The following is a 54,925-nucleotide window of genomic DNA, read 5'->3' on the forward strand; positions in this document are numbered from 1 at the left end:
GATATGTACATGCCGATGGCCGAGTTTGGCACGCTGTTCTGGATGTGGGCGATCATGATGGCGGCCATGATGCTGCCGACACTTGTGCCAACCCTGCGCAGCTATGACGACCTGATCCGCGGTGCCAATGGCACCCGTGCCGGTTGGCTGGGTGTACTTGCAGGGTATTCGTTGGTTTGGGTCGGGTTTGCGGCTGTGATCGCGGGAACGCAGCGGGCCCTGCTGTTTGGTGGCGTGATTGATATGCTGGGCATTGCCAGGTCCGGCTGGGTTGCGGGCGGGTTGATGATCGTAGTTGGCGCGTTTCAGTTCTCGCGCGCCAAAGAGGTCTGCCATGGTGTGTGCCACGCCCCTATGGCCTATTTCCTGGGCCATTGGAGAACTGGATTTGCGGGCGGCGTCCGCATGGGGCTGGACCTTGGTGCCTTCTGCGTCGGATGCTGCTGGGGTTTCATGGCGCTTGGTTTTGTGGGCGGTGTCATGAGCCTTTTGTGGATGGGTCTTGCGACCCTATTCATGGTTTTGGAGAAACTTCCCCAGATCGGTCATGCTGTAACCCGACCGGTGGGATTTGTATTGATTGCGGGCGGTCTTGTCCTGCTCGTTTACCCTATTAACTACGGAGGATAAGCCAATGGCAAAGAACAGAAAACCGGATGCCGACCGGTTGCCCGTCAGCCAGCGTATCGACAGCCGGATGCCCAATCCCAAACGTCGCGAGATGAGCCCGACGGACTGGGCCATCAAGGGGGAGTTGATCCTGAACTGCTCGTGCGATGTGTTCTGTCCCTGCGTCGTTTCACTGGGCGCGCACCCTCCGACCGAAGGGCATTGTCATGCCTGGATGGGTATTGTCGTTGATGAGGGCCATTACGAGGGCGAGGACCTGTCGGGTCTGAATATCGGCCTGCTGGTCGATATTCCCGGCCGGATGGGCGAAGGCCAGTGGAAAGTGGCGGCTTACGTAGATGAGCGCGCCAGCGGCAAAGCCTATAACGGGCTGCTGCAAATCTTCAGCGGGCAGGCGGGCGGTACCACCGGTCTGTTCACCATGCTCGTCAGCGAAATCATCGGGGCCGAACGGGCGCCGGTTCAGATCGAGCGTGACGGCACCAAGCGCCGCATCATGATCGGCCGCAAGATTCAGGGTGAGATCGAGATGCTGGCGGGCAAAGACCCCGAACATCCCGTGATGGTTTCAAACTCAAAATACTGGATGGGTCCTGACATCATCGTGGCCCGCGGCACCAAGTCGAAAGTGCGCGACTACGGGCGCGTTTGGGATTTTGGCGGCAAGTCCGCTGAAATCTGTCCGATTGATTGGCACGGGCCCAAGTGATGATCTCAGGCGCACTTGCGCAAGAGATGGCGCGGTAAAATCACTGGCAAAACTCGCAGTTGGCCGAGTTTCTGCAATAGTTGTCGCATCAGAAACTGTCTGTTGCTTGGGCCAATCAAAAGGTGCTTAGTCGTAAAAGAGGTCGACATCACAATGTCTTACGAAAACTGTGTCATCCATTTCTTCAACCATCAGACCCACCACCGGGATCAATTGCACAAAATGCTGACCGAAGTTGGTTCGCAAACGCCCGTCAGCGACATCGTCTTTATGCCCAAGGAGGTTTGAATGCCGCAGATTTCCGCCTCTCGCCGCTTGCGGCGCACACCGTTTTCAGAAGGGGTCGAGGCCGCAGGGGTCAAGGGATACACGGTTTATAACCGTATGCTGTTGCCCACGGTCTTCGACAGCGTCGAAGCCGATTACCGGCACCTGAAATCCCACGTGCAGGTCTGGGATGTCGCATGCGAGCGGCAGATCGAGCTACGCGGACCGGACGCCGCGCGTCTGATGCAGATGCTGACCCCGCGCGATTTACGGGGGATGTTGCCGGGGCAATGTTTCTATGTCCCCATCGTGGACGAAACCGGAGGCATGCTGAATGACCCGGTTGCGGTAAAACTGTCCGAAGACCGCTGGTGGATTTCAATCGCTGACAGCGACCTGTTGTTGTGGGTCAAGGGAATCGCCGTTGGATATCGTCTGGATGTGCTGGTGGACGAACCGGATGTGTCACCTCTTGCTGTTCAGGGTCCCAAAGCCGACGACCTGATGGCGCGTGTCTTTGGCGACCGGGTGCGCGACATCCGGTTCTTCAAATTCGATATGTTCCAGTTTGAAGGTCGCGATCTGGCTGTGGCGCGATCCGGTTATTCCAAACAGGGCGGGTTCGAGATTTATGTGGAAGGCAGCGATATCGGCATGCCCCTGTGGAACGCCCTGTTTGCAGCAGGGGAAGATTTGCAGGTGCGCGCCGGATGCCCGAACGTGATCGAACGGATTGAAGGTGGTCTGCTGTCTTATGGCAATGACATGACCGACGACAACACCCCGCATGAGTGCGGTTTGGGCAAGTTCTGCAACACACATACTGCGATTGGCTGTATCGGTCGGGACGCGTTGCTGCGTGTGGCCAAGGAAGGGCCTGTTCAGCAAATCCGCCCCGTCGCCATTGCCGGCGATCCTGTACCGGGCTGCGACCGCCCATGGGGCCTTTACGCGGACGGCAAGCGTGTGGGGCAGGTGACCTCGGCCGCGTGGTCACCCGATTTCAACACCAACGTCGCCATTGGCATGGTACGCCTGAGCCATTGGGATGCGGGAACGGAGCTGGACGTAGAAACACCAGATGGAATGCGCCGCGCGACCGTGCAGCCGCATTTCTGGATTTAAAGGGGGGTTTTGGGGGCGCTGCCCCCGTCGCTGCGCGACTCCCCCGGGATATTTGGGGCCAGGTGAAACAACGGGCCGGTTACAGAAACACGAAAGGAATTGAGAGATGTTCAATGCACTTGTGATGGACAAGGACGAAGAAAGCGGTTTGGCGAGCGCGTCGGTCAGGCAACTCACGCTGGATGATCTGCCGCATGGCGACGTCACGGTCGCGGTTGAATATTCCACAGTGAACTACAAGGACGGTCTGTGTCTGTCCCCCAAGGGGGGCGGTTTGGTGCGGGCGTATCCGCATGTCCCCGGAATTGATTATGCCGGTACTGTCGAGGCATCGACCGATGCGCGTTACAAGCCGGGTGACAAGGTTGTTCTGACCGGGTGGCGGGTAGGCGAGGCGCATTGGGGTGGTTATTCGCAGAAAGCCAGTGCCAAGGCGGACTGGCTGGTTCCTCTGCCGGATGGGCTTGATACCCGGCAGGCGATGGCTGTTGGTACCGCCGGGTTTACCGCGATGCTGGCCGTGATGGCGTTGGAGGATCACGGGCTGACCCCCGATCGCGGCCCGGTTCTGGTAACCGGGGCGGCCGGTGGTGTCGGGTCGGTGGCCACTGCCATTCTGGGTCATCTCGGCTATCAGGTGGCTGCCGTGACCGGGCGACCCGAAACCGGAGATTATCTGAAATCGCTGGGTGCAACGACAATAGTGCCCCGCGATGAGCTGAATGAGACTACCAAGCGCCCGTTGGAAAGTGAAACCTGGGCGGGTTGCGTGGATGCCGTGGGCGGTGCGATGCTGGCGCGTGTGCTTGGGCAAATGAAATACGGCTGCTCGGTCGCGGCCGTGGGTCTGGCGGGCGGTGCGGCGTTGCCTGCAACGGTGATTCCTTTCCTGCTGCGCGGTGTGAACCTTCTTGGCATCGACAGTGTCATGCAACCCTATGAAAACCGGGTTCGTGCCTGGCAAAGGATCGCAACCGACCTGCCCATGGACAAGCTCGAGTCGATGGTTCAACCGGCGGCCTTGTCTGATCTTCCGCAACTGGGTGCCGATATCCTGAAAGGGCAGGTCAAAGGGCGCGTTGTTGTCGATTTGAATGCCTGAGCGCAGATGACAGCCTAAACCCGATACGATGCCGTGTCGGGTTTTGCGAAGGTGCGTTTGGTACAAATTGATCGCAACACCTCTGGCCATTGGTACAAAACCGCCTCATGATTGCTATACATCCCAAATGTGATGGCGTAAGACCCATCCAAAGAGTACCTGAATACGGGGAGTGAGCAGCATGTCTGACGACTTCGAACTGGACACCGATGACCTGAAACGCCGCATGGATGGCGCAATGGCCAATCTGAGAACCGAATTTGCCTCGCTGAGAACCGGGCGCGCATCGGCTTCGATGCTTGAGCCTATTATGGTAGACGCTTACGGCTCGACGACACCGATCAACCAGGTGGGCACCGTCAACGTCCCAGAGCCGCGCATGGTCACTATAAATGTGTGGGATAAGTCATTGGTAGGAAAGGTTGAAAAGGCCATTCGCGAAAGCGGATTGGGCATCAACCCGCAGCTGAACGGCACAATCATAATGCTGCCGATTCCCGAGTTGAACGAAGAGCGTCGCCGTGAACTGGGCAAGGTCGCTGGCCAATATGCGGAAAGCGCCCGGATCGCGATCCGCAATGTGCGCCGGGACGGCATGGATCAGATCAAGAAGGCAAAAGCGGACGGTATGTCTGAAGACGACCAGAAGCTGTGGGAAAGCGAAGTGCAGGATCTGACGGATGCGATGATCAAGGCTGTAGATGCGGCGCTTGAAACCAAGCAAACTGAAATCATGCAGGTCTGATCTGGTCTGATGCCGAAAGATCCCCAAACCGATCCGGTCTGCGGCCCGCGCCATGTCGCTATCATCATGGATGGCAATGGCCGCTGGGCGCAGGCGCGTGGTCGCCCCAGGCTGTTTGGGCACCATGCCGGTGCGCGGCGTGTTCGCGAGGTTGTCGAGGCCTGTCCACATCTGGGGATCAAGTACCTGACTGTGTTTGCATTCTCGACCGAGAACTGGAAGCGAACGCAGGTTGAGGTGGCCGGGTTGATGAGCCTGTTTCGGCGCTACATCATCAAGGAGACACGGACCCTGGCAGATAATGGCATCCGGGTTCGGTTCATAGGTGATCGGGTAAGGTTGGATTCAAAACTGATCGAATTGATGGATTCACTGGAAGAAGAAACCAAGGACAACGACCTTGTTCATCTGACGGTCGCCCTGAATTATGGCGGTCGGGACGAGGTAGCGCGCGCCACCAAACGTCTCGCGCGGGATGTGGCCGACGGGCAGCTTAAACCCGAGGATGTGGATGAAGAAACGTTGCCTAAGTATCTGGATACACGCGTTCTTCCGGATCCCGACCTTGTCATTCGAACCAGTGGCGAAGCACGGATTTCAAATTTTCTGCTGTGGCAGTCCGCCTATTCCGAGTATGAATTTATAGATACGTTGTGGCCGGATTTCACCGCGGCAGAACTCGAAAGGCTATGTCGCAACTATGGGGCCAGAGAGCGCCGGTACGGGGCGGTTCTGGCATGAGTGATGGCCGGTGGTCTGATCTGACGAGTCGGGTCCTTTCTGCCGCCGTTCTGGTTGCGATAGGGGCCATCGAAGTCTGGCTTGGCGGTCTCTGGTTCGAGGTCTTCATTGCAGCTGCTTGTGGCCTGATGACCTGGGAACTGGTCCGGATGATTGACCCTGAAAGCCAGGGTGTGGCCGTGCAGTTGGGCGTTCTGACTGCGTTTGCCGTTATCCTCAGCTACCACCTGCCGGCGCTATACACGCTCCCTGTCGTGCTTGCGCCAGCTTTGGTGGGTATGGGACAGATCGGTCGTTCGAAAACCTTATACGGCTTGTTCGCGGTCTGGATTGTTGCGGCTGGTCTGGGATTCATTTCCATTCGCGAAAACTCGGGATTTGGCTGGATGGTCTGGCTGATAGCGGTGGTGGTGGCCACGGATGTGGCGGGCTATTTTGTGGGCAAAATGGTCGGAGGGCCCAAGTTCTGGCCAAAGGTCAGCCCCAAGAAAACATGGTCTGGAACGGCAGGCGGATGGGCTGCCGCGGCCTGTGTCGGTATCGCCTTCGCAAGCCACGCGGGTTTCGGATTTGCCTTTGTTGTTGTTTCCGTTTTCGCATCAATGGCCAGCCAGGCGGGTGACATAATCGAAAGCGCGATCAAACGTAAGTTCGGGGTCAAGGACAGTTCGAACCTGATCCCCGGCCATGGCGGCTTTCTGGATAGGTTCGACGGCATGATGGGGGCTGCGGTGTTTGTTCTGATCGCAGGGCTTCTGTACACGCCGGGTGAGATGTAATGCGACGGATTTCCGTTCTTGGCGCCACGGGTTCGATCGGGCAAAACACGCTTGATCTGATTTCGCGTAATCCCGAAGGCTATGATGTGGTGGCGCTTACCGGCGGCGCGAATATTCAACAGCTTGCCGATGACGCTCGTCGGTTGCGCGCCGATCTGGCTGTCACGGCACACGAAGACAGGTTGGAGGACCTGCGCGTCGCCTTGGCGGGCAGTGGGGTCGAAGTGGCGGCCGGGCCGCGCGCAATTGCCGAGGCTGCCGCGCGTCCGGCGGATTGGGTCATGTCAGCAATCGTCGGGGCAGCAGGCCTTGCGCCTGGGATCGAAGCCCTGAAACAAGGGACGACACTGGCCTTGGCCAACAAGGAAACACTGGTCTGCGCCGGATCACTGGTTCTGGAAACTGCAAAAAACTATGACGCGCGTTTGCTTCCGGTCGACAGTGAGCATTCTGCCGTGTTTCAGGCGCTGGTCGGCGAAGATATCAAAACGGTCGAACGCGTGATTATCACCGCAAGTGGCGGAGCGTTCCGCGACTGGCCGCTGAAGGATCTGGCAACCGCCACCGTCGAACAAGCGTCCAGCCATCCGAATTGGGATATGGGACAGCGGATCACAATCGACAGTGCCTCGATGTTCAACAAGGCGTTGGAAGTAATAGAAACAAAAGAATATTTCGGAGTATCTCCGGATCAAATCGAAGTTTTGGTTCATCCTGAATCCATTGTCCATGCAATGGTCGGGTTTCGAGATGGCGCAATGATGGCACATATGGGCGCCCCCGATATGCGCCATGCCATAGGGTATGCGTTGCACTGGCCGGAAAGGCAGAAGCTGCCGGTTCAGCGGCTGGACCTGGCAAAGCTGGCTCAGCTACGCTTTAACGAACCGGATCTCACACGCTATCCAGCCCTAAAACTTGCTTGGGACGTCATGGAGTGCGGTGGGCTGGCCGGCGCGGTATTCAATGCCGCCAAGGAACGCGCGCTGGATCACTTCATTGCGCGCCGGATCGGCTTTCTTGATATGGCGGACACCGTTTCTGCCGTATTGGACAGGTTTGACGCAACGGGTGGCCTTATTGATGCCCCGATGACACTTGATAACGTACAGCAAACCGACCATCTGGCACGTCAGTGGGTCGATAACACTGTGATGGAACGAGCAGGATAGAATTTTGGACGTACTTTCCCTGATCCCGCAATTCGGCAATCTGCTGTGGACGATTGTTGCCTTTGTTATTGCGCTGTCGGTCATTGTGGCCGTGCATGAATATGGCCACTACATTGTGGGCAGGTGGTCGGGTATCCATGCCGAAGTCTTCTCGCTCGGGTTCGGGCCGGTGCTCTGGAGCCGCAAGGATAAGCGCGGAACCAAGTGGCAGATCGCAGCATTGCCTTTTGGTGGATATGTAAAGTTTCTGGGCGATGCCAATGCGGCCTCGGGCAAGGATGAAGAGGCGATGGAAGACATCGCGACCCAAAGTCCTGAGGAGTTGCGCCGCACCATGCACGGCGCCCCGCTATGGGCACGGGCAGCAACTGTCGCGGCTGGCCCGGTCTTTAATTTCGCCATGTCCATTCTGGTTTTTGGCCTGATCTTCTGGTCACAGGGCGTTTCGCGTGAACCCCTGACCGTTGGCGCGTTGCAGCCTTTGCCAGGCACCGTGCAGGAATTGCGCGAGGGAGATGTGATTACGGCTATCGCCGGTCGTCCGACACCGGACTATGACGAAGAAGTCGCATGGAAGGAATTCATCGACCAACTGCCTGTTCAACCGGTTCTGGATTATTCCGTGATCCGCGATGGCCACCCCCTTGAGGTTCAGGCCCCCTGGATGCTTCCGCCGCTGATCCGTCAGGTTGCCCCGCGCAGCGCGGCTATGGATATCCAACTGAAGCAAGGGGATGTCATCACATCGGTCAATGGTGAACCGATCTTTGCCTTCGAACAGCTAAAGGATCATGTCGAAGGATCGGACGGCCGCGTCTTGCTGCTTGAAGTCTGGCGGGATGGGTCCGAGTTGGAATTTGCCCTAGCGCCCCGGCGCACGGATGAACCGCAGCCTGATGGTGGTTTTGTCACCCATTGGCGCATCGGAATCGTCGGTGGCATGATGCTGGAGCCTGCTACGGTACCGGCTGGTCTTTTCGATTCCCTAAAGGGCGGTGTCATCCAGACAGGCCGCATCATCGAAGGGTCCTTGTCCGGCATGTGGCACATGGTGACGGGCGCAATCAGCACCTGCAACATCTCGGGGCCAATCGGAATTGCCGAAACCTCGGGGGCGATGGCCAGCCAGGGGGCGCAGAACTTTATCTTCTTCATTGCTGTCCTTTCGACGGCCGTAGGCTTGTTGAACCTGTTTCCCATTCCGGCGCTGGATGGCGGGCATCTGATTTTCTACGCCTACGAGGCCATTGCCGGGAAACCACCCAGCGACCGGGCGTTGCGCATACTCATGGGCATTGGAATTGCGATCATTCTGACGCTGATGCTGTTTTCGGTCAGCAACGACCTGTTCTGCTGAATGTGGCGGCTGGAGCAAATTCCAGCCGCATTCCCGCCATATTTCAGCGCTACAGTATTCCCGTCAAAAGGGAACAGTCATGTCCAAAACGCTGAAAAAATCGTATCAAAGCTTTAGCTTCCTGTTCATGTTGAATTGGGACGTTATGCTGAGCTTTGCCGTTACAGCGTTGGCAATGGCTGGGGCCGCCTATCTGGCGGGAATGTGATTCTCGGGAAAATCGTAGGTCTGTTGTCCCGTGGCTGTCTGCCTGACTGCTTCGATATCGCCTTTTGACAAGCTCATTCAATCCCGTTACTCAGCATTAAAGTCTCAAAATTCTGGGTAGAGCATAAAATGACTGACAGGCGAGACGCAGGCACATCCTGCGGGGGGCATAAGCCGATAAACAATATTTTGTGGCAGGCGCTAACGGTTTTTTTCCTTTTTGTTGCGGTAAGCTTACTGGCGTTTCCACATGCGGCATCGGCGCAAAGCTACACGATCAACTCGTTTGATGTTGAGGGGAATCGCCGGATCGAAACCGGGACAATCATCGCTCGTACCGGAATCGAACCGGGCCAGACCGTAACGGCCGGACAGCTTAACGATGCCTATCAGCGTTTGCTTGACAGTGGTGTATTTGAAACAGTCGAACTGACACCGCGCGGCACGACTCTGGTCATTCAGGTTCAGGAATACCCAACGATCAACCAGATCAGCATTGAAGGGAATGCTCGCGTCAAAGACGACGTTCTTCTGGACGTGATCTCGTCGCAACCACGCCGGGTTTTTACGCCTCAGGCTGCCGAAGCGGATGCTGACACGATCGCCGAAGTGTATTCGGCCCAGGGTCGTGTCGCGGCAACTGTCATTCCTCGCATCATCCGTCGCAGCGACAACCGGGTCGATCTGGTCTTTGAAGTGGCAGAAGGCACGACCATTGAGGTCGAGCGCGTCAGCTTTGTCGGCAACCGCGCCTTTTCGGACCGGAGGCTGCGCCGGGTACTGGAAACCAAACAGGCAACGTTTCTGCGGACATTCTTCCGCAACGACACGTTTATCGGCGACCGCATCGAATTCGACAAACAAGTCATTCGCGATTTCTACCTGTCGCGGGGCTATATCGATTTCCGTGTGAACAGCGCCAACGTCGAATTTACCCGCGAACGGGATGCGTTCTTTCTGGTGATGAACGTCACCGAAGGCCAAAAGTTCTCGTTTGGAAAGATAACGACGGTTAGCGAAATCGCCGGTGTCGATGCGGCGCCGTATCAGGATGCGCTGAAAATCAAACCTGGCGTGACCTATACGCCGACGCTGGTGGAAAACTCGATCGCGCGGCAAGAGCGCCTTGGGTTGAAGCAGGGCGTTGATTTCCTGCGTGTTGAACCGCGTGTGACGCGCAATGACCGAGATCTTACCCTGGACGTCGAATTTGTTCTGACGAAGGGTCCGCGTATTTTTGTTGAGCGGATCGATATCGAGGGCAACACCACCACGCTGGACCGTGTGATCCGTCGTCAATTCGACACCGTCGAAGGTGACCCGTTCAACCCGCGTGAAATCCGTCAGGCCGCGGAACGCATCAATGCGCTTGGGTTCTTTGCGGTTGCGGAAGTTGAGCCTCGGGAAGGGTCGTCACCCAGCCAGGTCATTCTTGATGTGGATGTCGAAGAACAGCCTACAGGCTCTCTGAGCCTTGGCGGCAGCTACTCGGTCACAGACGGCTTCGGGATTGCAATCGGCCTGAACGAGGCGAACTTCCTGGGACGCGGTCAGAATCTTGGTGTGTCCATCTCGACAGCACAGGATTCAGAACAATACACGATTAACTTTACCGAGCCCTATTTGCTGGGCCGAAAGCTGCGTTTCGACCTTGGACTGGGTCTGTCGGCAACCAATTCCGGCTTTGCGAGTTACGACACGAGCTCGTTGTTTTTCACACCTCAACTGACCTATGCAATCGGCGAACTATCTGCTCTTCGGTTGCGCTATGACTGGGACCGCAGCGAGATGACCCAGCAGAGCGATCAGGTCAACGGTGCGGTGATTGCGTCTGAGATTGCGCAGGGGAAACGGACATCCAGCTCGCTGGGACTGTCATACATCTATGACAGCCGGATCGGTGGTCTGGACCCGAATTCAGGCGTTCTGTTCGAGGTTGGCGTCGACGCGGCGGGTCTTGGTGGCGATAACAAATACTTCAAAACCACCGCTCGCGGGATCGCCCAAACACGGGTCTGGAACGAAGAAGTCGTTCTGCGTGCAACACTGGAACTGGGTGCGTTTAATTGGACTGGCGATGGTTTCAGCCGCGCTGTTGACCGCTTTGTTTTGGGGCCTCGTACCTTCCGCGGGTTTGAACCGGCCGGTATTGGCCCGCGTGATTTGTCCAATGGCCAGGATGATGCCATCGGTGGCAACTATTACTGGGTCGCGCGTTTTGAAACCGATTTCCCCTTGGGTCTGCCCGAGGAGCTGGGCCTGCGGGGCGGTCTGTTCTATGATGTTGGAAACCTATACAACATCAACGATGTGAACACCGCAGGGGCAAATATCGTTGGTGCAGACGGGTCCATTCGTCACGTAATCGGCATCTCGGTCCTATGGGAAACACCGTTTGGACCTTTGCAGTTCAACTTCTCGAAGGCTCTGAAAAAGGAAACGTTCGACAAGGAACAGAACTTTGACCTGACCATTCAGGCTCGGTTCTGATCTGCGATGACGAACAGGTTCTTTACCTTGATACAGGGCCCGCTTTGGGCCCTGTGTGCATTTCTGATGCTGTTTCAGGCTCCTTCGGCTGAAGCACAGCAACTGGGTGTTCCGCAAGCCAGCGTGGTCACATTGTCCGGCGAGCAGCTGTTCAAGAACTCGGCATTCGGGCAGCGCGTGCTGCGCGAGATCGAAAAAGAAAGCGCGATGCTTGCGGAAGAAAATGAGCGGATCGTCGCGGAACTCAGCCGCGAGGAAAAAGACCTGACTGAAAAGCGTGCAACCATGCCAGCCGAAGAGTTTCGACCTCTGGCCGAAGCGTTCGATGTCAAGGTGCAGTCCCACCGTGACGGGCAAAGAGCAAAGCTTGACGCGTTGGCGCGTCGCAGCGAAGAGGCGCAACAGACGTTCTTTGAAATAGTTCGACCGATCCTTGTTGATTTGCTGCGCGAATTTGGGGCCAGCGTGATCATCGAACGTTCCAATGTCGTTGTAAGCACGTCAGATATCACAGAAGCTGCGATAACCCGTGTAAACACGGCAATTGGCGATGGCAGCGGGCTGCAAAAAGACAAGAGCGAATAGGTTCGCTTGCCCTTACGAGGCTGTATTGCTAACCACGCTGAAAAAGAAACATTCAGAACGGGATACCTGCATCATGACAACGGAACCCAAAAGCGCCGATATTCAGTTGATCCAAAGGATCCTGCCGCATCGTTATCCGTTTTTGCTGGTCGATAAGGTGGTTGACATCTCTGGCTATCAATCGGCCCGCGGTATCAAGAACGTCACCATGAACGAGCCGCATTTCCAGGGGCATTTTCCGGGAACTCCGATCATGCCAGGTGTTACCATCGTTGAGGCGATGGCGCAGACCGCAGGCGTGATGCTGGGCGTGGGTATGGATGTCATCGACACCGAGTTGCTGATCTATTTCATGAGCATCGACAAGTGTAAATTCCGCCGGAAAGTTGTTCCTGGCGACGTGCTAGAAATGCATGTCGAAACGGTTCGCGGCAAGAAGGGTGGGAAGCTTTTCAAATTCAACGGCCGCGCAACTGTTGATGGTGAAGTAGCCGCCGAGGCAGAATTCTCGGCCTATGTCGATTGGGATATGGAAAAAACAACATGAGCGGTATCCATCCCAGCGCGATTATCGAAGATGGGGCGCAGATCGGGCAGGATTGCATCATCGGTCCTTTCAGCTATGTGGGCGCCAATGTAAAACTGGCTGATCGGGTCGAGTTGAAGTCTCATGTCGTTGTGACCGGTGATACATCGATTGGCGAAGACACCGTGATCTTTAATTTTTCGGTGATCGGTGAGATTCCTCAGGACCTGAAATTCGGCGGTGAAAATACGCGCCTTGAAATCGGTCAGCGCAACCGCATTCGCGAGCATGTAACGATCAACACCGGAACCGAAGGCGGCGGTGGCGTAACCCGGATCGGGGATGATTGCCTGCTGATGGCAGGTGTTCATGTGGCCCATGACGTGCAGATCGGCAACCGGGTAATCATGGTGAACCACGCGGGCGCAGCCGGTCACTGTATCGTCGAGGATGAAGTAATCATCGGTGGCATTTCGGGCCTGCACCAGTGGGTGCGCGTTGGACGTGGGGCGATCATCGGTGCGCTCACCATGGTGCCCAAAGACGTCATTCCCTACGGACTGGTACAAGCATCCAGGGGTGAGCTTGAAGGTCTGAACCTCGTGGGTCTCAAGCGTAAAGGTGTTTCGCGCGAAGACATCTCGGCATTGCGTGCCGCGTTCAAGGAGTTGTCTGAAGGCGAAGGAACGTTCATGGATCGCGCCAACCGTCTTGGTCAGGGTAACGACAGCGACTATGTGCAGCGGATCGTTGATTTTGTCACCGGACACAGCGATCGGTCGTTCCTGACACCGAGGAAATAGGAACATGCTTGCGTTGATTGCGGGAACCGGGGCGCTGCCGACCGAATTGGTTGCCCAATTGGCGGAACGTCCGCTGATCTGCGCGATGGAAGGTTTCCTGCCGGATGATCTGGTCGCAGATATCGTGTTTCCGCTTGAACAGCTTGGCAGTTTTATCGCCGGGCTTCAGGCGAAGGGCGTGACCGAGATCTGCATGGCCGGCGCAGTTCGGCGCCCGAAGGTTGATCCTAAACGTATTGACGCGGCAACGATGCCATTGGTTCCGGTGATCCAGCAGGCCATGCTGTCGGGTGATGACGGAGCATTGCGGGCTGTCATTGGCCTGTTGGAAGGCGCAGGATTGCGGGTGTCTGCCGCGCATGAAATCGCCCCTGGCCTGTTGCCGCCTTTGGGCTGTCTGACTGATGTGCACCCATCCGAGAGTGATATGGCAGATGCAGACCGCGCTGCCGGAATTCTGCGGGCCATGGGAACTGCGGATATAGGTCAGGCCTGTGCCGTTTTAAAAGAGCAGGTGTTGGCAATCGAAGGCATCTTTGGAACCGCCTGGATGCTTCAGTCCCTGACACAACGCCCGGATGCGGGGGGCGGCATACTGTTCAAAGGTCCAAAACCCGATCAGGACCGTCGTGCCGACCTGCCCGTCATAGGACCGGATACCATCACGGATGCGGTCGCGGCAGGCTTGTCTGGCATCGTTCTGGAAAAGGGCGGTGTGCTGGTTTTGGAAAAAGAACAGGTCATCGCCGAATGTAACCGTCTTGGGCTGTTCCTGTATATTCGCGAGCGAGCGGTCTGATGCGTGTTTTTCTGGTCGCCGGTGAACCTTCGGGCGACCGGCTGGGCGCCGCGTTGATGGAGGGGCTGAAGACCCTGATCCCCGATATTGAATTCGACGGGGTGGGCGGACCTTTGATGGCGGTTCAGGGGCTGACCAGCCGGTTTCCGATGTCGGAACTTTCGGTGATGGGTTTGATCGAGGTTCTGCCGAAGTTTTTCCACCTCAAGCGTCGAATCTCGGAGACCGCGCAAGCAGTGTTGGACACGCGGCCGGACGTTCTGATAACCATCGACAGCCCCGATTTCAGCCTGCGTGTCGCCAAAATCGTCAAAGCCGCCAGTGATATCCGCACCGTGCATTACGTCGCGCCCAGTGTCTGGGCCTGGCGTCCGGGGCGAGCGGATAAAATGGCAAAGGTCATCGACCATGTGCTGGCACTGCTTCCGTTCGAGCCGCCATACATGGAGCGGGCAGGGATGGAGTGTGACTTTGTTGGCCATCCAGTTGCCAGCGAACCGACGGCAACACAGGCTGAGATTGCAGCAATCCGGAGCAGGTACGACCTAGGGGATGCACCAGTCCTGCTGGCTCTGCCCGGATCGCGCCGGGGTGAGATCGAGCGTCTGGCAGACACGTTTGGTGAGGCATTGCGGCTGTTTTTGACGGATCATCCCAGTTATCGCGTCGTGGTTCCAACCGTAGGTGCAACAACTGATCTGGTCAACGATATGACGCAAAACTGGCCGGGCGCACCAATAGTGCTCGACCCGCGCCAAATCGGGGCCGGGCAAGCCACCATCGAAAAACGCGCGGCCTTTGGCACAGCACGTATTGCGCTGGCCGCTTCGGGTACGGTTTCTTTGGAACTGGCCGCGCAGAATACACCCATGGTGATCGCCTACAAGCTCAATTGGCTGACCCAGAAAATGGCTGAACGCATGGTTAAGCTGGACACTGTTACATTGGTCAACCTGGTATCTGAAACACGCGCCGTGCCTGAATGCCTGCTGAACGATTGCCAGCCAGAAAAGATCGCCAAGGCCCTGCATGATGTGACCAATGCCCCCGACGCTCAGCAACTTGCGATGAACCTGACAATGGAAAGGTTGGGGCGCGGAGGAGAAGCTCCGGGATTGCGGGCGGCACGAGCTGTGCTGGACAGAATGCAGATTGAGCATGCTTGATCACACGCTGTTCGCCGCTTCAGCCGGGATTGCCATGATTTCCACCAATCTGGACAATCTGGCCGTCTTGCTGGGTTTGATACTGGTGATCGAGCAGCGCCGCGCCATCATTGGCTTTGCCGTCGCGCAAACAATTGTTCTGACATTGGCCATGACCGTCGCTTTGGGCGTTGACCAGAGCGGCGCGCCGTTTTGGATCGGGTTTCTGGGTCTTGTGCCACTGGCCTTTGGTCTGCGCGGTATCTGGAGGCAGCTTTTCGGGGCCAATTCTGAAGGAACCGAGGCAAAAGGGGCCGTGACCTCGGTGGTTACCCTGTTCCTGAGCCTGTCGATTGACAGTTTCGCGGTCATGACACCGTTATTGGCGGATTCTACCCCCTCATACCGCGTTGCCGCCTTGATTGGCGCAGCACTGGCCGCTTCCGTGCTGGTCCTTACCGCCGCCTGGGGCGCCCCTCGGGCCAAAAGCCTGGGGCCACGCGTCGCCCGAATGGATAGGGTCGCCCCATATATCATGGTCTGCGTTGGGCTCTATATCCTCTTCAATTCGCCTACGGACGCCCTGTAAGAAATTTGTTCCGGCGTTCCGTCTCGGGTTTGTGATCCGCGACCGTCTGTTGCAGCGGTGCGGACTTAAAGTATCCTCTCTAAAAAAGGAGCTTTCATCATGACCCGCATTCCCCCTTTGTCAGACGCCGAGATGGCAGACGAGACACGCGCGTCTCATGCGGCTTTGGGCGCTTATGGTCCGTTCGACAATTGGGCCCGGGTCGCCGCACATTGTCCACCGGTTCTGGAACATGTCGCAGGGATGCTAACAGCGTTACGGGAACAGCAGACCTTGCCGCGTCGTGCGCTGGAACTGGCCATGGTGACGGTTTCCAAACTGAACGCCTGTGACTACTGCGTCTCGCATCATACTCCGCTGTTGACAGTTGCTGGTCTCAGCCCCGAAGGCGCGGCGCGTTTGCCAGATGTTGACAACCACCCCGAGCTGGACGCGTGCGACAAGGCCGTCGTGCGATACGCCGAGGCGGTAACGACACGATCAGGCCGCATGCGCGACGCCGAGGTTTCCAACTTGCGGGATTGGTTCAGCGATGCCCAGATTGTCGAGTTAACCTGGCGCATCGCTTTGTGCGGTGCATTCAACCGGTTCAACGATGCGCTTCAGATCCAGATCGAACCGGAGGTTGAACCGGTTTCAGCCTAGTACCCGCGCCAGATCCAACCGCCGCCAAAGATTCGGCTGCCTTCTGAGGCATAGAAGACGCAGGCCTGACCGGGCGAGATGCCTTCTTCGGGTGTCAGCAATTCAACCTCGGCAGTGGTGTCGGACAGCGGTCGAATAATGGCTTCACGCGGGGGGCGGGTCGAACGGACCTTGACTGACAGGTGCCATTCTTCGCGAGAAGTGAAGGGTTCATCGCCCAGCCAGTTGATCTCACGCACGGGGACGACACGCGTTGCCAGCATCTCTTTGGGGCCGACAACGACCTGTTTCTTGTCCACGTCCAGCTTGACCACATAAAGCGGTTCGCTCAGACCGCCGATGCCCAAGCCGCGCCTTTGGCCGATCGTGTAATGGATCACACCGTTATGCTGTGCCAGAACGCGGCCATCGGCATGAACAATCTCGCCCGGCTCCGCAGCACCGGGGCGCAGCTTTTCTATAACGCTGGCATAATTGCCATCGGGCACAAAGCAGATGTCCTGACTGTCAGGCTTGTCCGCCACAGACAACCCATATTGAGCCGCCATTTCGCGGGTCGCGTCTTTTGAGGGCAGGTGGCCAAGCGGGAAGCGCAGGAAATCAAGCTGTTCCGGCGTTGTCGAGAACAGGAAATAGGATTGATCCCGGTTGGCATCTTCGGCGCTGTGCAGTTCCGGGCCGTTTGGCCCCATCTTGCGCTGGATATAGTGCCCGGTGGCCATACAGTCAGCCTCAAGATCCTTGGCGGTTTCCAGCAGGTCCTTGAATTTTACCCGCTCGTTGCAGCGAATGCAGGGTACGGGTGTTGCGCCTGCCAGATAGCTTTCTGCAAACTCATCGATCACCGCGTCCTTGAAGATGTTTTCGTAGTCCAGAACATAGTGGGGAAACCCACGCTCTTCTGCCACGCGGCGCGCATCGTGGATATCGATCCCGGCACAGCACGCCCCTTTCTTGGCCAGAGCCGCTCCATGATCATAGAGTTGCAGTGTCACACCGACCACGTCATAGCCCTGATCGGCCAGATAGGCTGCGACAACAGAGCTATCGACGCCCCCCGACATGGCCACAACCACCCGCGTTTCCGAGGGCGGTTTGGCAAAGCCAAGCGAGTTCAGCGGGGGCTCGGTGTCGAGGGCCATTGGCGGTTCCTGTCGGGTTAAGAAAGACCGGCAGAATATAGGAAAATTCTACACAATCTCAAGAGGCGGTTTCATACGACCTTAAGTAGGCTGGTGCCAGCTTTGATGCAGCAAAGAGGGTAAAGCGATGTATTTGCACAAAGTGGAAGGGCCAAGGTCTGTTTCTCTGCCGGATGGGTCCATACTGACACGCGCCGATCTGCCGCCGTCAAGCACACGGCGGTGGGTGGCCTCGCGCAAGATTCTGGTCGTGCGTGGGGTACTTTACGGGCTGATCAGCCTGTCTGAGGCAAAACAGAAATACGGGATCAGCGACGAAGAATTCAACGGCTGGGTTTCCCTGGTCGCGGAACACGGTGTCGAGGCTTTGAAAGCCACGGCCTTAAAAAAGTATCGACAACCTATAGGTGAGCGGGAATAAATGATTCAACGGTAACGTCAGATTAACCATTCTTGGTCAGGTTTAGTTTTAATTGGAATTATTGACCCGAATTGGAGCAGTGAAAATGCGTATACTTCTTGTCGAGGATGATCCGACCACGTCCAAAAGCATCGAACTGATGCTGACGCATGCGAACCTTAACGTCTATGCAACGGATCTTGGCGAAGAAGGTATCGATCTGGCAAAGCTCTACGATTACGACCTGATCTTGCTGGACCTGAACCTGCCAGACATGAACGGGCATGAAGTGTTGCGCCAGTTGCGGATTGCCAGGGTGGAAACACCGATCCTGATCCTATCGGGTGCAGATGATACGGACAGCAAGATCAAAGGCTTCGGGTTTGGCGCGGATGACTACCTGACCAAGCCCTTCCACCGTGAAGAACTGGTGGCTCGTATCCATGCCATCATCCGCCGGTCGAAAGGGCATTCGCAGTCCATCATCCACACAGGTCGCGTGGCCGTTAACCTGGACGCCAAAACCGTCGAGGTGGACGGAAAAACCGTGCACCTGACAGGAAAAGAGTACCAGATGCTGGAATTGCTCAGCTTGCGCAAGGGTACGACTCTGACCAAGGAAATGTTTCTGAACCACCTATATGGCGGCATGGACGAACCCGAGCTGAAGATCATCGACGTCTTCATCTGCAAACTGCGCAAAAAGCTCAGCAACGCAACTGGTGGTGAGAATTATATCGAAACCGTTTGGGGCCGGGGTTACGTGTTGCGCGACCCGCAAAGCAACACATTGGACGAGACGCGAATGGCGGTCGGCCTCTGAATTGAACCGTTTGTGTCGCTGGTAGTCCAGGGCGGCACTTTGCACTCACGGCTCAGCACATCTGGACCTGGCCATGGCCTCGCCCTATCACTGAGGTCCAAGAACGCGTGACAGGGCGAGGCCATGAGCAATTCCATTCCCATATCAGACCTGACGGATGATGAGGCGCGTGCCGAACTGGCGCGGTTGGCGGACATCCTGTCGCGAGCCAACACTCTGTATCACGCAGAAGATGCGCCCGAGTTGTCGGATGCGGATTATGATGCCCTCAAACGCAGAAACGCCGAGATCGAGGCGCGTTTCCCCCACCTGAAACGTGCTGACAGCCCGACAGAGCAAGTCGGGGCCAAACCGGCGGACGGGTTTTTAAAAGTTACTCATGCCGTCCGAATGATGTCACTGGGAAATGCGTTCGACGATGGGGACATTGCCGATTTCGACACCTCGATTCGCAAATATCTGGGCCTTGATGCAGGCGCGCCATTGGCTTTCACAGCTGAACCCAAGATTGACGGCCTGTCTTTGTCCTTGCGATATGAGAACGGACAGCTGGTTCAGGCCGCAACGCGGGGCGACGGTGAAGTTGGCGAGAACGTGACGGCCAACGCCTGCACAGTCTCTGATATTCCACAGCTGATCGAGAACGCGCCCCAAATTCTTGAGGTCCGGGGCGAGATTTACATGTCTCATTCCGATTTTGAAGCGTTGAATGAGCGGCAGGCTGAACGGGGGGGCAAACCCTTTGCCAACCCGCGCAATGCAGCGGCAGGGTCACTGCGCCAGCTGGATTCGGAAATTACCCGTTCCCGCCCATTGCGCTTCTTCGCCTATGCCTGGGGTGAACTGTCAGAGCCTTTGGCAGATACTCAGATTGGAGCAATTGAGCGTCTTGCGACCCTTGGGTTCCCCACGAATCCCTTGACGCGCCTATGTGCCACGACTGAGGACATGATCGCTCATTACCGGGATATCGAAGCGCAGCGTGCGACTTTGGGGTATGACATCGATGGGGTCGTCTACAAGGTAAACGATCTGTCTTTGCAGGCACGTCTGGGTTTCCGCTCAACGACGCCAAGATGGGCAATTGCGCATAAGTTCCCAGCCGAACTGGCCTGGACCAGATTGGAGGCGATCGACATTCAGGTTGGTCGAACAGGGGCGCTTAGCCCCGTGGCACGGTTGCATCCTGTAACGGTTGGCGGAGTGGTCGTCTCCAATGCCACATTGCACAACGAAGATTACATCGCAGGGCGCGATGCCAAGGGCGGCGCGATTCGTGAAGGAAAAGATATCCGAGTGGGCGATTGGGTTCAGGTTTATCGCGCTGGCGATGTGATCCCCAAACTGTCGGATGTCGACTTGTCCAAACGCCCCGCCGATGCACGCCGCTTTGCCTTTCCGACACATTGCCCCGAATGCGGGAGTGATGCGATCCGCGAAGAAGGCGACGCGGTTCGACGATGCACCGGCGGCCTGATCTGTCCCGCGCAGGCCGTTGAAAAACTAAAACATTTCGTGTCGCGCAAAGCCTTTGATATAGAAGGGCTGGGTGCAAAACAGATTGAAATATTCTATGGGGATCCAACCCTTCCGATCAATGCGCCAGCTGATATCTTCACGCTGGAACAACGGGACGCAGCCAGTCTGACGCGGTTAAAAAACCGGGACGGGTGGGGCGAAACATCCGCCAGGAACCTGTTCGAAGCCATTGATGAAAAGCGGAAAATTCCCTTTGCGCGCTTGTTGTTCGCACTGGGCATTCGGCATGTTGGCGAAGTGGGTGCGCGCGATCTGGCGCTTTTTTACCGCGACTGGGATGCGATGGCACTCGCGTTGGACACTGCGCGCCCGGCCGCGCTGGCCCAACGGCAGGCCGATGAGGTGGAAGATGCAGAGCGTGCGGCAGCGCAGCTTGAAGGGCGTCGAGCGCGCGTGAAAGAAGTGCGGGACGCAGCCATCGCGGAGGCCAATGTCGCAGCCGATGCCAATGCCGCCTGGGCAGAGCTGATCGGGATCGACGGAATTGGCGCAACGCTTGGCCTTTCACTGTCGGACGCATTTGCCAATGTAGAGGAACGACGGGCTTTCGACACGCTGCGCAGCGAATTGACGGTTATCGCCCCCGACGCGCCAGCCTCGGACAGTCCGGTGGCGGGTAAAACCGTAGTGTTCACCGGAACGCTGGAAAAGATGACCCGCGCCGAAGCCAAAGCGCGAGCCGAGGCGTTGGGCGCGAGGGTTTCCGGATCTGTCAGCAAGAAAACCGATATTCTGGTCGCGGGTCCCGGGGCCGGGTCAAAGGCGAAAAAGGCGGCGGAACTTGGGATCGAAACTTTGGACGAGGATGGCTGGCTTCAGCTGATAGAAGGCGCATGAGCGGACGCCCCGAACAGCTTTTCCCGCTATTTGCAGGGCTGGAAACGTTGGATGGCGTCGGTCCCAAGACGGCACAGGCCATGGCGCAGACCGGGGTGGAATCCCCGCGCGATGTTCTGTTCAGCCTGCCTTATGCCGTGGTGGACCGGCGCAGGCGGGATACAATTCAGGGGGTGGACCTGCCAGCCACTCTGACCGTGGAAGTGACAGTCGGCCCGCACAGGCCGCCTCACAACAAGGGAGGGGCTTATCGCGTTCATGTCGAAGACAGTCAGGCCGATTTCCAGCTGGTCTTTTTCCACGCAAGTGGTGAATATCTGAAAAAAGTTTTGCCGCAAGGATCTCGCCGCGTGGTTTCCGGCAAGTTGGAACTGTTCGACGGCATGGCGCAGATGGTGCACCCTGACCACATGCTGCCCGTTGAACAAGCCGGCGATATCCCGGAATTCGAACCGGTCTACCACCTGACGCAAGGGCTGACCCAGAAAACAGCGTTCAAGGCCAGCCGCAGCGCATTGGCACGCGCACCCAAGCTAGAGGAATGGATCGATCCGGCGCAGGTGTCACAGCAAAACTGGCCGAGCTGGTCTGCGGCCATTCACGCCGGTCACAATCCGCGCGGCGCTGATGATGTCGCGCCGTTTGCCCCTGCGCGTCAGAGATTGGCGTATGACGAATTGTTTGCGCATCAGCTGACGCTCGCTCTGGCCCGGCAGCGAGAGCGCAAGTCGCGGGGGATAGTCAGCGTGGGAACCGGGGCACTGCAATCTAAAGTGCTGGCAAGCCTTCCCTATCGCCCGACTGATGCACAAACGCGCGCTATTGATGAGATTTCGGCTGATATGGCGTCTGACGCCCGAATGAACCGACTGTTACAGGGCGACGTCGGCGCCGGTAAGACGCTGGTGGCCATCATGGCGCTTCTGATCGCCGTTGAGGCAGGCGGGCAGGGCGTGATGATGGCCCCGACCGAAATTCTGGCACGCCAGCATCTGGAAGGGTTGCGCCCACTGGCCGAGCAGGCCGGAGTGGTTCTGGAACTGCTTACCGGACGTGATAAGGGCGCGGAGCGGCGTGCCAAGCTTGAGGCACTTAAACAAGGCGATATTCACATTCTGGTTGGCACACATGCAGTGTTTCAAAGTGATGTTGAATTCAAGGCGCTGAGATTGGCCATCGTCGACGAACAGCACCGGTTTGGCGTGCGGCAGAGAATGGAATTGTCGGAAAAAGGCAAGGGGGCCGATGTTCTGGTAATGACCGCCACTCCGATCCCACGTAGTCTTGCGCTGGCGCAATATGGCGACATGGATGTTTCGGTGCTGGATGAAAAGCCTCCGGGGCGAAAACCGATCAAAACGGCGATTGTCAACACACAGCGCATGGACGAAGTCATCGCCCACCTGCGGCGAGCGATTGATGAAGGGCGACAGTGTTACTGGGTGTGCCCTCTGGTCGACGAATCCGAAGTTTCGGACCTGACAGCGGCCGAGGAACGCTTCAAACGCCTGCGGGCCATTTTGGGTGAGGGCGTTGTGGGGCTGGTTCATGGTCAGATGCCACCTGCCGACAAAGACGCCGCGATGAGCGCATTTCAGAATGGGAAAACAAAGGTCCTTGTTGCCACGACGGTGATCGAGGTTGGCGTGAACGTACCCAACGCAACGATCATGGTCATTGAACGGGCCGAGATCTTTGGGCTGGCGCAATTGCACCAGTTGCGGGGGCGCGTCGGGCGCGGGGATGCGGAATCCACCTGTTTGCTGATGTATCAACCACCGCTCAGCGAGGGAGGGCGCAAGCGGCTGGAGGTTCTGCGCGAGACAGAGGATGGCTTCCGAATCTCGGAAACTGACCTTGAGATGCGAGGCGCGGGCGATCTGATCGGAACTGCGCAATCCGGGTTGCCAAAATTCCATATCGCGGATCTGGAACGTCAGGCAGGATTGATGGCCGTCGCCCAATCCGATGCGCGGGCGCTGCTAACGACCGATCCCAAACTGACTTCGGACAGGGGAAGGGCCGCACGTGTACTTTTGTGGCTGATGAAACAGGATCAGGCGATCCGTTTGATTTCAGTGGGTTAGCTGTAATGTTCCCTAAAGTTCACAAATGTTCTCAAAAAGTTCTTTACCTGCGCCTGGAAATATGAGAACAAAAGGTCAACAAAGGATTAAAACTCTGACCGGAGGTGACCCTATGCTGACCCAGATCAAGACCGCCTTCAGTCGCGCGCAATCGACTATCCTGCAGGATGCCGTTGGCGTGTTGTCTTTGGTCGTGATGCTGATGGTGGCCCTTCACCTGCCGGTTGGTTTCTAAGCCTTTCTGCCTGCGATCTCGTGCCGAAAAATCCGCGCTGTCATCCCCATTTCAGTCAAGGGTGACCTGCCTGTCCCAAACCCCTTGAGGGGCCATGCCTCGGCCCCGCGCGGTACACCGGACCCCACACGAGACACGCAATACCTGCCGCCGCCCTTTCGCCCGGAAAGCGCGGCGGCTTTTTTTACAATTGGCCGGTTTTGAAGATTTCCAACAGCGCGGACAGGACTGAGTTGGCAGCAACCGAGGCTAAAATCATGCCCATGACACGGCTGATGATTGCCGCGCCTGAATGACCGATCAGCCGAATGATGGGCTCGGCCAAAAGCATCAGTACAAACGCAACCAGCAATACGGAAAGCATGACAAGCGCTGTGATACCCTGATCCGCGATGCTGTAACGGTGGTTGTCCGTCAGGATAACGATTGCCAGCATTGCGCCGGGGGATGCCAGTGAAGGCACGGCAAGCGGGAATATCGCCGGGTTCTGCTGGTGATACGCGTCTTCACGATCTTCTTCGGCTTGCCGTTGTTCGATCTCTTGTTTGCTTTCACCAAAGATCATCGTCAGGGCAAACAGAAACAGGATAATGCCGCCAGCGACCTGAAACGAATTCAACCCGATATCCAGCGCTTCGATCAGCACCTGACCAAATACAAGGAAGAACAGCAATACGGCAGCACTTATCACGGCTGCTAACATCGCTGTCCGCCGCCGGCCTGCCGCGTCCAATCCCGCAGTAACGGCGATGAACACGGGAATTGTTCCAATCGGGTCGATAACGACCCAAAGCGTCACGAAATGCTCGAGCAAATTATTCAAACCCATCCCTCCTGAAATCTTGGCAGAGGGTAAACGGGTTTCCGCCAAATAGCTATAATCAGGCGCAGTTTGCCTGTTCAGCCTTCGCCATGGCCTCAGCCGTGGCATCCAGTACCAGCAAGATCGACGCATGGCGGTTCTTATAATCCCGAGCGGGCATCAGCACCTCAAGCCCGTCAAAAGGTGCATCGGGTGCAGGACCGCCATTCTTGAGCATGGCCGCCAACTGATCGCGCGCAGCTTCGACCTGCGCCCGCGACGCTCCAATTATTGCATCCCCAACGACCGAGGCAGACGCTTGCCCCAAAGCACAGGCCTTGACGTCCTGACCAAAGGCACTGATCTGACCGTCGCGAACCTTGATGTCGACAGTTACAGTCGATCCGCATAAAGGTGAGCGTTTCTTGACGGTTGCATCGGGATCTTCCAGTCGCTCAAGATGCGGAATATCCGCAGCCAGCGCCAGAATGCGCCCGGAATACAGCTTAATCAGGTCGTTCTCGCCGCTCATGGCTTTCCCTCGTCGTGTGTTACCCATACATAGTGGCCAGCCCACCGGATGCAAAAGGTTTTTCAGATGTCTGACCCAGTCGTGTTTGACCCCTCCAAATTGAGATTTAATGAGGCGGGTCTGATCCCGGCGATTGCGCAGGATGAAGCATCAGGCGAGGTTTTGATGATGGCCTGGATGAACGTGCAGGCGGTTGAAAAGACCCTCGAAACCGGGCGGGTAACCTATTGGTCGCGCTCCCGGCAGGCCTTCTGGATCAAGGGCGAAACCTCGGGCCATGTGCAGGAACTGGTGGATTTCCGGATCGATTGCGACCGGGATTGTCTATTGGTTCTGGTCCGTCAAACCGGTGCAGCCTGCCATACCAACCGACGAACCTGTTTTTTTACCGCCGTTCGGGATGGGGTCGAGGCTGAACTGATGGCGCCAATGGAGTAGGGGTCAAAGCCCAACCATTCGGCGTATGTCGCCCGGGCTAGCCCCTTCGGCCCGGTATTTTGAGATCGCGCGGGCATCATCGCGTTTGGCCAGCCGTTTGCCTGCATCATCGCGGATCAGGTCGTGGTGGAAATACTCGGGTGTCGGCAGGTTCAGTAACACCTGCAACAGAACGTGGATGCGGGTCGCGTCAAACAAGTCCCGTCCCCGTACCACCTGTGTTATACCCTGACCCGCGTCGTCAAGTACGACGGACAAATGATACGACGTCCCCATGTCACGGCGGGACAGAACAACATCACCTATGGTGGCAATCAACTCATCAGGCGAAAAGGTGACAATGCCGGTTTCGCCGCCCGGACCCGAACCCAGCTCAAGAAACTGATACCTGTCGGGGTTGCGGACCGCCTGACACGCCTTGACCACGTCCAATCGCAATGGGTCCTGAGTTGGACGAGGAAGTTCCGATAAATCTTTGCCAACAAACCTTTTTCCACAAGTCCCAGGGTAAACAAGCCCGTCGGGTCCAAGCATAGGTGCGCCTTCCTGCGGCGCACTGGTTGCAGCGGCGATATCTTTGCGATTACACGTGCATGGATACAAAAGACCCTGCGCCCATAGCTGATCCAGCGCCTTGTGGTAAAAGCCCAAACGATCCGATTGGCGCATCACGGGCTCCGGCCATGTCAGCCCCAACCATCTGAGGTCGTGGTAAATCTGATCCTCCCATAGCTGTCGCGAGCGGGATTGATCGATATCCTCAATTCGCAGCAGGAACCGGCCGCTTTCAGAAGCAGCCCGATCGCTGGCAACCAGCGCAGAATATGCGTGCCCAAGGTGAAGGGGGCCTGTTGGGGATGGCGCAAAGCGCGTTACGAGAGTCACGCTTTTTCTAATACATACACGTCAGAGTTAAGGTTGATACCGGGCAGGTGGGGGCCGTGTTCACGAAATAACAAACGTGCGGCCCCCATGTCGACCCAATCCGTCAGACGGCAGGTGAATTTATGGTCCGCCAACGCATGATCGTTCAGCGAAAAGCCAAGCAAACCACCCTTGGGCAACGCGTGCATCAACAAATCCAGTGTCTCTGGCGGGGCAGCACCTTTTCCGATCACTCCTATGGCAGTAATCATCGTGTACTCCCCACGCTTCAACGGCGCGGGCTTGGCGATATCGAATCCGGTCAGTGTTCGATAAACGCCCTTGCTGGCGGCTTCCTGAAGCATGTTCTCTGTTGGGTCCATCCCATCGATGACTTCAAAGCCAACAGCGCGCAGGGCAAGCCCCGACAACCCGGTGCCGCAGCCGTAGTCCAGAATTGGGGTCTGCGGCTTCGGCGCGAAAGACCACAAAGCCGCTGCTACACGGCCCGGCGTGGCGTAACCGTGTTCACCGACTTCCTTTTCATAGGTTGCAGCCCAGTTCTGATAGTGCGCTTCAGTCGCTTCAGGCGTGCCGAGGTTGTATGTGCTGTTCAGAAACGTGTCGTTCATTCCAGCATGCTAGGCCGAGTCCGCATTACGCGTCCAGTCAGCAATGTTCCAACCAGGTACTCCATTCAGCTTTGGCCCGGTCGGTATAGGCCTTGTACCGGTCTTTACGACCCCGACGCCCGCCTTTCAGGCCATCCACGGGGCGAAACAGGCCGAAATTCACGTTCATCGGCTGAAAGGTCTTGGCCTCGGCACCACCCGTAATGTGGTGAATCAAAGCACCCATTGCGCTGTCTTGCGGAACAGCCGGCAGGTCACGCCCCAAAATCTGAGCAGCGGCAAACCGACCAGCCAGCAACCCCATCGCGGCGCTTTCTACATAGCCTTCCACACCCGTGATCTGTCCAGCAAACCGAATGTTGGGTTTGGATTTCAACCGCATTTGCGAATCCAGAAGCGTGGGAGAGTTGATGAACGTATTGCGGTGAATGCCGCCCAACCGGGCAAAGCTGGCATTTTCCAAGCCAGGGATCATACGGAACACGTCGGTCTGGGCGCCGTATTTCATCTTTGTCTGGAAACCCACGATGTTAAACAAGGTGCCCAATGCGTTATCGCGGCGCAACTGCACCACTGCATGTGGTTTCACGCCGGGCTCATGCGGGTTGGTCAGCCCGACCGGTTTCATCGGACCATGGCGCAGCGTTTCGCGACCGCGTTCGGCCATAACCTCGATGGGTAGACAGCCGTCGAAGTAACCTGCTGCCTCGCCTTCGTGAAATTCGGTTTTTTCTGCTGCCAGAAGCGCGTCTATGAAGGCCTCGTACTGATCCCGGTCCATCGGGCAGTTCAGATAGGCCGTCCGCTCTTCTTCGGTCTCGCCCTTGTCGTAGCGTGATTGCATCCACGCTTTGCTCATGTCGATGCTTTCGGCATAGACGATCGGTGCGATGGCGTCGAAAAAGGCAAGTGCGTCAGACCCTGTCTCGGCCTGGATGGACTGACCCAGCGCGGGCGACGTCAGGGGGCCGGTCGCAAATATCCACTGGCCATCGCTGGGCAGGGTCGTCACTTCTTCGTCGGTTACCGTCACGCGTGGGTGGGCGCGAAGTTTTGTGGTCACACTTTCTGCAAACGGGTCACGGTCCACAGCCAGCGCGCCACCGGCTGGCAGGCGGTGTTCATCGGCTGTTGTCATGATCAACCCATTGGCGGCACGCATTTCCCAATGCAGCAGACCCACTGCGTTCTGCTCATCATCATCCGAGCGGAACGAGTTCGAGCACACCATTTCCGCCAGATTGCCGGTCTGATGTGCAAAGGTGCCGATGATCGGACGCATTTCGTGAATCACAACATCCACGCCCATTTCAGCAGCTTGCCAGGCCGCCTCTGACCCGGCCATGCCGCCGCCTACAATATGCAAAACTTGTGTCATGCGATGCCACATAGGGCAGACCACAATCGGGCGCAACTGAGGCAAAGCGGTTTCACGAATTTTATGGAAGGGGTCTTGGGGTCGCCGCTGCGGGATTGTCAGCGCTGGTGAGAGAGACCAGCTGGAGGGACCTTCCGCCCACGGCGACCCAAAAGTGTCCTGAGGCCTTGGCCTCGACCCAGCTTTGCCACAGTGTCGCCCTTTTGGAAAGTGCTAAATTCAAAACAGTGGCGAAAAATGTGCAAAACAATTGCATTATTGGGACCAATTTGGGGGACGTTTTTCGATAAAGGCTGAAATGCCTTCTTCTGTATCCCGGTACAGCATGTTCTGCGCCATTACGTCACCGGCATAGGCATAAGCCTGATCCAGCGGCATAAGAAGCTGTTGATAAAACGCCTCTTTACCGATTTTGACAGCGGCTCCCAGCTTGGAAGCAACCAGTTCTGCCAGCGCATTGGTTTCGTGTTCAAGACGCGTCTCGGGGACAACGCGGTTGACCAAACCCAAATCGGCAGCACGTTCGGCTGATATGAATTCACCAGTCGTCAGCATTTCAAATGCCTGCTTTCTGGGGATATTGCGGCTGAGGGCCACCATTGGTGTCGAGCAGAACAAACCGATATTGACGCCGTTCACCCCAAACCTTGTGCCTTCCGCGGCGACGGCCATGTCACAGGTGGCTACAAGCTGACACCCGGCGGCGGTTGCAATGCCGTGGACCTGTGCGATGACGGGCTGGGGTAGGGACTGGATCGACATCATCACTTTCGCGCAGCGCGAAAACAGGTCATTGAAATAAGCTTTGCCACCATCTTCGGACTGGCGTCCGGCCGTCATCTGTTTCAGGTCGTGCCCGGCGCAAAAAACCTTACCCTGACCCGCCAGGATCACAGCCCGGATCGACGTGTCTTCACGCAACGTGTCCAGTTCAGCCTGAAACGCCGACAGCATCTCGTCACTCAGCGCGTTCAGCCGCTCTGGGGCGTTCATTGTAAGCCGTGCAACAGCGCCGGTGTCGTTACGTTCCAGAATTGCCATCTTGCCCTCCGATCCCATGTTGGGCCAACTCTAGGTCGGTATGAGCAGGAGGGAAAGCATGGCTTTGGCAATGAACCGGGACGAACTGTCACAATACCTAAAGGAGGTTTTCCCGCAGGTGCATAAAGACTTTGTCGTCGAGGACCTGACCGAAGATACAATCACCATGCGCCTTGTTGTGAAGGATCAGCATCTGCGGCCGGGCGGTACGGTTTCGGGACCATCCATGTTTGGGCTGGCTGATGTTTGTGTATACGCGATGGTTCTGGCGCGAAAAGGGCGTCAATCCCTGGCGGTCACAACGAACAGTTCCCTGGATTTTCTAAGCAAACCAGCAGGCAACACGGACATGATTGCTATATGTCGCCTGCTGAAACTGGGCCGGACTTTGGCCGTCGGTGACGTACTTATGTATTCCGATGGCGCGGAAGACCCTGTTGCCAGAGCGACGATGACCTATTCCCTGCCACCTGCAGGGTCCGCGGCCGCGAAATTCGGATAAAAAAGACCGGGGACAAGCCCCGGCCCAGGAAGAGGTCCCAATAATGGGACTGGGGATCAGTTAAATCTGCCAAAAATGGCGCTTTACCTCGCGGCGCGCATCATGGCGTGTCAGACCGACGTCTTTCAGCAAGCGGTCATCCAGATAACTAAGATTGACGCGGCTACGGCGACGACGCTCCCATTGAGTGACCGCTGCCGCAAACCGCACGGCCAGTGCAGCGGCCAGAGGCAGCCGGGGGCTGTCGGTCAGCAGCAGAAGGGCGGGGGTGTGCATTGTGCGTGTCATCTCGGAATTCCTTTCAATTGTATTGACACAAATCAGTTGTACTTGGTACACGTGACTGATACATTTGAAATTGTGTCAAAAGCAAAGGAAGAATTGTAATGGATACAATTTGGCCAGAGGCGCTACCGAAATCCAAAGGACCGAAATACACTCTGGTTGCTGACACAATTCGAAAAGCCATAGATAACAAATCTTTGGAAGTGGGCGTCAAACTTCCTCCGGTGCGCGAACTGGCGTATCGCCTGCAAATAACGCCTGGTACAGTCGCGCGCGCCTATACAATCCTGACAGATGAGGGGTTGTTACAAGCCGAAGTCGGGCGTGGTACATTTGTTGCGCCGCCAAAATCGCCCATTCTTGACGACGTTTGGGCGCGGCAACTGCATCTTCGGGACGACAAATACAATGCCAATGTAAGTCTGTTCAGCCCTAGGTTGGCAGATATGGGGCAGGTGTCCCTGATCCGTGAATGTCTGAAAAAAGTGTCGCAAGCCGATCCGGGTTTGTTTCTGAATTACCCGACGCGTGACGCGTACCAGCCCGTGCGACAGGCGGTTGTGGACTGGTTGTCAGACCTTCCGCTGGGCGCACTGACCCATGATGATATTGTGTTGACACATGGCGGCCAGAACGGGCTTTGCGTTGTGTTTCAGACGATCCTGCGCGGGCCCAAACCTGTCGTACTGGTCGAGGACCTGTCTTATGCCGGGTTCCGTCGCGCAGGCGAACTGATGCGCGCGGAAGTGGTCGGTGTGAAGATGGACAGATGGGGTGTCGATCCGGCAGCGTTAGAACATGTTCTGCGCCACACGACAGCGCAGGCCGTCTGCGTGTCGCCAGAAGTTCAAAACCCAACGGGCGCACACACACCGTTGGAGCGGAGGAAAGAGATCGTTGAGATTGCCCGTCGCTTTGATTTGGAGATCATTGAAGATGATTGCTATCGCATGGGCGATGCCCGAGAGCCCAGCTTTCGGGCACTGGCGCCTGAACGGGGATGGCATGTGTCATCAATCTCGAAGATTCTGACACCGGCATTGCGTGTGGGTTTTGCTATCGCCCCCAGAGAAAAAAGTGTGGATCTGCGCCGGTCCGCTGAATACGGATATTTCGGATTGGCCCAGCCCTTGGCGGAATTGACCCGCCTTCTGCTGTCCGATCCGCGTACGCGTCAGATCGCCAAGGATGTGCGCACGCGGATGGGGGATTATCTACGCGTTGCCGTCAATACCCTGGGTGGGTTTGATCTGAACTGGGCCCCGGACGTTCCCTTTGTCTGGCTGAGCCTTCCGTCTGGCTGGCGGTCGGCTGCATTCAGTCGCGCGGCCGAGCGGGAAGGGATACAACTCCGATCCGCCGACGAGTTCGCGCTGCGCGATGGACGCGCGCCGAACGCGGTACGTATTGCCATGAATGGTCATGTGTCACTGGAACGGTTCGAGGACGCGATGCAGCGCCTGCGTGTTCTATTGGACAATCCGCCTGAACAAATCAGCGTTTGAATATGGGGTAATATAATACCTATTTTCTAAGTATTTGGTTTTACATGCATAAATAAGACTAATGCCGCTTGACCTGCGTGCAGGCACCTCATAAAACCCGTCCATCGAATTCGGGCCGCTCCGCTGGGGCGGTCTTTCACATCAAACAGGACTATCCTGCCATGAAAACCTTTTCTGCAACACCTGCAGACATCGACAAGAAGTGGATCCTGATCGACGCTGAAGGCGTTGTTCTGGGCCGTCTTGCTTCGATCGTCGCCATGCGCCTGCGTGGCAAGCACAAAGCGTCGTTTACTCCGAACATGGACATGGGCGACAATGTCATCGTGATCAACGCTGACAAAATCCAGATGACCGGCAAGAAGCGCGAAGAAAACTTCTACTGGCACACTGGCCACCCGGGCGGCATCAAGTCGCGCACCAAACAGCAGATCCTGGATGGCGCACACCCCGAGCGTGTTGTCTTCCAGGCCGTCAAGCGTATGCTGCCAGGCAACCGCCTGTCGCGCCAGCAGATGACCAACCTGCGTATCTATGCCGGTGCCGAGCACCCGCACGAGGCCCAGGCCCCCGAAGTTCTGGACGTCAAGTCCATGAACAAGAAAAACACCCGGAGCTAATGACCGATGGTTGATCAGATCAATACTCTCGAAGAGCTGAGCGCCGTCGCAGGCGTTGAAACCGTGGCCGAAGAAGTCATCGTACGTGAACCCGTACGTGACGAGCTGGGCCGCTCCTATGCCACTGGCAAGCGTAAAGACGCTGTTGCCCGCGTTTGGATCAAGCCGGGTTCCGGCAAGGTCACCGTAAACGGCAAAGATCAGGACGTCTATTTTGCACGCCCCGTTCTGCAGCTGATCCTGCGCCAGCCGTTCCAGGTTGCCGGCGTAGAAGGTGAATTCGACGTTGTTGCAACCGTCAAAGGCGGTGGCCTGACCGGTCAGGCCGGTGCGGTTAAGCACGGCATCTCGAAAGCGCTGCAACTCTATGATCCGAACCTGCGTGGCGCACTGAAAGCCGCTGGCTTCCTGACCCGCGACAGCCGCGTTGTGGAACGTAAGAAATTCGGTAAGCGCAAAGCCCGCCGTTCGTTCCAGTTCTCGAAGCGTTAATTCGCCGGGAATACCCAAAAGAAAGGGCTCGCACTTGCGAGCCCTTTTGCTTTGCGCGGGTCAGGGATTCATTCTTCGTAAACGAGTTTCCACGCACCGTTTTCAACAACGTTGACGAACACAGTATCCGCGCCCTGATGGTCTTCAGGACCATAGGTTATGTGGTTGCCAACCAGATCGTCCTGATAATCCAGCGTTTCCATCGCTGCGATGAAACTGTCCTGCGTCAGATCAGGGCCTGCGGCCTCCAACGCCTTAACCATCATTTCAGCCGCCGAATAACCCAGCATGGCAAATCCGACCGGATCTTCGCCTGTGGCTGCCTTGTATTCCTCGATAAATGCGGCCGGGGCAGGTTGATCCGCGCGTGCCCAAAGGTCCTGCCATGAGGCTGCCGCGTAGAATCCATCGGTCACGCCACCAGGAACCTGCGCCACGACCGTCAGGAAACTGGCTGATGTGCCGAGAAATTTCATATCGGTCAGGCCCATTTTCTTAGCGGTGCCCACGACAGTGATCGACTGCCGCACCCCAAGCGCCATGGTGACGATATCACAACCCTCTTCCTTGAGCTTGCTCAGCGATCCGACGAAATCTGTCTCATCCGGTTTATGGGTGGTTTCTGATCCAAAAGTGAGCCCGGCTTCTTCGGCTCCGGCCTTGCTGCCTTCTAGAATTTCCTCACCAAAATCTGTCGGCAGGTACATGGTGCAGACCGTCTTTGAGCCAAACTCGCCAGCCAGATAGTTCACACCGACACGCGCCTGATCGAAATAGGTCGAGAAGGAGGTGAACTTGTTCCGCATGGGTTCCTGCAACATCTGACGCGCAGCTGTAAGAGGCGCTACGTTGGGAATGCCTTTGGGATCCAACAGCTTGAACCCTGCCATGTTCATCGGCGTGCCAAGCGATTGCAGCATGGCAAATACCTTGTCGCGATTGAGCAGTTTGTTATAGCCCTGCATCGCACGTGGCATCTGATAGCCGTTGTCTTCGACCACGTAACGAATTTTTCGCCCGTGCACGCCACCGGCTGCATTCACCCGATCAAAGACGACATTTGCACCTTTGGTTGCCGGAACACCCACTGCGGCGAATATCCCGCTCAGGTCGTTGACAGAACCAATGACAATCTCATCATCGGTCACGCCCTGTGTTTGCGCCCAACCAAGTGTTGCCGATGCTGTCAGCAGTGATGCAGCCGCCAGACTGTTGCGTAATTTCTTCATCTCTTTCCTCCCGTTAATCTTTTGGTCAAGTGTACATGTCTTCGATCAGATGCCCGTGTTTCTTTTCAACCAGTCCGCGTTTCAGCTTCATCGTCGCAGTCAGTTCGTCGTCTTCAGCGGTCAGCAGGACGTCGATCAGACGGAAATCCTTGATCTGTTCGACCCGCGCAAATTCTGCATTAACAGCGGCAATTTCCGAACTGATCAACTGCCTGATTTCCGGTGCCGCGCATAGCGAGGCAAAATTCGAGAAGGGGATTTTATGGCCCTGCGCGTATTTTTCGACATTTTCCTGATCAATCATGATCAGTGCCGTCAGAAATTTGCGCCTGTCCCCGATGATGATTGCGTCCGCGACATAATGACTGAACTTAAGGCGGCTTTCGATCTCGGCTGGGGTGATGTTCTTACCACCTGCGGTGATGATGATATCCTTCAGGCGGCCCGTGATGGTGACATAGCCATCCTTATCTATTGACCCCATATCCCCGGTACGCAGCCAGCCATCGGCGGTGAAGGTTTCTGCTGTCTTCGCGTTGTTGCGCCAGTATCCCTGAAAAATGTTCAGGCCCTTTAGTTGGATTTCGCCATCGTCCGAGATGCGAATGTCGCACCCTTCGACAACTTTGCCTATGGTTCCGATCTTATTGCTGTCTGTGGTGTTGAGCGTGGCGAGGCCCGAAGTTTCGGTCATCCCGAACCCTTCCACCAACGGCACGCCGATGGACCAGTACCATTTTAGCAGATCGGTCGAGATTGGCGCGGCGCCTGTTCCGCCTCGTCGCAGTTTGTCCAGACCCAACATTCGGCGCAGGTTTTTCAAAACCAGCTGATCCCAGAACCAGAATCTGGTGGCGACGCCGGATGGAACTGGTTGGCCTGCGCTCAGATATCCGGCACGGCGCGCACCAGTTTTTAATGCCAGGCCGAATGCCAGCCGCCCCAAAGGCGTGGCTTCCTGTGTCAGGATCTGGACGTGTGAGTAGATCTTTTCCCAAACCCTTGGCACCGCTGTGAAGGTTGAGGGCGAAACCTCCTGAAGGTTTGCGAAAACAGTTTCAGGGCTTTCGGCAAAATTGACAGTGCAGCGGGCCGCCAAGGGGAAATAGACCGAGACATTACGTTCCAGAATGTGACACAGAGGCAGGAAACACAGCTGTTCATCGCTGGGCAGCGCTGGCAGCACCCGTGCAGCGGATTCGATGGCGGCCAGGATGTTTTCATTGCTAAGCATTGCGCCTTTCGGCTGACCGGTTGTACCCGACGTATAGACCAGCAAGGCAATGTCCTGCGGTTTGGCCAATGCGATTTCCGCTTCGAAGCGCCCGGGCTCGGCCAGTTCCGCCTCTTGGCCCAAGGCGAACAGCTCGTCGATCATCATGCAGCGCGGATGGTTCAGGTCATGCAGCCCTTCGTCCTCGAGGATGATCACCTTGATCAGATCAGGAACCTCGGCCTCAATTCCCAGAAACTTGTCCAGATGCTCTTCATCCTCGACAATCAGAAACCTGGTGCCGCTGTCGTTGACCAGGTATTGCAACTGACTGGCGGAATCCGTGGTATAGACGCCGGAAGCGATACCGCCAACGCCCTGAATGCCCATGTCGAGCCATGCCCATTCCTTGCGGTCCTCGGACAGGATTGAGACCACGTCGCCGCGTTCCAGTCCCAGCTTGCGCAAGGCCAGCCCGATCCATTTGGCATGCTGCCAGTAATCGGCCCAGGAATAGGATTTCCAGATACCCAGGTCTTTTTCGCGATGCGCCGTTCGGCTGCCCAGTTCGGCACATCGGCGTTGGAACAATTCAGCAATGGTGATGCAGCCATCAACGCGTACCGGGCGCTGTCCTGCCGTTGCGTTGAACTGAACGCCGTTTATCACGACCTGAGGGGGGAGGGGCGTGGCGTCCATCCGTTTTACCTCCACGTCTTTTTCCGCTTCCAGCGGCGGCTTTCGCGCGCGCCTTCTTCTTGTTTTCCAAGATAGAAGCTTTGAATATCCTCGGATCGCAAAAGCGCATCCGCGGCACCGTCCATGACGATGCGACCCACCTCCATGACATAGCCGTGATGCGCCAGTTCCAACGCCGCATTGGCATTCTGTTCAACCAGCAACATCGTCATATTCTGCTCTTCGTTCAAGCGCTTGAGAATGCCGAAGATCTCTTGCACCAGCAGAGGGGACAGGCCCAAAGACGGCTCATCCAGCAACATGATACGAGGCCGGGCCATCAATCCGCGCCCTATGGCCAGCATCTGTTGCTGTCCGCCCGAAAGGGTTCCGGCCTCTTGCGACCGACGGTTTTTCAGAACCGGAAAATAACGGAAGACCAGCTCACGATCCTGTTCGATCTGGTCTTTGTCTTTGCGGGTGTAGGCGCCGAGGCTTAGGTTTTCATCAACCGTCAGCAGTGGAAAAACTTCGCGCCCTTCCGGGATGTGAACCAACCCGCGCTGGACAACCTTGTGCGGTTCCCAGCCCTGAATGTCGCCGCCATCAAAGGTGATTGTTCCCTTTTCCGGGTCCATCACGCCAGAGATGGTTTTCATCAATGTGGTCTTGCCCGCGCCGTTAGCGCCAAGGATCGACACGATTTTTCCTTCGTGAACATCCAGCGAAACGCCCCGAATGGCCATGATTGGGCCATAAAAACTTTCGATATTGCGGACTTGCAAGATCGGGGCGTTCATGAGGCTTTCCCCAGATATGCCTCGATCACGGCTGGATGCGATTGCACGTCTGCCGGAGACCCGAGGGCCAGCTTTGCCCCATCTGCCATGGCCAGGACCCGGTTGGACACGCCCGATACCAATCCCATGTCGTGTTCGACCATCAGCACGGTAATTCCCATTTGGCGCCGGATATCGTCGATCCACCAGCGCATATCGGTCGTCTCTTCCACCGACAGTCCCGAGGCTGGTTCATCCATCAACAGCAGCTTGGGATCGGTCGCCAGGGCACGTGCTACTTCGACCACTTTGCGTACGCCATAAGGCAGCCCTGAAATCATCTTGTCGCGATAGGCCTGCAGGTCGAGGAAATCGATGATCTGTTCGACTTTTTCCCGGCTCTCCAACTCTTGACGTCGGACCGCAGGGGTGAACAAAAGTTCTGAAATCAGGTTCGTTGTCCGATGCCTGTGTCTTCCGACCAGTAAATTTTGCAGGACAGTTGCGTGTTCGAACAACTCGATATTCTGGAACGTCCGCGCCACCCCAAAGGCAGCCACGCCAGACGGTTTGACCTGAAGCAGATCGTGACCATCAAACCGGATCGACCCTGAAAACGGTTCGTAAAAGCGCGAGATCAGATTGAAGACCGTCGATTTGCCCGCGCCATTCGGCCCGACTATGGCAAAGACTTCGCCCTGCTGAACCTCGAAGGACAAGTTGTCCACGGCTGTCAGACCACCAAATTTCAGGGTAACGTTTTCAAATTCCAGCAAGTTCATCTCAGACGCTCCGTCTTGAGATAGGATTTCTGCCGTTTGAACATGTCCTTGCGATAGAAGGGAAACAGTTCGAACCAGGTGCGGATTTTCAGCCAACGGCCATAGATGCCCATGGGTTCGAAAAGGATGAAGCCGATCAGGATCATGCCAAAGATGCCGAACTCCAGCCCCGGAATGGCAACGGTGTTTCCGCCGATGATCGCGCCGACATATTCCTTTGAAATCGATAGAAACTGCGGCAAAAATCCGATAACAATCGCGCCCAGAAACGCGCCATGAATCGAGCCCAGCCCGCCTATGACGATCATCATCAGCAATTGGATCGAGATCAGGACGCTGAAGGTTTCATTGTTAAACGCACCAGCAAACAGCCCCATCAACGCGCCGGCCCAACCTGTAACCGCACAGGACAGGGCAAACGAAATCATCTTTGTTCGCGCGATATCGATACCCATTGCCTGCGCCGAAACCTCGGAGTCGCGCACGGCGATGAAGCTGCGTCCCAAAGGGGCACGCAGCAGGTTTACGTAACCCAACGTGACCAGAATGGTGACAGACAGAACCAGCCAGAAAAAAAGATCAGGCGTCCCCCAGCGGTCAACCGTAAGGCCAAAGACCTCGACCCCGCCGATATATTTACCCGCGACACCACCAGTGATCGGCTCGGACAGAACAATGATGTCATCCATCAGGATGGACAGCGCCATGGTAAAGATCGCCAGGTAGATACCATGAAGCCTCAGGGCAGGGACTGCGACGGTCACGCCCGCGATCCCGGTCAGAATTCCGGCCAGCGGAAAAGCGACCAGAAAAGGCGCGCCTGCCTCAATCAGGGCCACGTTGGCGTAACAGCCGAAGGCCAGAAAGGCCGCATGGCCCAGACTGACTTGCCCTGTATGTCCAGTCAGGATCATCAGACCCAGACCGGCAATGGTCCAGATCAGAACGTTTGTCAGTTCACCCAGATAGAAATCGTCCAGCACGAGAGGCGCAGCCGCGACGACAAACAGAAGAAGCAGATAAAGGCGCAACTGGAACCCGTCTTTCCACGGGCGGATATCCTGCATGTAGTCGGTTTTGAAAACGATACGCATGGCTCAGACTTTCTTGACCCGGACCTGACTGAACAGCCCGTTTGGTCGGAAGATCAGGACGGCAAGCAGCAAAGCGTATGGCGCGACCTGGCTATAACCTGCCGCAATGTACCGGCTGGCGAAGGGTTCGATAACACCGACAATCAGCCCTCCGGCCAATGCACCCGGCAAACTGCCGAACCCGCCGATAACGGCGGCGGCAAACGCCTTGATACCCAGCAATCCGGTTGTCGGATCCACAGCACCTTTTGCAGCAAAGAGAATTCCGGCAATTCCCGCAACACTTCCGGCCAGAGCCCAGACCCATCCCTGAACACGCCTGACGGGAATGCCCATGTAATATGCTGCCAGCTGGTTTTGCGAGGCGCCCTGCATCGCCAGCCCCATTTTGGTGCGGCTAAAGAAAACATAGAGTGCCCATGTCAGCAGCACCGTGACGACGATTATCGCGACATCTTCCATCCCCAGAACAAGACCGCCCATACGCACTTCTTTGCCCGCAAGCGGGTTTTGCAGCGTTTGCGGCTCGTGCCCCCAGATCAAACCGGCAATGAAACGGATCACAAAGCCCAAAGCAATGGTCAGTATGACAACGGAGGTCTGGCTTTCACCAAACAGGCGGCGAATGATCAGGCGATCCAGAAGATAACCGAGCGCGGCCATTATTCCCAATGATACCGGCAGAGCGAGCCAGAACGGCAACCCCATATATTCGGTATTTGTCAGGCCGATGGTCACAAATGCGCCCAGCATCATGAAATCGCCCTGCGCAAAGTTAACCGCTTCGGAAGCCTTGTAGATCAGAACAAAGCCAAGCGCGATCAGGCCGTAGACACACCCGTTCGCCAGCCCGCTAATCAGCAGCTGCGCGTTATCCACACTGTCCTCCCTCCACCGGTGTTCCAGCGTCTTGTTCCGCCCGCGTATATCCTCCGGTAACGCAGGTGAGTTCTACTATGGGGTGATAATCACCTTTCCGTCACTCTTTTTCAGCGCGTCAGCCAGATTCGGCACAAGATTTTCAAGCGTAAGGTGTTCGGAAACATCCGTTTTCCAGCGACCATCGGCAAAGCGGGCCTGAACTTCGGCCACAACCCGCACCTGGTCAGCGGGCGGCGTCGACATCATCCATTGCGTCAGCCAGAAACCTTCGATCCGTTTGCCCATGAAGATCAGCTGACCTGTCTGAGAAAGCGTTGGCGCTTGGGTCGAAAGTTTGCCGTAGCTGACCCAGCGCGCCCGGTTTGGCATGGTGCAGAACAGTTTCTCGGACAGTTGATCCGTCACCGCATCAAGGAAGACCCGAGGTTTCAGCGTGGCGCTTATCGCGGCAAACTTCTCGACGACTTCAGGATCGGACGTCACAAGCACTTCGGCTGCTCCAAGACTTTTCAGCATTTCGACTGTCTCGGCCCGGCGCACCAGCGCGATGGGTTTCAACCCCAGATCACGCCCGAGGCTGCACATCAGTTTTCCCAACTGGCTGGACGCAGCGGATATCACAAATGCATCGCCGTCTTCCCTTGCCATGTCCACCATCGCCATCGCGGTAAGCGGGTTGACGATTTGCGCGGCCCCGTCATCATCTGAAATATCCGGACGCAAGGGGATGCACATTTGCATCTGCGTCACTATGTATTCCGCCCAGGCACCGGATCCAGCGGCCACGAAAGCGACACGCAGCCCCTTCAGCGCCTCGGCACCTTTTCCGGTTGCAACGACGTCGCCACAGCCTTCGAATCCGGCCGCGGCACCTTTGACACGCGGCTGGCCATATTCACCCTTGATAAAGTGGAGGTCGGACGGATTGACCGACGACGCGCGCAGGCGGATCAATACCTGACCGGGGCCGGGATTGGGAACGGGCAGTTCCGCTGCTTCAAGCCAATCAGCCGCATCCTCGATGACTGGTCCGGTCGAAGTGTCCGAGTACCCGCCGTGTTTCAGGATAGCAGCTTTCATTGTTTTGGGCAGGTCAGTCATGGGATCATCCTCTAGATGGCGTGTTCAAAGCGCACACCTGTCTAAACAGGAAACTGCCGACTGGTGACATTGAGCGCGGATATCGTGTCGGAGCAGCCAATCAAATGCCGCACACTGGGTCAATTCAGAGAAACGATAACGTAAGGGCACGCCCGAAAAATAGGCGTGAGGGGTAGGGGCCGGGAACGGGCTACCGGCCCCTTCTTTGTTATTGCTGCGTCAACAGCGCGGTCAGTTCCTGAATCTTCAAGGCGATGGTTTCAGGCGACTCTTTAATGTCATCTACGATCTTGATCGCCTGTTCTTTCAGATCCGTGGCCAATGTGCTGTCCTGAATCGAGGTCATGATGCCTTCATAGTCGAAATTGGTGGGATCCAGCTTGCCTTCCTGAATCCAGGAGTTCAGCAATTCCTGTCCCTGACCCGCCAGCGCCGCCACCTGATCACCGGCTTGCTGTGCTGCCTCGGATGCTTGTTCCGCGACAGAAGAAGCCGCCTCGCTGGCTTGATCGGCAACCGACGACGCGGCTTCCTGAGCCTGTTCGGTCAAGGATGAAGCTGCCTCGCTGGCCTGTTCTGTTGCGTCTTCAAGCGCGTCAGTCGCAGCTTCCTGAGCGGTTGCCGCGGCATCAGCCACTGCATCGCCCGCCTCCTGCGTTGCGGATTGCACTTGTTCAGCCGGGGTTTGTTCGGACTGGTTGAGATAGTAGTAACCACCAACACCGACAGCGGCGATGATGAGGAGGATGAGAATACGCGACATGTGTGTCTCCTTTGGAAAATGTGTCGCCGGGATGCGTTAAATGTAGCGGATATACAAAGGGGAATTCCTGTGAATTCTCAGCAGAATAGAGGTTTGAGCCGGGCTACGCTGATTGCACCCGATTTCACGGCAAGAACACGCCGGGTGACCTAAGCCACTACAGTTTCTGACAACGGACCACTTGCAATTTTGCTGAGAACCCAGATCCGACCGGAAGACGTTTTCTAACGGCTTTCGATATTGGAATTGTGGCGGAGAGACAGGGATTCGAACCCTGGGTGGGCTTGCACCCACAACGGTTTTCGAGACCGCCCCGTTCGACCACTCCGGCACCTCTCCGCGGGGGTCTGTGAGGGGGGATTTAGTCAGGAACGAACGGGGGTGCAAGCAGAAAATTCCGGAAATCGTGAATGCCGGGATTTTCCGTTGCCTGCCAGCGTAAAACACCTACTCTGATTGCTATGACACAGTTTGCACACCGCATCGCCATTTGGTTTCTCGCCCCGTTTCTGGCACTTGTTCTGGTTCCCCTGGAGCTTTCCGCAGCGAACCGAGATCGGATCGAGGCCTTTCTGACCACAACCGGGTTTGACGTGGCTCTTGAAAGCATCGCCCTGAGCTCACGATCCGCGCCGCAGATGTTGGGTGTTGACCCAGAGGGGTTCGGCTCGGACTGGACCCGTTTGACGGACGAGGTTTTTGAAGTCGATGCAATGCACGACACCGCTGTTTCCATTCTGGAGCAGACTCTAAGCGACGAGGCCCTGGCACACGCTGTCGAGTTTTACGCGTCTGATCTGGGGCAACGTCTGGTCGAGGCCGAGAATGCCTCACACATGCAAGAAGACGATGACGTCAAGCAATTGGCAGGTCAAAGGATTATCTCTGACCTGATCAAGAGCGGATCGAAACGGGTCGAAAGTTTTAAACGCATGAACAACGCGATTGATTCCACAGGCACGGCACTGCGTGCCTTGCAGGAAATTCAGGTGCGTTTCCTTCTGGCGGCCAGCGCATCGGGGGTCATCGAGCTGCAGTTGGGCGGGGATGAACTGCGCGAATTGATGAAGCAAAATGAACCGGCAATGCGCCAGTCGCTGCAACTGTCTAATCTGGCCGGTGCGGCTTACACCTATCAAGGTTTTTCCGACGCTGATGTGGATACATATGTTGACGCGCTGGAACATCCGCTGATGCAGGAAGTCTACGAGCTGTTGAACGCCATCCAATATGAGATCATGGCCATGAGGTTCGAGGTTCTTGCCGCACGGATGGCCGAATTGCACCCGGCACAGGACATTTGATGCAGCGCGTAGTTCTGGCATTTGTGGTCGCTCTGAGTTGGGCACTGCCGCTGTATGCCGATGGAAAAGTCGACCGACTGGCAAAAGCCATGCGTCTGACGCAGGTGATGGAAATCCTTGTTCACGAGGGGCAGGGCCATCGCGAGACTCTTGATGATACCTTTTTGGACAACAAGGGCGGCGCTTATTTCGAGGCGCAGGTCAATCGTATCTACGATCCCCTTTGGATGCGGAAACATTTGACGGACGCCTTCGTGGCGGGCATGTCCGATGTTCAGCTTGATCAGGCCATCTTGTTTTTTGAAAGCGATCTTGGCCAGACCATCGTAACGCTGGAAAATTCGGCCCGGCGCGCCATGTCGGATCAGGCAATCGAAGACATGGCCCGAGAAGCCTATAAATCCGCAGAACGCAGCACCGCTCAGTTCGCTTTGGTCAAGGAATATATCGAGGCAAATAACCTGATTGAAAAGAATGTTCAGGGGGCATTGACGTCAGACTACAGCTTCTTTCGGGGTCTTGATGTTGATGCGCGGACCGACGATCAGGAACTGCTGGCCGAGCTTTTGTTGCAGAAGGACAGTCGGAGCGAGGACACCGAAGAGTGGCTTTTCTCGTTTCTTCTTATGGCCTACCGCCCGTTGGACGAGGCTCAGATGCGCGAAAATATCGCGTTTTCAAGAACCGAAACGGGACGGGCCCTGAATGACGCCGTGTTTGACGGCTTTGACCGCATGTTCAATGATATTTCCTATCGCCTGGGGCAGGCGGTTGCACAGGCGCTGAGGGCGTCCGATCTTTAACGCCGCTTTGGTGTTGACTTTTGCCTGCATTCTATGGATAAGCGCGCATCCCGGCCGGTTTTCCGCGCCGGGTATCATTATTATATGGCCTGCATGACATTGTCAGGGGTCATTCACACAGCCCGAAAAGGGCGCGCTGTTCGAGGTGGCTTTCAAGTTTCTTGGGGCCAAAACACCCGCAAAGGGGACCACAGAACGCGGGTTAGAAAAGGAAAGACGCATGTTTGCGGTCCTCAAGACTGGCGGCAAGCAGTACAAGGTTCAGGCGGGCGATATCCTCCGCGTTGAAAAGCTGGCTGCCGACGCAGGTGAAAAAGTTCAATTCAACGATGTTCTGATGCTGGGCGGTGACGCTCCGGTTGTTGGCGCACCATTCGTTGCAGGCGCAGGCGTTCAGGCCGAAGTGATCGAACAGATCAAAGGTGACAAGGTCATCAAGTTCGTCAAGCGCCGTCGTAAGCACAGCTCGAAGCGTACCGTTGGCCACCGTCAGAAACTGACACTGGTCAAAATCACCGACATTCTGGCGTCGGGCGCTGACAAATCGGGCATCAAAGCCGCAACCGGTTCAGCTCCGGCTGGCGAAGCGGCACCTGCTGCAAAGCCTGCCAAGAAAGCAATAGCCAAGGCTGAAGCACCCGCTGCTGCCGCTGCTGACGATCTGACCCAACTGAACGGTGTCGGCCCTGCCGCCGCCAAGAAGCTGGTTGAGGCCGGTATCGCGAGCTTTGCCGCTCTGGCCGCCTTGTCGGATGAGCAGATTGCTGCTATCGAAACGGTCAAAGTGAAACCCGAATGGGTTGAGCAAGCCAAAGAATTGGCTAAAGGCTAAGGAGAGAGAGAATGGCACATAAAAAAGCTGGCGGTTCCTCCCGTAACGGTCGCGACTCAGCTGGTCGTCGCCTTGGCGTAAAACTGTATGGTGGCCAGGCCGCTATCGCAGGCAACATCATCGTGCGTCAGCGCGGCACCAAGTTCTGGCCGGGCGAAGGCGTAGGCATTGGCAAAGATCACACCATCTTTGCAACTGTCGATGGCGCCGTGAAGTTCCACAAGGGACTTAAAAACCGCACCTTTATTTCGGTCCTGCCAGTGGCGGAGGCCGCAGAGTAAGCCGAGACCCAGAAGGTTTAAGAAAATTCATGGGGGACCGGCACAAAGTGCCGGTCCCCTTTCTCGTTTTAACGCAGTCGTGATCGAAAGAACCAATGACAGTCGCAACCACCAGTTTCCTGATATTTGCCGCCTCTCAGGTCGGCACGCCAGGGCCGGCCAACATGGTCCTGCTGGGAACAGGTGCGCGCTATGGGTTTCGCGCCGCATTGCCTTTTGTGGCCGGTGTCGTGCTTGGCAAGCAGCTGATTATCTGGCCCGTAGGCTTTGGCCTGCTGCAACTGGCGGAACAGGTTCCGACAGTCTTCGCGGCGCTGAAATATGCTTCGGCTGCATATATTTGCTGGCTGGCGTGGAAGATCGCGAATTTGCGATTGTCGCGCGAAAATGCGGTCGGTGATGTTCCGGGATTCTGGGCGGGGTTGATCGTGCATCCGCTGAACCCAAAAGCCTGGGCCATGATTGTTGCGGGTTTTACCGGCTTTGTCGCGGCGGGGACGTCCAGCTTTGATGCAACGCTCACGATCGCTCTTAGTTTGTTGATCTGCCAGATCGTTTTGCACCCGATTTGGACTTTTGCCGGGGATAGAATCGCGCATGCGGTTGAAGGTCGCCCGGCGGAAAAATATCTGATGTGGACGTTGGCGGGTCTTACGGTCGCGTCCGTACTATTCGTGTTGTTCGGAGGAGGAACACACCAATGAAGCTTGAGACAATAATTAATCAGCCGGTCATTGAAACCGAGCGGTTCGATCTGCGCCCCCTGCGCCGGTCGGACATGGGCCTTATCGAGCATTATGCAGGTGATGAGCGCGTGGCGCGGATGACCACCAGTATTGCACATCCACTGGCCCCCGGATCGATCGAAGCCTTTGTAACCCGTTCGATGGCCGACAACCGGGATGAAGACGTCTGGGTCATGGATGCCACCAAGGACGGAGGTCCGGAACTGATCGGTGTGATTTCGCTGAAACGACTTGACCGGAATCAGTCCGAAGTCGGCTATTGGGTCGCGCCGATCTATTGGAACACGGGCATTGCCTCGATGGCTGTCGAAGCACTTGTTAACGCCAACCCGCTGGAGAACGCGACGATGTTCGCCAGTGTGTTTCAGGATAATCCGGCCTCGGCCCGGGTCCTGACCCATTGTGGGTTCCAGTATCTGGGCGATGCGGAAAGCTATTCGGTGGCACGCGATGCGAATGTGCCCACCTGGACATACAGTAAAAAACTCTGACTTGTGGCCGATGGGGCCTTTGCAGTAGGGGACACACATGAAATTTCTCGATCTCGCAAAGGTCTACATCCGGTCCGGGGCCGGCGGTAGCGGCTGCGTCAGCTTCAGACGCGAAAAGTTTATAGAATACGGCGGCCCCGATGGCGGGGACGGCGGCAAAGGCGGGTCTGTCTGGGCCGAAGTTGTGGATGGGCTGAACACCCTGATCGACTTCCGCTATCAGCAGCACTTCTTCGCCAAAAACGGGCAACCGGGCCGGGGGCAGCAACGCACCGGCAAGGATGGGGACGATATCGTTCTGCGTGTGCCGGTTGGCACTGAAATCCTGGACGAAGACGAAGAAACCGTCATCTGCGACCTGACCGAAGTCGGGCAACGTGTTCTGCTGGCCAAGGGCGGCAATGGCGGGTTTGGCAACCTGCATTTCAAATCTGCCACAAATCAGGCCCCGCGCCGCGCCAATTCGGGGCAGGCGGGGATTGACCGCACAATCTGGCTGCGGCTCAAGCTGATCGCCGATGTGGGTCTTTTGGGTATGCCGAATGCAGGCAAGTCGACCTTTCTGGCGGCCACGTCGAATGCGCGGCCCAAGATTGCCGACTATCCGTTTACCACGCTGCACCCCAATCTTGGCGTTGTCGGCGTGGACAACGTCGAATTTGTTGTGGCCGATATCCCGGGCCTGATCGAAGGTGCTCATGAAGGCCGTGGCGTTGGTGACCGTTTTCTGGGTCACGTGGAACGCTGTGCCGTGTTGTTGCATCTGGTCGACGGCACCTCTGCGACGGTCGCCGATGATTACCGCACGATCATTCACGAGTTGGAAGCCTATGGCGGCGAGCTGGCTGAAAAGCCCAGGATCACTGTTCTGAACAAGATTGACGCGCTGGATGACGAAGAACGTGCCCTTGCCGTCGCAGAGCTTGAGGAGGCCGTGGGCGGCCCCGTCATGACGATGTCCGGTGTGGCGCATCTGGGTGTAACCGAAGTTCTGCGGGCGCTGCGCAGCCAGATTGACGACAACCGTGTGCGTCAGAAACCCGCTGAGGAGGCACAGCCTTGGCTACCCTGACCTCGGCACGCCGTCTGGTGGTAAAAATCGGGTCGGCTTTGCTGGTTGATCGCGATACTGGCCTGCTGCGGTCTGACTGGCTGCTGTCGTTGGCGCAAGATGTTTCCTGGCTCAAGGGGCAGGGGAAAGATGTGATCCTTGTTTCATCCGGTTCGATTGCACTTGGCCGCGGAGTATTGGGCCTGCCGATGGCGGCACTGCCTTTGGAACAGTCGCAGGCTGCTGCTGCGGTTGGGCAAATCCGGCTTGCACGCGCCTACGAAGAGGCGTTGGCACCCCATGGGATCACTACAGCGCAGGTTCTGGTGACGCTTGAAGACAGCGAAGATCGCCGCAGGTATCTGAACTCACGCGCGACCTTGGAAACTCTGCTGGGGTTAGGCGTCGTACCGATCGTCAATGAAAACGACACGGTTGCAACGGACGAAATCCGTTATGGCGACAATGACCGCCTGGCCGCGCAAATCGCCGTGACAGTAGGGGCCGACCAACTGATTCTGCTGTCGGATGTGGATGGTTTCTATTCCGGTAATCCAAAAGAAGATTCCTCCGCGACGCGCTTCGAGACAATCGACAGGATCACACCCGAGATTGAAGCCATGGCTGGTGATGCGGGATCGGGCCTATCCAAAGGTGGGATGAAGACAAAGCTGTTGGCGGCCAAGATGGCAACCGCTGGTGGTTGCGCCATGGCAATTACTGAAGGGTCGGTTCTTAACCCTTTGAAAATGCTCGAAAACGGTGCCAATTCCACATGGTTTACTGCGACATTGGATCCACATGCAGCCCGCAAACGCTGGATTTCGGCAATGAAACCTCGGGGTGAGATCACAGTGGACGAGGGGGCGGCCAAGGCACTGGCCAATGGCAAAAGCCTGCTACCTGCCGGGATTGTGGAAGTGACCGGAGATTTCGGTCGTGGCGATCCTGTCGCCATCCTTGATCTGGAGTCCCGTCGTCTGGCTCAGGGGATCAGCCGGTATACGGCGCAGGAAGCCGATGCGATCAAGGGGCGTAAGTCTTCTGAGATTGAAGCGACGCTGGGCTATCCAGGCCGCGCAGCCCTCATCCACCGGGACGACCTGGCCCTTTAACTTTCAATAAGATGATCTGAAAGGCACGCGATATGAAAGACTTCGACAGCATTCCTGCTCTGATGGAAGATCTTGGGAAACGTGCCAAAGCCGCTTCGCGTGAACTGGCTTTCGCAACAGCTGAACGAAAGCACGCAGCGCTGATTGCAGCCGCAGATGCGGTTTGGGCCAATCGGGCACGGATCATCGCAGCCAATCAAAAAGATCTGGAATTCGGCCGAGACAAGGGTCTGAGCCCCGCAATGATGGATCGCCTGATGCTTGATGAGGCGCGTATTCAGGGCATGGTCGACGGGCTGAGAACCGTCGCAGATCAGGCCGACCCGGTGGGTGAGGTTTTGTCAGAATGGAATATGCCCACGGGCCTTAACATCCAACGCGTCCGGACACCGTTAGGGGTTATTGGCGTGATCTACGAAAGCCGACCCAACGTGACTGCGGATGCCGGGGCGCTGTGTCTGAAATCGGGCAATGCGGTAATCCTGCGCGGCGGATCCGAGAGCTTTCATTCCTCAGCCGCGATCCATGCCTGTCTGGTCGAAGGGCTGAAGGCCGCGAACCTGCCCGAAGACGCCATCCAACTGGTGCCCACACGCGACCGCGCTGCAGTGCAGGAGTTGCTGACGCTGACCGACTATGTCGACGTCATCGTTCCACGCGGTGGCAAGGGACTGGTGGGCCTTGTACAACGAGAGGCCCGTGTGCCGGTCTTTGCTCATCTCGAAGGCATCGTGCACATTTACGTCGACAAGGCTGCTGATCCGCAGAAAACGCTGGAAGTGGTACTGAATGCCAAGACCCGCCGCACTGGTATTTGCGGAGCCGCTGAATGCTTGCTGGTTCATCAGGATATCGCCGACACACTGGGGCGTGACGTCGTTGCGGCACTGGTCCAGTCAGGTGTCGAGGTTCACGCCGATGGTGTTCTCGCTGGAGAGAGTACAGTTGCTGCTACGGCGGATGACTGGGGAAAAGAGTTCCTCGACAACGTGATCGCTGCGAAGCCCGTTGCCGATATCGACGCTGCGATTGCTCATATTCAGCAATACGGCTCAAACCACACTGATTGCATCATGACCGAGGATGACGCAGCAGCAGCCCGTTTCTTTGAGCGTCTCGACAGCGCAATCCTGATGCATAATGCCTCGACCCAGTTTGCGGATGGCGGTGAATTTGGCATGGGGGCAGAAATCGGAATCGCGACGGGCAAGATGCACGCGCGCGGGCCGGTCGGGGCGGCGCAATTGACCAGTTTCAAATATCTCGTACGCGGGAACGGAACGATCCGGGCTTAAAACCGAAGTGACACGCGGGTTGCCGAGGTTTCAACGGCAATCCGCCGACCCATCGCAGCCGCCGTTTCAGGCAGCAACGCGAATTGAACGTGCGCGGGCGTGATTTTGGTGGGAAAACGACCTGTCACGACGTTCTTCCAAAGATCACCATCGACATTCAACCTGTCTGCAACCCCGGTCACGATCCACTTGTTGCCCTGATTAACGATCTCGACCGCGCCGCCAAGCGGCATGGCGCTTTCACAGCACATAAGCGCCAGAAAGGCCAGTTTGACCTGATTACGGGGCACTGGCCCGGTCAGGTTCCAATTGACCCGTATCCGCCCCGCACGCTCGATATCTTTCAGCAGTTCGGTTACTTCGGCCCGACCAAGCGGGTGATCACTGCTCGAGCCAAAGGCAACACGGAAAAAGCGAATACGTGCCCCGGCACTTCCGACGCTGCCCGAGATCAGCTCCATCTCGGGCCCCTGTACGGAGCCCACCATATCCAACAGCTCAAGCCCGTTGGTGATCGCCCCGATCGGGCTGATCAGATCATGGCAAATCCGCGAACCGATCAATTCGGCCAGGTTGACGTTGCTCTCGCCCATGCGTACCTCCGACTGTATCTGCCGCACGTCCCGGAGGCCCCTATGACAGACATGAATGCTATACTTGCACCGGGCATGTTCGTCCGCCACCCGGATTTTCCCGAATGGGGCGTCGGACAGGTTCAGTCCAACATTGCAGGCAAGATCACCGTGAACTTTCGCGAGCAGGGGAAAGTGGTGATCGACGGTACGCGCATCGCCCTGATGCCGGTCTTTGATCCGTGAAAGTGGTTTAGGAAATGTTAACAGCGCTGACCGAAGCGGGGCTTGTTGCCTTTGGCCGAATAACTGCGGTATCAGCAGCCAATAGAACACGGATCACCCCATATGCCGGATACTGGCCCTTCTTTCACCGTAAAACTGGCCGAGACCGAAGCCGACCTGCAAGCAGCTCAACGCCTGCGCTATGACGTCTTCGTGCGTGAGTTGGGGGGCGGCGGAGAGATGGTTGATCACGATGCTGGCCTCGAGAAAGACCGTTTCGACCCGTATTTCGATCATATGTTGGCGTATGATGATCACACCGGCGAAATTATTGGCGTCTACAGGATGTTACCGGGCGAACGTGCTGCGGAACTGGGGCAATTCTATTCCGAAGATGAATATGATCTGACCGTTCTCAAGAACAGTGGGCGCAAACTGTTGGAGTTGGGACGGTCGTGCCTGCATCCCGACTACCGTGGGGGTACGGCAATGTACCACCTGTGGAACGGTTTGGCCGCTTATGTAGCGGAACGTGAAATTGAAGTCTTGTTCGGCGTTGCGAGTTTTCACGGAACAAACGTGGCCACATTGGCGCAACCCTTGTCGATGCTTCACCACAACCATCTGGCTCCGCCAGAGTTGCGCGTACGGGCGCAGCCCGATGTTTTTCAGTCGATGGACCTTGTGAAACCAGAGGCTTTGGACCGCCGCGCCGCCATGGTTCAGGTGCCAGCATTGATCAAAGCCTACCTGCGCTTGGGTGGTTTCGTGGGCGAGGGTGCCTTTATCGACCACACCTTCAACACAACGGATGTTTGCCTGATCCTCGACACGACGCGCATGAATGAACGGCAGCGTCGAATTTATGGCGGGGCGTGACGCTGTGAACGACCCGCTCTGGAATAGTGAAGACGCGCCCGACCCGATCGAGCTGGGCTTTATTGGATGGGTTCTGGCCATTCTGCGTGGAGTACCGCTAGCGGCCCTTGTCTTTGGTGGCCTGATCATCCTTCTGACTGTTCGCTTGATAGAGTATCCGTTTTTCGGCGTCCGGCGACCTGTCACGCCGTTCATCACGCAGTTTGTCTGCCGCAACGCGTTTCGAATTCTTGGCATCGGGTTTCGCACATCAGGCGCGCTGATGAAAGAGAGGGGGGCAGTGGTGGCAAACCACACATCCTGGCTGGATATTTTTGCTCTGAACGCGCGCAAGAGGGTCTATTTTGTTTCCAAGGCAGAAGTCGCCAAATGGCCCGGTATCGGCTGGCTGGCCCGTGCGACCGGAACCCTGTTCATCGAACGGGATCGCAAGAAAGCCAAGGAACAAACCAAACTTTTTGAAACCCGCCTGAAGGTGGGTCACAAACTGTTGTTCTTCCCCGAAGGCACCTCAACAGATGGACTTCGAATTTTACCTTTTAAAACAACGCTTTTCGCTGCGTTCTTCGCGGATGAATTGCGTGATTTCATGTATATCCAACCCGTTTCCGTGGTGTTTCACGCGCCCAAAGGCCAGCCAAAACGCTTTTATGGCTGGTGGGGGGATATGGAGTTCGGGCCGCATTTGCTGAAGACCCTTGGCGCACGTCGGCAAGGAACTGTTGAACTAATCTATCATGCGCCAGCGCGGGTCAGCGACTTTGAAAACCGCAAGGCTCTGGCCGCCCATTGTGAAGACGCTGTCAGGCATGCGCACGCATTGGCGCAGCTTGAAAAATAAGGGCGATTGGGCCTTGCGTAGCGCGCAAACCTGCCTTATACGCGCGCCATTCAAACCCGCAGGCGGGGTTTGGCCTTTTTGAGGGAGACATCCTCATCAAGACCGCCGGTTGGAGCGTTCGCTTCTTTCACCCCCGCCCAGGCGTAAACCGGAAAAGGAAAACATAGCATGGCTCTTCCCGAGTTCACCATGCGTCAGCTGCTGGAAGCTGGCGTTCACTTTGGTCACCAGACACAGCGTTGGAACCCCCGCATGGGCCCGTTCATCTACGGCTCGCGCAATGGTATCCACATCATGGACCTGACCCAGACCGTTCCGATGCTGGATCAGGCTTTGCAGGCTGTTCGTGACACCGTCGCAAAGGGTGGCCGCATTCTGTTTGTTGGTACCAAGCGTCAGGCCGCTGGCCCGATCGCTGAAGCGGCTGAAAAGTCGGCTCAGTACTACATGAACCACCGTTGGCTGGGCGGCACGCTGACCAACTGGAAAACCGTTTCCCAGTCGATCAACCGTCTGAACCAGATCGACGAAGCCATGGAATCGGGCGCAGAAGGCCTGACCAAGAAAGAGCGTCTGGGCATGGAACGTGACCAGGGCAAACTTCAGGCGTCGCTAGGTGGTATCCGCGAAATGGGCGGCGTTCCGGACCTGCTGTTCGTCATCGACGTCAAGAAAGAAGCATTGGCCATCGCAGAAGCCAACAAACTGGGTATTCCGGTTGTGGCTGTTGTCGACACCAACTGCTCGCCCGATGGCGTTGACTACATCATCCCCGGCAACGACGACGCAGCACGCGCAATCGCTCTGTACTGCGATCTGGTCGCACGCGCCGCTCTGGACGGCATGACCGCACAGATGGGCGCAGCAGGCGTAGACCTAGGCGCATTCGAAGAAGCTCCGGTTGAAGAAGCTCTTGCGCAAGAAGCCGCAGAAGCCCCTGCCGAAGCGTAAGCTGCCCGTCACGTAAATGACATATGGGGCAGGGTATGACCTGCCCCAATTCCGTTTGAATTGAGGAGAGCCAAAAGATGGCAATCACAGCAGCAATGGTTAAAGAACTGCGCGACTCGACCGGCGCAGGCATGATGGACGCAAAAAAAGCGCTGACCGAAACCGGCGGCAACATGGACGACGCCGTTGACTGGCTGCGTACCAAAGGCCTGGCCAAAGCAGCCAAAAAATCTGGTCGTACCGCGGCAGAGGGTTTGGTTGCTGTTCACGTCAGCGGTGGCAACGGCGTTGCTGTCGAAGTGAATTCGGAAACCGACTTCGTTGCGAAAAACGCTGAGTTTCAGGAAATGGTCGGCAAGATCGCAAACGCGGCTGAAGGCGTGGACGGTATTGACACGCTGATGGCGGCTGATCTGGGCGGCAAAAGCGTTGCCGATACCCTGACCGACAAGATCGCCACCATTGGCGAAAACATGTCGGTGCGCCGAATGGCCAAACTGTCTGGCGACACTGTTGTGTCTTATGTGCACAACGCTGCGACCAACGGCATGGGCAAAATCGGTGTGCTGGTTGCACTGTCGGGTGGTGATGAGGCTATCGGCAAGCAGGTTGCGATGCACATCGCCGCTGTGAACCCGGCTGCCCTATCTGAGGCCGACATGGACCCGGCAATTGTCGAGAAGGAGAAGCAGGTTCAGATGGACATCGCCCGCGAATCCGGCAAGCCGGAGCAGGTGATCGAGAAGATGATCGAAGGCCGCATGAAGAAATTCGTCGCCGAATCGACATTGCTGAGCCAGCAATTCGTTGTGAACCCTGATCTGACCGTTGAAGCCGCTGCAAAAGAAGCAGGCGCAACCATCACCGGCTTCGTTCGCTTGGAGGTTGGCGAAGGCATCGTTGTGGAAAAAGAAGACTTCGCTGCCGAAGTCGCAAAAGCCGCTCAGGGCTAAAGAACGGCTCCGACTGGGGCCTTGCTGAACAAAATGAAAGGGTTACGCATTGCGTAGCCCTTTTTTGTTAGTGGCACATCATAGAATTCGCAAAGAAGTGAAGGATTGGAGGGCCCCGCATGATGGGGATGGTCGAGGCCCCCCAAAATTCCGACACAGGTACGCGGACGAATAGGCGCCCCCTTGTCAGAGTGATTGGAGAGCTTTGAAATCGCAAAGATCCAATCGAATGTTCCCTGGCTAAAGCCACCACTCACGGAACACTCTCACTTTGCAACTTTTAGGTTAGATTTGAAAAGTAGTGATTTCCTTACCTAGGGTAAACTGACGCTGGATGGCATCACAAAAACACTCCTAAACTTCCATAATGAACATCTGATTATGCAAAGATGCCTTTAAAACAGCCTGAGCCGTCGTTTCAACCGACAACGCCTCACGGGCGAGTCGAAGATGCTTTTCGACAGTTGCCGCTGTCAGGCCCATCAGCAGGGCTATGTCCTGCGTGGTTTTGCCGTCACCGACCCATTGCAAAGCCTCGCGCTGACGCTTTGTCAGGGCACGGTTCGGAGGGTTGAAAGGCAACGTCAGGATCTTCAGATGCGCAACGTTGTTCATCAAAAGAATGTCTTCGCCGTGCTCCTGCCAGATTGCGTCAATGTCTTCCTGGCTCATCCCTTCCTTGGCGGACAAGGAAATCGCCCCTTTGGAGCGCACCGAGACTGAGTTGAAGCTGATGGTGTAACCAGAAACAACACCCATGGACTTGTTGAACTCGAAAACCTCGCGCTCTTTATCGGTCATCGACCCGCGAGAGTGCATGTCCAGCAACATTCTCCAGCTGGCGGCGCCTTCATTGTCCAGCGCCCATTTCAACATGGGGGCGTGAAAATACAAACCGTCCTTGATGAAACCGTCCACATAGGCGCGGTTATGATTGGTCAGGATGACAAAATCCTCTGGATCGCCCAATGAGGTTGCCGTCCTGTATTGCGTATGGCCGTAGATTAAACGATCAAGCCCGTATTCCGCCATTTGTCGGCAATGCGCATCCCACAGGTCTTCCAGGGTTTTGGCATAGCTGACAAATCGCAGATATTCCCTGAGGGTCATGCCGTATCACCTGCTTTCAGATGGGCGGCCAGTGCGTCCAGTGCAAGAACATAACCTTGGGCGCCAAATCCACAGATCTGCCCCAGAACGACAGGCGCGATATAGGACTTGTGACGGAATGCTTCCCTTGCATGGATGTTGGATAGGTGAACTTCGACAACCGGCAGTTCAACTGACGCGATGGCATCCATCAGCGCAACCGACGTGTGTGTGAACGCCCCCGCATTGATCACAAGGCCATCCTGCACACCGCGTGCGCCGTGGATCGCATCAATTAACACACCCTCATGGTTGGATTGCAGATGCGAGACTTCTAGGCCAATGGACGCGCCATGTCGCTGGCACTCGTCCTCGATCATCTTCAGAGTGGTGCTGCCGTAAACCT

62 protein-coding genes and 1 tRNA gene (1 of these 63 cut by a window edge) are annotated in these 54,925 nt (G+C 56.6%); 43 read left to right on the forward strand and 20 right to left on the reverse strand.

The genetic code is table 11. The features are described 5' to 3' along the window. The 19 genes from AC2FLZ_RS11225 to AC2FLZ_RS11315 all read left to right on the forward strand — a co-directional run. A partial coding sequence (locus AC2FLZ_RS11225; RefSeq protein WP_496882180.1) for a DUF2182 domain-containing protein occupies positions 1-630 on the forward strand: 630 nt, incomplete at its 5' end. A gap of 4 nt (positions 631-634) precedes the next feature. Then, positions 635-1,339, forward strand: coding sequence for a DUF1326 domain-containing protein (locus AC2FLZ_RS11230; RefSeq protein ID WP_480516951.1), 705 nt, complete (start codon positions 635-637; stop codon positions 1,337-1,339). Positions 1,340-1,492: 153 nt separating this feature from the next. Further along, entirely contained in the window at positions 1,493-1,627 is a 135-nt protein-coding gene (locus AC2FLZ_RS11235; protein ID WP_480623060.1) for a DinB family protein, read from the forward strand. Continuing rightward, on the forward strand, positions 1,628-2,731 hold the full coding sequence (locus tag AC2FLZ_RS11240) for a dimethylsulfoniopropionate demethylase (protein ID WP_496808525.1): 1,104 nt from the start codon (positions 1,628-1,630) through the stop codon (positions 2,729-2,731). A 106-nt stretch (positions 2,732-2,837) separates the two neighbouring features. Then, the gene (gene acuI / locus AC2FLZ_RS11245) at positions 2,838-3,833 is read left to right on the forward strand and encodes an acryloyl-CoA reductase (RefSeq protein WP_480553443.1); all 996 of its coding nucleotides are present in this window, start codon (positions 2,838-2,840) and stop codon (positions 3,831-3,833) included. 181 nt (positions 3,834-4,014) lie between these two features. Further along, positions 4,015-4,578 carry a ribosome recycling factor gene (gene frr / locus AC2FLZ_RS11250; protein WP_480472657.1) on the forward strand — a complete coding sequence of 188 codons (564 nt, stop codon included), beginning with the start codon at positions 4,015-4,017 and terminating at the stop codon, positions 4,576-4,578. Between the two features lie 9 nt (positions 4,579-4,587). After that, positions 4,588-5,319 (forward strand): undecaprenyl pyrophosphate synthase, encoded by a 732-nt coding sequence (gene uppS / locus AC2FLZ_RS11255; protein ID WP_480553445.1) that lies wholly within the window; start codon positions 4,588-4,590, stop codon positions 5,317-5,319. After that, the gene (locus AC2FLZ_RS11260; RefSeq protein WP_480545597.1) at positions 5,316-6,098 is read left to right on the forward strand and encodes a phosphatidate cytidylyltransferase; all 783 of its coding nucleotides are present in this window, start codon (positions 5,316-5,318) and stop codon (positions 6,096-6,098) included. The genes uppS and AC2FLZ_RS11260 overlap by 4 nt, the downstream gene beginning before the upstream one ends. Next, positions 6,098-7,270: a 1-deoxy-D-xylulose-5-phosphate reductoisomerase gene (dxr, locus tag AC2FLZ_RS11265; RefSeq protein ID WP_496882181.1), complete on the forward strand. Its 1,173-nt coding sequence runs from the start codon at positions 6,098-6,100 to the stop codon at positions 7,268-7,270. Before AC2FLZ_RS11260 ends, dxr begins: the two co-directional genes overlap by 1 nt. A gap of 4 nt (positions 7,271-7,274) precedes the next feature. Further along, positions 7,275-8,627 carry an RIP metalloprotease RseP gene (gene rseP / locus AC2FLZ_RS11270; RefSeq protein WP_480472665.1) on the forward strand — a complete coding sequence of 451 codons (1,353 nt, stop codon included), beginning with the start codon at positions 7,275-7,277 and terminating at the stop codon, positions 8,625-8,627. 79 nt (positions 8,628-8,706) lie between these two features. Next, a complete protein-coding gene (locus tag AC2FLZ_RS11275; protein WP_267364732.1) occupies positions 8,707-8,835 on the forward strand; it encodes a hypothetical protein in 129 nt (42 codons plus the stop codon). A 128-nt stretch (positions 8,836-8,963) separates the two neighbouring features. Further along, complete coding sequence (gene bamA, locus AC2FLZ_RS11280) at positions 8,964-11,324, forward strand: outer membrane protein assembly factor BamA (RefSeq protein ID WP_480472667.1); 2,361 nt, start codon at positions 8,964-8,966, stop codon at positions 11,322-11,324. Between the two features lie 6 nt (positions 11,325-11,330). Continuing rightward, positions 11,331-11,909 carry an OmpH/Skp family outer membrane protein gene (locus tag AC2FLZ_RS11285; RefSeq protein WP_496714502.1) on the forward strand — a complete coding sequence of 193 codons (579 nt, stop codon included), beginning with the start codon at positions 11,331-11,333 and terminating at the stop codon, positions 11,907-11,909. Positions 11,910-11,982: 73 nt separating this feature from the next. Further along, on the forward strand, positions 11,983-12,456 hold the full coding sequence (gene fabZ / locus AC2FLZ_RS11290; RefSeq protein ID WP_267364735.1) for a 3-hydroxyacyl-ACP dehydratase FabZ: 474 nt from the start codon (positions 11,983-11,985) through the stop codon (positions 12,454-12,456). Beyond that, entirely contained in the window at positions 12,453-13,238 is a 786-nt protein-coding gene (gene lpxA / locus AC2FLZ_RS11295) for an acyl-ACP--UDP-N-acetylglucosamine O-acyltransferase (RefSeq protein WP_496714503.1), read from the forward strand. Before fabZ ends, lpxA begins: the two co-directional genes overlap by 4 nt. Before the next feature lie 4 nt (positions 13,239-13,242). After that, positions 13,243-14,037 carry an LpxI family protein gene (locus tag AC2FLZ_RS11300; RefSeq protein WP_496882182.1) on the forward strand — a complete coding sequence of 265 codons (795 nt, stop codon included), beginning with the start codon at positions 13,243-13,245 and terminating at the stop codon, positions 14,035-14,037. Then, the gene (lpxB, locus tag AC2FLZ_RS11305) at positions 14,037-15,203 is read left to right on the forward strand and encodes a lipid-A-disaccharide synthase (RefSeq protein WP_480516965.1); all 1,167 of its coding nucleotides are present in this window, start codon (positions 14,037-14,039) and stop codon (positions 15,201-15,203) included. Before AC2FLZ_RS11300 ends, lpxB begins: the two co-directional genes overlap by 1 nt. Then, positions 15,196-15,771, forward strand: coding sequence for a hypothetical protein (locus AC2FLZ_RS11310; protein ID WP_496714505.1), 576 nt, complete (start codon positions 15,196-15,198; stop codon positions 15,769-15,771). The genes lpxB and AC2FLZ_RS11310 overlap by 8 nt, the downstream gene beginning before the upstream one ends. Positions 15,772-15,870: 99 nt before the next feature. Beyond that, entirely contained in the window at positions 15,871-16,416 is a 546-nt protein-coding gene (locus tag AC2FLZ_RS11315; RefSeq protein ID WP_480516969.1) for a carboxymuconolactone decarboxylase family protein, read from the forward strand. Here AC2FLZ_RS11315 and mnmA read toward each other — a convergent pair. Then, positions 16,413-17,558: a tRNA 2-thiouridine(34) synthase MnmA gene (mnmA, locus tag AC2FLZ_RS11320; RefSeq protein ID WP_496882183.1), complete on the reverse strand. Its 1,146-nt coding sequence runs from the start codon at positions 17,556-17,558 to the stop codon at positions 16,413-16,415. The two genes, AC2FLZ_RS11315 and mnmA, sit on opposite strands and share 4 nt — an antisense overlap. 127 nt (positions 17,559-17,685) lie before the next feature. On the opposite strand from mnmA, the gene sciP reads away from it, so the two are divergent. The 5 genes from sciP to AC2FLZ_RS11345 all read left to right on the forward strand — a co-directional run bounded on the left by sciP (position 17,686) and on the right by AC2FLZ_RS11345 (position 23,479). After that, positions 17,686-17,979: a CtrA inhibitor SciP gene (gene sciP / locus AC2FLZ_RS11325; RefSeq protein ID WP_480516973.1), complete on the forward strand. Its 294-nt coding sequence runs from the start codon at positions 17,686-17,688 to the stop codon at positions 17,977-17,979. A gap of 85 nt (positions 17,980-18,064) precedes the next feature. Next, the gene (ctrA, locus tag AC2FLZ_RS11330; RefSeq protein WP_267364745.1) at positions 18,065-18,781 is read left to right on the forward strand and encodes a response regulator transcription factor CtrA; all 717 of its coding nucleotides are present in this window, start codon (positions 18,065-18,067) and stop codon (positions 18,779-18,781) included. A 123-nt stretch (positions 18,782-18,904) separates the two neighbouring features. Further along, complete coding sequence (gene ligA, locus AC2FLZ_RS11335) at positions 18,905-21,157, forward strand: NAD-dependent DNA ligase LigA (RefSeq protein WP_496714508.1); 2,253 nt, start codon at positions 18,905-18,907, stop codon at positions 21,155-21,157. Beyond that, the gene (recG, locus tag AC2FLZ_RS11340; RefSeq protein ID WP_496882184.1) at positions 21,154-23,244 is read left to right on the forward strand and encodes an ATP-dependent DNA helicase RecG; all 2,091 of its coding nucleotides are present in this window, start codon (positions 21,154-21,156) and stop codon (positions 23,242-23,244) included. The genes ligA and recG overlap by 4 nt, the downstream gene beginning before the upstream one ends. Positions 23,245-23,356: 112 nt before the next feature. Further along, positions 23,357-23,479 (forward strand): hypothetical protein, encoded by a 123-nt coding sequence (locus AC2FLZ_RS11345; protein WP_267366389.1) that lies wholly within the window; start codon positions 23,357-23,359, stop codon positions 23,477-23,479. Positions 23,480-23,663: 184 nt separating this feature from the next. Here the strand turns inward: AC2FLZ_RS11345 and AC2FLZ_RS11350 are convergent, their stop codons facing one another. Then, positions 23,664-24,302, reverse strand: a complete 639-nt coding sequence (locus AC2FLZ_RS11350; protein WP_267366387.1) for a MarC family protein — start codon at positions 24,300-24,302, stop codon at positions 23,664-23,666. Positions 24,303-24,360: 58 nt separating this feature from the next. Next, positions 24,361-24,813 (reverse strand): iron-sulfur cluster assembly scaffold protein, encoded by a 453-nt coding sequence (locus AC2FLZ_RS11355; RefSeq protein WP_480516979.1) that lies wholly within the window; start codon positions 24,811-24,813, stop codon positions 24,361-24,363. 48 nt (positions 24,814-24,861) lie between these two features. Here AC2FLZ_RS11355 and hisI point away from each other — a divergent pair, with 48 nt between their 5' ends. Then, on the forward strand, positions 24,862-25,251 hold the full coding sequence (gene hisI / locus AC2FLZ_RS11360; RefSeq protein WP_480516981.1) for a phosphoribosyl-AMP cyclohydrolase: 390 nt from the start codon (positions 24,862-24,864) through the stop codon (positions 25,249-25,251). 3 nt (positions 25,252-25,254) lie between these two features. On the opposite strand, the gene gluQRS is transcribed toward hisI, so the two are convergent. The 4 genes from gluQRS to AC2FLZ_RS11380 form a co-directional block, all read right to left on the reverse strand. Then, on the reverse strand, positions 25,255-26,136 hold the full coding sequence (gene gluQRS, locus AC2FLZ_RS11365; RefSeq protein WP_496808519.1) for a tRNA glutamyl-Q(34) synthetase GluQRS: 882 nt from the start codon (positions 26,134-26,136) through the stop codon (positions 25,255-25,257). Further along, positions 26,133-26,747: a class I SAM-dependent DNA methyltransferase gene (locus tag AC2FLZ_RS11370; protein ID WP_480505215.1), complete on the reverse strand. Its 615-nt coding sequence runs from the start codon at positions 26,745-26,747 to the stop codon at positions 26,133-26,135. The genes gluQRS and AC2FLZ_RS11370 overlap by 4 nt, the downstream gene beginning before the upstream one ends. 37 nt (positions 26,748-26,784) lie before the next feature. Then, positions 26,785-28,125 (reverse strand): methylenetetrahydrofolate--tRNA-(uracil(54)-C(5))-methyltransferase (FADH(2)-oxidizing) TrmFO, encoded by a 1,341-nt coding sequence (trmFO, locus tag AC2FLZ_RS11375; protein WP_496822327.1) that lies wholly within the window; start codon positions 28,123-28,125, stop codon positions 26,785-26,787. Between the two features lie 255 nt (positions 28,126-28,380). Further along, positions 28,381-29,166: an enoyl-CoA hydratase gene (locus AC2FLZ_RS11380; RefSeq protein ID WP_496808518.1), complete on the reverse strand. Its 786-nt coding sequence runs from the start codon at positions 29,164-29,166 to the stop codon at positions 28,381-28,383. 58 nt (positions 29,167-29,224) lie between these two features. Here AC2FLZ_RS11380 and AC2FLZ_RS11385 point away from each other — a divergent pair, with 58 nt between their 5' ends. After that, positions 29,225-29,668 carry a PaaI family thioesterase gene (locus AC2FLZ_RS11385; protein ID WP_496808517.1) on the forward strand — a complete coding sequence of 148 codons (444 nt, stop codon included), beginning with the start codon at positions 29,225-29,227 and terminating at the stop codon, positions 29,666-29,668. A 60-nt stretch (positions 29,669-29,728) separates the two neighbouring features. On the opposite strand, the gene AC2FLZ_RS11390 is transcribed toward AC2FLZ_RS11385, so the two are convergent. Then, the gene (locus AC2FLZ_RS11390) at positions 29,729-29,956 is read right to left on the reverse strand and encodes a DUF1127 domain-containing protein (RefSeq protein WP_480472702.1); all 228 of its coding nucleotides are present in this window, start codon (positions 29,954-29,956) and stop codon (positions 29,729-29,731) included. A 98-nt stretch (positions 29,957-30,054) separates the two neighbouring features. Between AC2FLZ_RS11390 and AC2FLZ_RS11395 the strand changes: the two genes are divergently transcribed. The 3 genes from AC2FLZ_RS11395 (at position 30,055) to rpsI (ending at position 32,570) form a co-directional block, all read left to right on the forward strand. Further along, positions 30,055-31,458 carry an aminotransferase-like domain-containing protein gene (locus AC2FLZ_RS11395; protein ID WP_496882185.1) on the forward strand — a complete coding sequence of 468 codons (1,404 nt, stop codon included), beginning with the start codon at positions 30,055-30,057 and terminating at the stop codon, positions 31,456-31,458. 161 nt (positions 31,459-31,619) lie between these two features. Beyond that, on the forward strand, positions 31,620-32,078 hold the full coding sequence (rplM, locus tag AC2FLZ_RS11400) for a 50S ribosomal protein L13 (RefSeq protein ID WP_480472706.1): 459 nt from the start codon (positions 31,620-31,622) through the stop codon (positions 32,076-32,078). A 6-nt stretch (positions 32,079-32,084) separates the two neighbouring features. Then, positions 32,085-32,570: a 30S ribosomal protein S9 gene (rpsI, locus tag AC2FLZ_RS11405; protein WP_209503959.1), complete on the forward strand. Its 486-nt coding sequence runs from the start codon at positions 32,085-32,087 to the stop codon at positions 32,568-32,570. A 68-nt stretch (positions 32,571-32,638) separates the two neighbouring features. On the opposite strand, the gene AC2FLZ_RS11410 is transcribed toward rpsI, so the two are convergent. The 9 genes from AC2FLZ_RS11410 to AC2FLZ_RS11450 all read right to left on the reverse strand — a co-directional run bounded on the left by AC2FLZ_RS11410 (position 32,639) and on the right by AC2FLZ_RS11450 (position 41,430). Then, entirely contained in the window at positions 32,639-33,799 is a 1,161-nt protein-coding gene (locus tag AC2FLZ_RS11410; RefSeq protein ID WP_496882186.1) for an ABC transporter substrate-binding protein, read from the reverse strand. Between the two features lie 25 nt (positions 33,800-33,824). Further along, positions 33,825-35,711, reverse strand: coding sequence for an AMP-dependent synthetase/ligase (locus AC2FLZ_RS11415; RefSeq protein WP_496808516.1), 1,887 nt, complete (start codon positions 35,709-35,711; stop codon positions 33,825-33,827). 5 nt (positions 35,712-35,716) lie between these two features. Further along, positions 35,717-36,490 carry an ABC transporter ATP-binding protein gene (locus AC2FLZ_RS11420; RefSeq protein WP_496808515.1) on the reverse strand — a complete coding sequence of 258 codons (774 nt, stop codon included), beginning with the start codon at positions 36,488-36,490 and terminating at the stop codon, positions 35,717-35,719. Then, on the reverse strand, positions 36,487-37,251 hold the full coding sequence (locus tag AC2FLZ_RS11425) for an ABC transporter ATP-binding protein (protein WP_496808514.1): 765 nt from the start codon (positions 37,249-37,251) through the stop codon (positions 36,487-36,489). Before AC2FLZ_RS11425 ends, AC2FLZ_RS11420 begins: the two co-directional genes overlap by 4 nt. Continuing rightward, on the reverse strand, positions 37,248-38,345 hold the full coding sequence (locus tag AC2FLZ_RS11430) for a branched-chain amino acid ABC transporter permease (protein WP_496811928.1): 1,098 nt from the start codon (positions 38,343-38,345) through the stop codon (positions 37,248-37,250). Before AC2FLZ_RS11430 ends, AC2FLZ_RS11425 begins: the two co-directional genes overlap by 4 nt. A gap of 3 nt (positions 38,346-38,348) precedes the next feature. Next, positions 38,349-39,224: a branched-chain amino acid ABC transporter permease gene (locus AC2FLZ_RS11435; protein ID WP_496882187.1), complete on the reverse strand. Its 876-nt coding sequence runs from the start codon at positions 39,222-39,224 to the stop codon at positions 38,349-38,351. 75 nt (positions 39,225-39,299) lie between these two features. Next, on the reverse strand, positions 39,300-40,328 hold the full coding sequence (locus tag AC2FLZ_RS11440; RefSeq protein ID WP_480603636.1) for an alcohol dehydrogenase catalytic domain-containing protein: 1,029 nt from the start codon (positions 40,326-40,328) through the stop codon (positions 39,300-39,302). Positions 40,329-40,536: 208 nt separating this feature from the next. Then, positions 40,537-41,091: a hypothetical protein gene (locus tag AC2FLZ_RS11445; protein WP_480553481.1), complete on the reverse strand. Its 555-nt coding sequence runs from the start codon at positions 41,089-41,091 to the stop codon at positions 40,537-40,539. Between the two features lie 249 nt (positions 41,092-41,340). Further along, a tRNA-Ser gene (locus tag AC2FLZ_RS11450) sits at positions 41,341-41,430 on the reverse strand. Positions 41,431-41,552: 122 nt separating this feature from the next. On the opposite strand from AC2FLZ_RS11450, the gene AC2FLZ_RS11455 reads away from it, so the two are divergent. From AC2FLZ_RS11455 to AC2FLZ_RS11495, 9 genes are all read left to right on the forward strand, one after another. After that, a complete protein-coding gene (locus AC2FLZ_RS11455) occupies positions 41,553-42,395 on the forward strand; it encodes a DUF2059 domain-containing protein (protein ID WP_496882188.1) in 843 nt (280 codons plus the stop codon). Then, positions 42,395-43,198, forward strand: a complete 804-nt coding sequence (locus AC2FLZ_RS11460) for a DUF2059 domain-containing protein (RefSeq protein WP_480472726.1) — start codon at positions 42,395-42,397, stop codon at positions 43,196-43,198. Before AC2FLZ_RS11455 ends, AC2FLZ_RS11460 begins: the two co-directional genes overlap by 1 nt. A 220-nt stretch (positions 43,199-43,418) precedes the next feature. After that, positions 43,419-44,030, forward strand: coding sequence for a 50S ribosomal protein L21 (locus tag AC2FLZ_RS11465; protein WP_496714212.1), 612 nt, complete (start codon positions 43,419-43,421; stop codon positions 44,028-44,030). A gap of 11 nt (positions 44,031-44,041) precedes the next feature. Continuing rightward, complete coding sequence (rpmA, locus tag AC2FLZ_RS11470; protein ID WP_050602452.1) at positions 44,042-44,311, forward strand: 50S ribosomal protein L27; 270 nt, start codon at positions 44,042-44,044, stop codon at positions 44,309-44,311. Positions 44,312-44,406: 95 nt separating this feature from the next. Continuing rightward, positions 44,407-45,015, forward strand: coding sequence for a LysE family translocator (locus AC2FLZ_RS11475; RefSeq protein WP_480472730.1), 609 nt, complete (start codon positions 44,407-44,409; stop codon positions 45,013-45,015). Next, positions 45,012-45,548 (forward strand): GNAT family N-acetyltransferase, encoded by a 537-nt coding sequence (locus AC2FLZ_RS11480; RefSeq protein WP_480472732.1) that lies wholly within the window; start codon positions 45,012-45,014, stop codon positions 45,546-45,548. The genes AC2FLZ_RS11475 and AC2FLZ_RS11480 overlap by 4 nt, the downstream gene beginning before the upstream one ends. 37 nt (positions 45,549-45,585) lie before the next feature. Further along, entirely contained in the window at positions 45,586-46,620 is a 1,035-nt protein-coding gene (gene obgE, locus AC2FLZ_RS11485) for a GTPase ObgE (RefSeq protein WP_496882189.1), read from the forward strand. Further along, positions 46,608-47,714: a glutamate 5-kinase gene (gene proB, locus AC2FLZ_RS11490; protein ID WP_480472734.1), complete on the forward strand. Its 1,107-nt coding sequence runs from the start codon at positions 46,608-46,610 to the stop codon at positions 47,712-47,714. Before obgE ends, proB begins: the two co-directional genes overlap by 13 nt. A gap of 32 nt (positions 47,715-47,746) precedes the next feature. Next, the gene (locus tag AC2FLZ_RS11495; RefSeq protein WP_480517004.1) at positions 47,747-49,009 is read left to right on the forward strand and encodes a glutamate-5-semialdehyde dehydrogenase; all 1,263 of its coding nucleotides are present in this window, start codon (positions 47,747-47,749) and stop codon (positions 49,007-49,009) included. Here the strand turns inward: AC2FLZ_RS11495 and AC2FLZ_RS11500 are convergent. Beyond that, a complete protein-coding gene (locus tag AC2FLZ_RS11500) occupies positions 49,006-49,602 on the reverse strand; it encodes a histidine phosphotransferase family protein (RefSeq protein ID WP_496714215.1) in 597 nt (198 codons plus the stop codon). The genes AC2FLZ_RS11495 and AC2FLZ_RS11500 overlap by 4 nt on opposite strands. A gap of 42 nt (positions 49,603-49,644) precedes the next feature. Here AC2FLZ_RS11500 and AC2FLZ_RS11505 point away from each other — a divergent pair, with 42 nt between their 5' ends. The 5 genes from AC2FLZ_RS11505 to tsf all read left to right on the forward strand — a co-directional run bounded on the left by AC2FLZ_RS11505 (position 49,645) and on the right by tsf (position 53,430). Beyond that, positions 49,645-49,827, forward strand: coding sequence for a DUF3553 domain-containing protein (locus AC2FLZ_RS11505; RefSeq protein ID WP_050602459.1), 183 nt, complete (start codon positions 49,645-49,647; stop codon positions 49,825-49,827). 102 nt (positions 49,828-49,929) lie between these two features. Next, positions 49,930-50,685 carry an L-ornithine N(alpha)-acyltransferase gene (olsB, locus tag AC2FLZ_RS11510; protein WP_480517008.1) on the forward strand — a complete coding sequence of 252 codons (756 nt, stop codon included), beginning with the start codon at positions 49,930-49,932 and terminating at the stop codon, positions 50,683-50,685. Next, positions 50,651-51,526, forward strand: a complete 876-nt coding sequence (gene olsA, locus AC2FLZ_RS11515) for a lyso-ornithine lipid O-acyltransferase (RefSeq protein ID WP_480517010.1) — start codon at positions 50,651-50,653, stop codon at positions 51,524-51,526. The genes olsB and olsA overlap by 35 nt, the downstream gene beginning before the upstream one ends. 168 nt (positions 51,527-51,694) lie before the next feature. Continuing rightward, positions 51,695-52,477 (forward strand): 30S ribosomal protein S2, encoded by a 783-nt coding sequence (rpsB, locus tag AC2FLZ_RS11520; RefSeq protein ID WP_480553493.1) that lies wholly within the window; start codon positions 51,695-51,697, stop codon positions 52,475-52,477. 77 nt (positions 52,478-52,554) lie between these two features. Further along, complete coding sequence (tsf, locus tag AC2FLZ_RS11525) at positions 52,555-53,430, forward strand: translation elongation factor Ts (protein ID WP_480517012.1); 876 nt, start codon at positions 52,555-52,557, stop codon at positions 53,428-53,430. Between the two features lie 354 nt (positions 53,431-53,784). On the opposite strand, the gene AC2FLZ_RS11530 is transcribed toward tsf, so the two are convergent. Then, the gene (locus AC2FLZ_RS11530; RefSeq protein ID WP_480493168.1) at positions 53,785-54,540 is read right to left on the reverse strand and encodes an autoinducer binding domain-containing protein; all 756 of its coding nucleotides are present in this window, start codon (positions 54,538-54,540) and stop codon (positions 53,785-53,787) included. Continuing rightward, a protein-coding gene (aroQ, locus tag AC2FLZ_RS11535; protein ID WP_496882190.1) for a type II 3-dehydroquinate dehydratase crosses the window boundary here: on the reverse strand, positions 54,537-54,925 show its 3' portion. The gene runs 61 nt beyond the window's last position; the window shows 389 of its 450 coding nt (coding positions 62-450); its start codon lies beyond the right edge, outside the window — the gene reads right to left on this strand; the stop codon is at positions 54,537-54,539. The genes AC2FLZ_RS11530 and aroQ overlap by 4 nt, the downstream gene beginning before the upstream one ends.

It is taken from the genome of Ruegeria sp. YKSF131 (assembly GCF_059612645.1).

Bases quoted from the DNA above. Each gene is read 5' to 3' on its own strand.
- AC2FLZ_RS11415 (WP_496808516.1), bottom strand. From the start codon at position 35,711: ATGGACGCCACGCCCCTCCCCCCTCAGGTCGTGATAAACGGCGTTCAG.
- obgE (WP_496882189.1), top strand. From the start codon at position 45,586: ATGAAATTTCTCGATCTCGCAAAGGTCTACATCCGGTCCGGGGCCGGC.
- ctrA (WP_267364745.1), top strand. From the start codon at position 18,065: ATGCGTATACTTCTTGTCGAGGATGATCCGACCACGTCCAAAAGCATC.
- lpxB (WP_480516965.1), top strand. From the start codon at position 14,037: ATGCGTGTTTTTCTGGTCGCCGGTGAACCTTCGGGCGACCGGCTGGGC.
- AC2FLZ_RS11380 (WP_496808518.1), bottom strand. From the start codon at position 29,166: ATGGCAATTCTGGAACGTAACGACACCGGCGCTGTTGCACGGCTTACA.
- AC2FLZ_RS11300 (WP_496882182.1), top strand. From the start codon at position 13,243: ATGCTTGCGTTGATTGCGGGAACCGGGGCGCTGCCGACCGAATTGGTT.
- AC2FLZ_RS11475 (WP_480472730.1), top strand. From the start codon at position 44,407: ATGACAGTCGCAACCACCAGTTTCCTGATATTTGCCGCCTCTCAGGTC.
- lpxA (WP_496714503.1), top strand. From the start codon at position 12,453: ATGAGCGGTATCCATCCCAGCGCGATTATCGAAGATGGGGCGCAGATC.
- AC2FLZ_RS11410 (WP_496882186.1), bottom strand. From the start codon at position 33,799: ATGAAGAAATTACGCAACAGTCTGGCGGCTGCATCACTGCTGACAGCA.
- AC2FLZ_RS11440 (WP_480603636.1), bottom strand. From the start codon at position 40,328: ATGACTGACCTGCCCAAAACAATGAAAGCTGCTATCCTGAAACACGGC.
- AC2FLZ_RS11390 (WP_480472702.1), bottom strand. From the start codon at position 29,956: ATGACACGCACAATGCACACCCCCGCCCTTCTGCTGCTGACCGACAGC.
- rpsB (WP_480553493.1), top strand. From the start codon at position 51,695: ATGGCTCTTCCCGAGTTCACCATGCGTCAGCTGCTGGAAGCTGGCGTT.
- AC2FLZ_RS11460 (WP_480472726.1), top strand. From the start codon at position 42,395: ATGCAGCGCGTAGTTCTGGCATTTGTGGTCGCTCTGAGTTGGGCACTG.
- AC2FLZ_RS11240 (WP_496808525.1), top strand. From the start codon at position 1,628: ATGCCGCAGATTTCCGCCTCTCGCCGCTTGCGGCGCACACCGTTTTCA.
- AC2FLZ_RS11500 (WP_496714215.1), bottom strand. From the start codon at position 49,602: ATGGGCGAGAGCAACGTCAACCTGGCCGAATTGATCGGTTCGCGGATT.
- uppS (WP_480553445.1), top strand. From the start codon at position 4,588: ATGCCGAAAGATCCCCAAACCGATCCGGTCTGCGGCCCGCGCCATGTC.
- AC2FLZ_RS11495 (WP_480517004.1), top strand. From the start codon at position 47,747: ATGAAAGACTTCGACAGCATTCCTGCTCTGATGGAAGATCTTGGGAAA.
- ligA (WP_496714508.1), top strand. From the start codon at position 18,905: ATGAGCAATTCCATTCCCATATCAGACCTGACGGATGATGAGGCGCGT.
- recG (WP_496882184.1), top strand. From the start codon at position 21,154: ATGAGCGGACGCCCCGAACAGCTTTTCCCGCTATTTGCAGGGCTGGAA.
- AC2FLZ_RS11315 (WP_480516969.1), top strand. From the start codon at position 15,871: ATGACCCGCATTCCCCCTTTGTCAGACGCCGAGATGGCAGACGAGACA.
- AC2FLZ_RS11430 (WP_496811928.1), bottom strand. From the start codon at position 38,345: ATGCGTATCGTTTTCAAAACCGACTACATGCAGGATATCCGCCCGTGG.
- olsB (WP_480517008.1), top strand. From the start codon at position 49,930: ATGCCGGATACTGGCCCTTCTTTCACCGTAAAACTGGCCGAGACCGAA.
- AC2FLZ_RS11530 (WP_480493168.1), bottom strand. From the start codon at position 54,540: ATGACCCTCAGGGAATATCTGCGATTTGTCAGCTATGCCAAAACCCTG.
- AC2FLZ_RS11395 (WP_496882185.1), top strand. From the start codon at position 30,055: ATGGATACAATTTGGCCAGAGGCGCTACCGAAATCCAAAGGACCGAAA.
- AC2FLZ_RS11230 (WP_480516951.1), top strand. From the start codon at position 635: ATGGCAAAGAACAGAAAACCGGATGCCGACCGGTTGCCCGTCAGCCAG.
- mnmA (WP_496882183.1), bottom strand. From the start codon at position 17,558: ATGGCCCTCGACACCGAGCCCCCGCTGAACTCGCTTGGCTTTGCCAAA.
- AC2FLZ_RS11310 (WP_496714505.1), top strand. From the start codon at position 15,196: ATGCTTGATCACACGCTGTTCGCCGCTTCAGCCGGGATTGCCATGATT.
- AC2FLZ_RS11345 (WP_267366389.1), top strand. From the start codon at position 23,357: ATGCTGACCCAGATCAAGACCGCCTTCAGTCGCGCGCAATCGACTATC.
- rpmA (WP_050602452.1), top strand. From the start codon at position 44,042: ATGGCACATAAAAAAGCTGGCGGTTCCTCCCGTAACGGTCGCGACTCA.
- sciP (WP_480516973.1), top strand. From the start codon at position 17,686: ATGTATTTGCACAAAGTGGAAGGGCCAAGGTCTGTTTCTCTGCCGGAT.
- AC2FLZ_RS11480 (WP_480472732.1), top strand. From the start codon at position 45,012: ATGAAGCTTGAGACAATAATTAATCAGCCGGTCATTGAAACCGAGCGG.
- AC2FLZ_RS11385 (WP_496808517.1), top strand. From the start codon at position 29,225: ATGGCTTTGGCAATGAACCGGGACGAACTGTCACAATACCTAAAGGAG.
- hisI (WP_480516981.1), top strand. From the start codon at position 24,862: ATGCAAAAGGTTTTTCAGATGTCTGACCCAGTCGTGTTTGACCCCTCC.
- bamA (WP_480472667.1), top strand. From the start codon at position 8,964: ATGACTGACAGGCGAGACGCAGGCACATCCTGCGGGGGGCATAAGCCG.
- AC2FLZ_RS11275 (WP_267364732.1), top strand. From the start codon at position 8,707: ATGTCCAAAACGCTGAAAAAATCGTATCAAAGCTTTAGCTTCCTGTTC.
- AC2FLZ_RS11445 (WP_480553481.1), bottom strand. From the start codon at position 41,091: ATGTCGCGTATTCTCATCCTCCTCATCATCGCCGCTGTCGGTGTTGGT.
- trmFO (WP_496822327.1), bottom strand. From the start codon at position 28,125: ATGACACAAGTTTTGCATATTGTAGGCGGCGGCATGGCCGGGTCAGAG.
- AC2FLZ_RS11370 (WP_480505215.1), bottom strand. From the start codon at position 26,747: ATGAACGACACGTTTCTGAACAGCACATACAACCTCGGCACGCCTGAA.
- dxr (WP_496882181.1), top strand. From the start codon at position 6,098: ATGCGACGGATTTCCGTTCTTGGCGCCACGGGTTCGATCGGGCAAAAC.
- AC2FLZ_RS11455 (WP_496882188.1), top strand. From the start codon at position 41,553: ATGACACAGTTTGCACACCGCATCGCCATTTGGTTTCTCGCCCCGTTT.
- rplM (WP_480472706.1), top strand. From the start codon at position 31,620: ATGAAAACCTTTTCTGCAACACCTGCAGACATCGACAAGAAGTGGATC.
- AC2FLZ_RS11465 (WP_496714212.1), top strand. From the start codon at position 43,419: ATGTTTGCGGTCCTCAAGACTGGCGGCAAGCAGTACAAGGTTCAGGCG.
- tsf (WP_480517012.1), top strand. From the start codon at position 52,555: ATGGCAATCACAGCAGCAATGGTTAAAGAACTGCGCGACTCGACCGGC.
- AC2FLZ_RS11420 (WP_496808515.1), bottom strand. From the start codon at position 36,490: ATGAACGCCCCGATCTTGCAAGTCCGCAATATCGAAAGTTTTTATGGC.
- AC2FLZ_RS11235 (WP_480623060.1), top strand. From the start codon at position 1,493: ATGTCTTACGAAAACTGTGTCATCCATTTCTTCAACCATCAGACCCAC.
- AC2FLZ_RS11505 (WP_050602459.1), top strand. From the start codon at position 49,645: ATGACAGACATGAATGCTATACTTGCACCGGGCATGTTCGTCCGCCAC.
- acuI (WP_480553443.1), top strand. From the start codon at position 2,838: ATGTTCAATGCACTTGTGATGGACAAGGACGAAGAAAGCGGTTTGGCG.
- olsA (WP_480517010.1), top strand. From the start codon at position 50,651: ATGAACGGCAGCGTCGAATTTATGGCGGGGCGTGACGCTGTGAACGAC.
- AC2FLZ_RS11285 (WP_496714502.1), top strand. From the start codon at position 11,331: ATGACGAACAGGTTCTTTACCTTGATACAGGGCCCGCTTTGGGCCCTG.
- AC2FLZ_RS11425 (WP_496808514.1), bottom strand. From the start codon at position 37,251: ATGAACTTGCTGGAATTTGAAAACGTTACCCTGAAATTTGGTGGTCTG.
- fabZ (WP_267364735.1), top strand. From the start codon at position 11,983: ATGACAACGGAACCCAAAAGCGCCGATATTCAGTTGATCCAAAGGATC.
- rpsI (WP_209503959.1), top strand. From the start codon at position 32,085: ATGGTTGATCAGATCAATACTCTCGAAGAGCTGAGCGCCGTCGCAGGC.
- AC2FLZ_RS11355 (WP_480516979.1), bottom strand. From the start codon at position 24,813: ATGAGCGGCGAGAACGACCTGATTAAGCTGTATTCCGGGCGCATTCTG.
- AC2FLZ_RS11260 (WP_480545597.1), top strand. From the start codon at position 5,316: ATGAGTGATGGCCGGTGGTCTGATCTGACGAGTCGGGTCCTTTCTGCC.
- frr (WP_480472657.1), top strand. From the start codon at position 4,015: ATGTCTGACGACTTCGAACTGGACACCGATGACCTGAAACGCCGCATG.